This window comes from Haloquadratum walsbyi J07HQW2, assembly GCF_000415985.1.
GTDB lineage: Archaea > Halobacteriota > Halobacteria > Halobacteriales > Haloferacaceae > Haloquadratum > Haloquadratum walsbyi_B.
Genome location: NZ_KE356561.1, coordinates 1,337,415 through 1,395,085, shown reverse-complemented (window position 1 = coordinate 1,395,085; position 57,671 = coordinate 1,337,415). Strand labels below are relative to the sequence as shown.

Annotated in this window: 60 protein-coding genes, 1 tRNA gene and 3 pseudogenes (1 of these 64 only partly in view); 36 read left to right on the top strand and 28 right to left on the bottom strand. The window is 46.6% G+C overall.

Annotated elements, in window-relative coordinates; all coding sequences use genetic code 11:
* From J07HQW2_RS06410 to J07HQW2_RS06395, 4 genes are all read right to left on the bottom strand, one after another.
* Positions 1–398, bottom strand: the 5' portion of a protein-coding gene (locus tag J07HQW2_RS06410) for a tyrosine-type recombinase/integrase (RefSeq protein WP_021054609.1). Its footprint begins 256 nt before the window's first position; the window shows 398 of its 654 coding nt (coding positions 1–398); its start codon is at positions 396–398; its stop codon lies off the left edge, out of view.
* A complete protein-coding gene (locus tag J07HQW2_RS17985) occupies positions 323–910 on the bottom strand; it encodes a hypothetical protein (protein WP_303704002.1) in 588 nt (195 codons plus the stop codon). Before J07HQW2_RS17985 ends, J07HQW2_RS06410 begins: the two co-directional genes overlap by 76 nt.
* Positions 903–1,442, bottom strand: a complete 540-nt coding sequence (locus tag J07HQW2_RS06400; protein WP_021054607.1) for a hypothetical protein — start codon at positions 1,440–1,442, stop codon at positions 903–905. The genes J07HQW2_RS17985 and J07HQW2_RS06400 overlap by 8 nt, the downstream gene beginning before the upstream one ends.
* 357 nt (positions 1,443–1,799) lie before the next feature.
* Positions 1,800–3,233 carry an NAD(P)/FAD-dependent oxidoreductase gene (locus J07HQW2_RS06395; protein WP_021054606.1) on the bottom strand — a complete coding sequence of 478 codons (1,434 nt, stop codon included), beginning with the start codon at positions 3,231–3,233 and terminating at the stop codon, positions 1,800–1,802.
* A gap of 123 nt (positions 3,234–3,356) precedes the next feature.
* On the opposite strand from J07HQW2_RS06395, the gene J07HQW2_RS06390 reads away from it, so the two are divergent.
* On the top strand, positions 3,357–4,370 hold the full coding sequence (locus tag J07HQW2_RS06390; RefSeq protein WP_303704001.1) for a D-2-hydroxyacid dehydrogenase: 1,014 nt from the start codon (positions 3,357–3,359) through the stop codon (positions 4,368–4,370).
* 120 nt (positions 4,371–4,490) lie between these two features.
* On the opposite strand, the gene asd is transcribed toward J07HQW2_RS06390, so the two are convergent.
* Complete coding sequence (asd, locus tag J07HQW2_RS06385; RefSeq protein ID WP_021054604.1) at positions 4,491–5,525, bottom strand: aspartate-semialdehyde dehydrogenase; 1,035 nt, start codon at positions 5,523–5,525, stop codon at positions 4,491–4,493.
* Positions 5,526–5,668: 143 nt separating this feature from the next.
* Here asd and J07HQW2_RS19570 point away from each other — a divergent pair, with 143 nt between their 5' ends.
* Entirely contained in the window at positions 5,669–5,869 is a 201-nt protein-coding gene (locus tag J07HQW2_RS19570) for a hypothetical protein (RefSeq protein WP_343122479.1), read from the top strand.
* Positions 5,870–6,193: 324 nt separating this feature from the next.
* Here J07HQW2_RS19570 and J07HQW2_RS19940 read toward each other — a convergent pair.
* Together J07HQW2_RS19940 and J07HQW2_RS06375 are read right to left on the bottom strand one after the other, a co-directional pair.
* Positions 6,194–7,434: pseudogene (locus J07HQW2_RS19940) on the bottom strand (RNA-guided endonuclease InsQ/TnpB family protein).
* 222 nt (positions 7,435–7,656) lie between these two features.
* Positions 7,657–7,938: a hypothetical protein gene (locus tag J07HQW2_RS06375; RefSeq protein WP_021054601.1), complete on the bottom strand. Its 282-nt coding sequence runs from the start codon at positions 7,936–7,938 to the stop codon at positions 7,657–7,659.
* Between the two features lie 535 nt (positions 7,939–8,473).
* Here J07HQW2_RS06375 and J07HQW2_RS06370 point away from each other — a divergent pair.
* The 6 genes from J07HQW2_RS06370 (at position 8,474) to J07HQW2_RS06350 (ending at position 12,295) form a co-directional block, all read left to right on the top strand.
* Positions 8,474–9,112, top strand: coding sequence for a 50S ribosomal protein L1 (locus J07HQW2_RS06370; protein ID WP_021054600.1), 639 nt, complete (start codon positions 8,474–8,476; stop codon positions 9,110–9,112).
* Positions 9,109–10,188, top strand: a complete 1,080-nt coding sequence (locus tag J07HQW2_RS06365; protein WP_021054599.1) for a 50S ribosomal protein L10 — start codon at positions 9,109–9,111, stop codon at positions 10,186–10,188. Before J07HQW2_RS06370 ends, J07HQW2_RS06365 begins: the two co-directional genes overlap by 4 nt.
* Positions 10,189–10,295: 107 nt before the next feature.
* The gene (rpl12p, locus tag J07HQW2_RS06360; protein ID WP_021054598.1) at positions 10,296–10,640 is read left to right on the top strand and encodes a 50S ribosomal protein P1; all 345 of its coding nucleotides are present in this window, start codon (positions 10,296–10,298) and stop codon (positions 10,638–10,640) included.
* Between the two features lie 849 nt (positions 10,641–11,489).
* On the top strand, positions 11,490–11,669 hold the full coding sequence (locus J07HQW2_RS17980; RefSeq protein WP_343122478.1) for a tripartite tricarboxylate transporter permease: 180 nt from the start codon (positions 11,490–11,492) through the stop codon (positions 11,667–11,669).
* Positions 11,670–11,846: 177 nt separating this feature from the next.
* Positions 11,847–12,026 carry an HVO_2753 family zinc finger protein gene (locus J07HQW2_RS17975; RefSeq protein ID WP_303703999.1) on the top strand — a complete coding sequence of 60 codons (180 nt, stop codon included), beginning with the start codon at positions 11,847–11,849 and terminating at the stop codon, positions 12,024–12,026.
* Positions 12,027–12,028: 2 nt separating this feature from the next.
* Positions 12,029–12,295, top strand: coding sequence for an elongation factor 1-beta (locus J07HQW2_RS06350; RefSeq protein WP_021054596.1), 267 nt, complete (start codon positions 12,029–12,031; stop codon positions 12,293–12,295).
* Positions 12,296–12,370: 75 nt separating this feature from the next.
* Here J07HQW2_RS06350 and J07HQW2_RS06345 read toward each other — a convergent pair whose 3' ends face one another.
* Positions 12,371–12,646, bottom strand: a complete 276-nt coding sequence (locus J07HQW2_RS06345) for a glycine zipper domain-containing protein (protein ID WP_021054595.1) — start codon at positions 12,644–12,646, stop codon at positions 12,371–12,373.
* Between the two features lie 122 nt (positions 12,647–12,768).
* Here J07HQW2_RS06345 and J07HQW2_RS06340 point away from each other — a divergent pair, with 122 nt between their 5' ends.
* From J07HQW2_RS06340 to J07HQW2_RS06330, 3 genes are all read left to right on the top strand, one after another.
* Positions 12,769–13,059: a 50S ribosomal protein L21e gene (locus J07HQW2_RS06340; RefSeq protein WP_021054594.1), complete on the top strand. Its 291-nt coding sequence runs from the start codon at positions 12,769–12,771 to the stop codon at positions 13,057–13,059.
* Positions 13,060–13,178: 119 nt separating this feature from the next.
* Positions 13,179–13,535, top strand: coding sequence for an RNA polymerase Rpb4 family protein (locus tag J07HQW2_RS06335; protein WP_021054593.1), 357 nt, complete (start codon positions 13,179–13,181; stop codon positions 13,533–13,535).
* 272 nt (positions 13,536–13,807) lie between these two features.
* Positions 13,808–14,455, top strand: coding sequence for a DUF655 domain-containing protein (locus J07HQW2_RS06330; RefSeq protein ID WP_021054592.1), 648 nt, complete (start codon positions 13,808–13,810; stop codon positions 14,453–14,455).
* 312 nt (positions 14,456–14,767) lie between these two features.
* On the opposite strand, the gene purF is transcribed toward J07HQW2_RS06330, so the two are convergent.
* The 3 genes from purF to J07HQW2_RS06320 all read right to left on the bottom strand — a co-directional run bounded on the left by purF (position 14,768) and on the right by J07HQW2_RS06320 (position 17,525).
* Positions 14,768–16,369: an amidophosphoribosyltransferase gene (gene purF, locus J07HQW2_RS06325; RefSeq protein WP_394324632.1), complete on the bottom strand. Its 1,602-nt coding sequence runs from the start codon at positions 16,367–16,369 to the stop codon at positions 14,768–14,770.
* Between the two features lie 749 nt (positions 16,370–17,118).
* Positions 17,119–17,295 (bottom strand): 50S ribosomal protein L37e, encoded by a 177-nt coding sequence (locus tag J07HQW2_RS17970; protein WP_303703998.1) that lies wholly within the window; start codon positions 17,293–17,295, stop codon positions 17,119–17,121.
* Positions 17,292–17,525 carry an LSM domain-containing protein gene (locus J07HQW2_RS06320; protein WP_021054590.1) on the bottom strand — a complete coding sequence of 78 codons (234 nt, stop codon included), beginning with the start codon at positions 17,523–17,525 and terminating at the stop codon, positions 17,292–17,294. Before J07HQW2_RS06320 ends, J07HQW2_RS17970 begins: the two co-directional genes overlap by 4 nt.
* 560 nt (positions 17,526–18,085) lie before the next feature.
* On the opposite strand from J07HQW2_RS06320, the gene J07HQW2_RS06315 reads away from it, so the two are divergent.
* The 4 genes from J07HQW2_RS06315 to J07HQW2_RS06300 all read left to right on the top strand — a co-directional run bounded on the left by J07HQW2_RS06315 (position 18,086) and on the right by J07HQW2_RS06300 (position 23,168).
* Positions 18,086–19,438 (top strand): ribonuclease J, encoded by a 1,353-nt coding sequence (locus J07HQW2_RS06315; protein ID WP_021054589.1) that lies wholly within the window; start codon positions 18,086–18,088, stop codon positions 19,436–19,438.
* Position 19,439: 1 nt separating this feature from the next.
* Entirely contained in the window at positions 19,440–20,486 is a 1,047-nt protein-coding gene (gene idsA3, locus J07HQW2_RS06310) for a geranylfarnesyl diphosphate synthase (protein ID WP_021054588.1), read from the top strand.
* 256 nt (positions 20,487–20,742) lie between these two features.
* A complete protein-coding gene (locus J07HQW2_RS06305) occupies positions 20,743–22,497 on the top strand; it encodes a glutamate--tRNA ligase (RefSeq protein WP_048075519.1) in 1,755 nt (584 codons plus the stop codon).
* A 26-nt stretch (positions 22,498–22,523) separates the two neighbouring features.
* Positions 22,524–23,168: a cyclase family protein gene (locus J07HQW2_RS06300; protein WP_021054586.1), complete on the top strand. Its 645-nt coding sequence runs from the start codon at positions 22,524–22,526 to the stop codon at positions 23,166–23,168.
* A 215-nt stretch (positions 23,169–23,383) separates the two neighbouring features.
* On the opposite strand, the gene J07HQW2_RS06295 is transcribed toward J07HQW2_RS06300, so the two are convergent.
* Entirely contained in the window at positions 23,384–23,857 is a 474-nt protein-coding gene (locus J07HQW2_RS06295; protein ID WP_021054584.1) for a DUF456 domain-containing protein, read from the bottom strand.
* 573 nt (positions 23,858–24,430) lie between these two features.
* Here J07HQW2_RS06295 and rpl7ae point away from each other — a divergent pair.
* From rpl7ae to ndk, 4 genes are read left to right on the top strand one after another with little or no spacing between them, the layout of a single operon-like run.
* Positions 24,431–24,793: a 50S ribosomal protein L7Ae gene (gene rpl7ae / locus J07HQW2_RS06290; RefSeq protein ID WP_021054583.1), complete on the top strand. Its 363-nt coding sequence runs from the start codon at positions 24,431–24,433 to the stop codon at positions 24,791–24,793.
* A gap of 6 nt (positions 24,794–24,799) precedes the next feature.
* Positions 24,800–25,024 (top strand): 30S ribosomal protein S28e, encoded by a 225-nt coding sequence (locus J07HQW2_RS06285; RefSeq protein ID WP_021052342.1) that lies wholly within the window; start codon positions 24,800–24,802, stop codon positions 25,022–25,024.
* A 3-nt stretch (positions 25,025–25,027) separates the two neighbouring features.
* The gene (locus J07HQW2_RS06280) at positions 25,028–25,219 is read left to right on the top strand and encodes a 50S ribosomal protein L24e (RefSeq protein WP_021054582.1); all 192 of its coding nucleotides are present in this window, start codon (positions 25,028–25,030) and stop codon (positions 25,217–25,219) included.
* Positions 25,216–25,692 (top strand): nucleoside-diphosphate kinase, encoded by a 477-nt coding sequence (gene ndk, locus J07HQW2_RS06275; protein ID WP_021054581.1) that lies wholly within the window; start codon positions 25,216–25,218, stop codon positions 25,690–25,692. The genes J07HQW2_RS06280 and ndk overlap by 4 nt, the downstream gene beginning before the upstream one ends.
* Before the next feature lie 249 nt (positions 25,693–25,941).
* Here the strand turns inward: ndk and J07HQW2_RS06270 are convergent, their stop codons facing one another.
* From J07HQW2_RS06270 to J07HQW2_RS06250, 5 genes and pseudogenes are all read right to left on the bottom strand, one after another.
* Complete coding sequence (locus J07HQW2_RS06270; RefSeq protein WP_021054580.1) at positions 25,942–27,036, bottom strand: methionine synthase; 1,095 nt, start codon at positions 27,034–27,036, stop codon at positions 25,942–25,944.
* Positions 27,036–28,100, bottom strand: coding sequence for a methionine synthase II (cobalamin-independent) (locus tag J07HQW2_RS06265; RefSeq protein ID WP_021054579.1), 1,065 nt, complete (start codon positions 28,098–28,100; stop codon positions 27,036–27,038). Before J07HQW2_RS06265 ends, J07HQW2_RS06270 begins: the two co-directional genes overlap by 1 nt.
* A gap of 64 nt (positions 28,101–28,164) precedes the next feature.
* The gene (locus tag J07HQW2_RS06260) at positions 28,165–28,803 is read right to left on the bottom strand and encodes a HemK2/MTQ2 family protein methyltransferase (protein WP_021054578.1); all 639 of its coding nucleotides are present in this window, start codon (positions 28,801–28,803) and stop codon (positions 28,165–28,167) included.
* Complete coding sequence (locus tag J07HQW2_RS06255) at positions 28,800–29,690, bottom strand: 16S ribosomal RNA methyltransferase A (protein ID WP_021054577.1); 891 nt, start codon at positions 29,688–29,690, stop codon at positions 28,800–28,802. Before J07HQW2_RS06255 ends, J07HQW2_RS06260 begins: the two co-directional genes overlap by 4 nt.
* Positions 29,691–30,308: 618 nt before the next feature.
* Positions 30,309–30,872 (bottom strand): annotated as a pseudogene (locus J07HQW2_RS06250) (DUF420 domain-containing protein).
* A 126-nt stretch (positions 30,873–30,998) separates the two neighbouring features.
* On the opposite strand from J07HQW2_RS06250, the gene J07HQW2_RS06245 reads away from it, so the two are divergent.
* From J07HQW2_RS06245 to J07HQW2_RS06235, 3 genes are all read left to right on the top strand, one after another.
* Positions 30,999–31,083, top strand: a tRNA-Leu gene (locus tag J07HQW2_RS06245).
* Between the two features lie 203 nt (positions 31,084–31,286).
* Entirely contained in the window at positions 31,287–31,823 is a 537-nt protein-coding gene (locus J07HQW2_RS06240) for a helix-turn-helix domain-containing protein (RefSeq protein ID WP_021054576.1), read from the top strand.
* Positions 31,824–32,334: 511 nt separating this feature from the next.
* Positions 32,335–33,582, top strand: coding sequence for a serine-tRNA(Ala) deacylase AlaX (locus J07HQW2_RS06235; RefSeq protein WP_021054575.1), 1,248 nt, complete (start codon positions 32,335–32,337; stop codon positions 33,580–33,582).
* Between the two features lie 76 nt (positions 33,583–33,658).
* Here J07HQW2_RS06235 and J07HQW2_RS06230 read toward each other — a convergent pair whose 3' ends face one another.
* From J07HQW2_RS06230 to J07HQW2_RS06220, 3 genes are all read right to left on the bottom strand, one after another.
* Complete coding sequence (locus tag J07HQW2_RS06230; RefSeq protein WP_021054574.1) at positions 33,659–34,168, bottom strand: hypothetical protein; 510 nt, start codon at positions 34,166–34,168, stop codon at positions 33,659–33,661.
* A gap of 66 nt (positions 34,169–34,234) precedes the next feature.
* On the bottom strand, positions 34,235–34,789 hold the full coding sequence (locus J07HQW2_RS06225) for a GNAT family N-acetyltransferase (protein ID WP_021054573.1): 555 nt from the start codon (positions 34,787–34,789) through the stop codon (positions 34,235–34,237).
* Between the two features lie 95 nt (positions 34,790–34,884).
* Positions 34,885–35,595, bottom strand: a complete 711-nt coding sequence (locus J07HQW2_RS06220) for a metal-dependent hydrolase (protein WP_021054572.1) — start codon at positions 35,593–35,595, stop codon at positions 34,885–34,887.
* A gap of 226 nt (positions 35,596–35,821) precedes the next feature.
* Between J07HQW2_RS06220 and J07HQW2_RS06215 the strand changes: the two genes are divergently transcribed.
* Positions 35,822–36,532 (top strand): helix-turn-helix domain-containing protein, encoded by a 711-nt coding sequence (locus tag J07HQW2_RS06215; RefSeq protein WP_021054571.1) that lies wholly within the window; start codon positions 35,822–35,824, stop codon positions 36,530–36,532.
* Between the two features lie 194 nt (positions 36,533–36,726).
* Here the strand turns inward: J07HQW2_RS06215 and hmgB are convergent, their stop codons facing one another.
* From hmgB to J07HQW2_RS06195, 4 genes and pseudogenes are all read right to left on the bottom strand, one after another.
* Positions 36,727–38,070 carry a hydroxymethylglutaryl-CoA synthase gene (gene hmgB / locus J07HQW2_RS06210; RefSeq protein ID WP_021054570.1) on the bottom strand — a complete coding sequence of 448 codons (1,344 nt, stop codon included), beginning with the start codon at positions 38,068–38,070 and terminating at the stop codon, positions 36,727–36,729.
* Between the two features lie 300 nt (positions 38,071–38,370).
* On the bottom strand, positions 38,371–38,958 hold the full coding sequence (locus J07HQW2_RS06205) for a DUF2150 family protein (protein WP_021054569.1): 588 nt from the start codon (positions 38,956–38,958) through the stop codon (positions 38,371–38,373).
* Between the two features lie 147 nt (positions 38,959–39,105).
* Entirely contained in the window at positions 39,106–39,960 is an 855-nt protein-coding gene (locus J07HQW2_RS06200) for a TatD family hydrolase (protein WP_021054568.1), read from the bottom strand.
* A 225-nt stretch (positions 39,961–40,185) separates the two neighbouring features.
* A pseudogene (locus J07HQW2_RS06195) lies at positions 40,186–40,629 on the bottom strand (NYN domain-containing protein); the annotation flags it as partial.
* Positions 40,630–41,260: 631 nt separating this feature from the next.
* On the opposite strand from J07HQW2_RS06195, the gene J07HQW2_RS06190 reads away from it, so the two are divergent.
* Complete coding sequence (locus J07HQW2_RS06190) at positions 41,261–42,133, top strand: alpha/beta hydrolase (RefSeq protein ID WP_303703997.1); 873 nt, start codon at positions 41,261–41,263, stop codon at positions 42,131–42,133.
* Between the two features lie 183 nt (positions 42,134–42,316).
* Here J07HQW2_RS06190 and J07HQW2_RS06185 read toward each other — a convergent pair whose 3' ends face one another.
* On the bottom strand, positions 42,317–42,724 hold the full coding sequence (locus tag J07HQW2_RS06185; protein ID WP_021054565.1) for a universal stress protein: 408 nt from the start codon (positions 42,722–42,724) through the stop codon (positions 42,317–42,319).
* Between the two features lie 346 nt (positions 42,725–43,070).
* Here J07HQW2_RS06185 and J07HQW2_RS06180 point away from each other — a divergent pair, with 346 nt between their 5' ends.
* The 3 genes from J07HQW2_RS06180 to cruF are packed head-to-tail and all read left to right on the top strand — an operon-like array spanning position 43,071 to position 46,308.
* Positions 43,071–44,573 carry a phytoene desaturase family protein gene (locus tag J07HQW2_RS06180; RefSeq protein ID WP_021054564.1) on the top strand — a complete coding sequence of 501 codons (1,503 nt, stop codon included), beginning with the start codon at positions 43,071–43,073 and terminating at the stop codon, positions 44,571–44,573.
* Positions 44,574–44,588: 15 nt separating this feature from the next.
* Positions 44,589–45,464 carry a prenyltransferase gene (locus J07HQW2_RS06175; protein WP_021054563.1) on the top strand — a complete coding sequence of 292 codons (876 nt, stop codon included), beginning with the start codon at positions 44,589–44,591 and terminating at the stop codon, positions 45,462–45,464.
* Positions 45,457–46,308 (top strand): bisanhydrobacterioruberin hydratase, encoded by an 852-nt coding sequence (cruF, locus tag J07HQW2_RS06170; protein ID WP_021054562.1) that lies wholly within the window; start codon positions 45,457–45,459, stop codon positions 46,306–46,308. The genes J07HQW2_RS06175 and cruF overlap by 8 nt, the downstream gene beginning before the upstream one ends.
* Before the next feature lie 242 nt (positions 46,309–46,550).
* On the opposite strand, the gene J07HQW2_RS06165 is transcribed toward cruF, so the two are convergent.
* From J07HQW2_RS06165 to J07HQW2_RS17960, 3 genes are all read right to left on the bottom strand, one after another.
* Entirely contained in the window at positions 46,551–47,591 is a 1,041-nt protein-coding gene (locus J07HQW2_RS06165; protein WP_021054561.1) for a phytoene/squalene synthase family protein, read from the bottom strand.
* Between the two features lie 246 nt (positions 47,592–47,837).
* Entirely contained in the window at positions 47,838–47,984 is a 147-nt protein-coding gene (locus J07HQW2_RS17965; RefSeq protein ID WP_303703996.1) for a hypothetical protein, read from the bottom strand.
* Between the two features lie 547 nt (positions 47,985–48,531).
* Complete coding sequence (locus tag J07HQW2_RS17960) at positions 48,532–48,696, bottom strand: hypothetical protein (RefSeq protein WP_021054560.1); 165 nt, start codon at positions 48,694–48,696, stop codon at positions 48,532–48,534.
* A gap of 429 nt (positions 48,697–49,125) precedes the next feature.
* Here J07HQW2_RS17960 and sucC point away from each other — a divergent pair, with 429 nt between their 5' ends.
* The 9 genes from sucC to J07HQW2_RS17955 all read left to right on the top strand — a co-directional run.
* Positions 49,126–50,268: an ADP-forming succinate--CoA ligase subunit beta gene (gene sucC / locus J07HQW2_RS06160; protein WP_021054559.1), complete on the top strand. Its 1,143-nt coding sequence runs from the start codon at positions 49,126–49,128 to the stop codon at positions 50,266–50,268.
* On the top strand, positions 50,268–51,137 hold the full coding sequence (sucD, locus tag J07HQW2_RS06155) for a succinate--CoA ligase subunit alpha (protein WP_021054558.1): 870 nt from the start codon (positions 50,268–50,270) through the stop codon (positions 51,135–51,137). Before sucC ends, sucD begins: the two co-directional genes overlap by 1 nt.
* A 130-nt stretch (positions 51,138–51,267) precedes the next feature.
* Complete coding sequence (locus J07HQW2_RS06150) at positions 51,268–52,365, top strand: DUF7350 domain-containing protein (protein WP_021054557.1); 1,098 nt, start codon at positions 51,268–51,270, stop codon at positions 52,363–52,365.
* Between the two features lie 2 nt (positions 52,366–52,367).
* Complete coding sequence (locus tag J07HQW2_RS06145) at positions 52,368–52,619, top strand: hypothetical protein (protein WP_021054556.1); 252 nt, start codon at positions 52,368–52,370, stop codon at positions 52,617–52,619.
* 217 nt (positions 52,620–52,836) lie between these two features.
* Positions 52,837–54,465, top strand: a complete 1,629-nt coding sequence (locus J07HQW2_RS06140; RefSeq protein ID WP_303703995.1) for a hypothetical protein — start codon at positions 52,837–52,839, stop codon at positions 54,463–54,465.
* A 210-nt stretch (positions 54,466–54,675) separates the two neighbouring features.
* The gene (locus J07HQW2_RS06135) at positions 54,676–55,446 is read left to right on the top strand and encodes a Nif3-like dinuclear metal center hexameric protein (protein ID WP_048075517.1); all 771 of its coding nucleotides are present in this window, start codon (positions 54,676–54,678) and stop codon (positions 55,444–55,446) included.
* 60 nt (positions 55,447–55,506) lie between these two features.
* Positions 55,507–56,649 carry a deoxyhypusine synthase gene (locus tag J07HQW2_RS06130; protein ID WP_021054553.1) on the top strand — a complete coding sequence of 381 codons (1,143 nt, stop codon included), beginning with the start codon at positions 55,507–55,509 and terminating at the stop codon, positions 56,647–56,649.
* 205 nt (positions 56,650–56,854) lie between these two features.
* Complete coding sequence (locus J07HQW2_RS06125) at positions 56,855–57,085, top strand: hypothetical protein (RefSeq protein WP_021054552.1); 231 nt, start codon at positions 56,855–56,857, stop codon at positions 57,083–57,085.
* Positions 57,086–57,435: 350 nt separating this feature from the next.
* Positions 57,436–57,671 (top strand): hypothetical protein (locus tag J07HQW2_RS17955; protein ID WP_303703994.1); only part of this gene is annotated, 236 nt, incomplete at its 3' end.

The window sequence follows — 57,671 nt, the reverse complement described above, 5'->3', positions numbered from 1 at the left end:
TCTTTGACTCGGTGGTGTGCCCTGTTCGTCGCTTTGTCCCACCACCGGGACATCGACATCGGGTCCAACTTCTCACCTGCGTCGTTCGGGTAGAGCCACTCGCTATCGGGCTTCGCCCCGTCGCCTCGCCGACCCTCGTGTCCCCGTTCCTCAAGCCGCTCAAGCGTGGCCTCACGGGTGTCGAGCCAATCCTCTATCGCAGACACGGCCTCGTCGTCGAGGAGCTTCTGATCGGCACTATCCTTCGGAACTCGTACCTCACCGACTCCCTTCGGAGAGCGGTTGTACACGACCTGTTTCTCGAGGTCGAGATCTTGGACTCTCAGCGAGACCAGTTCTTTCCGGCGGAGTCCCGTCTTGGCGGCCAGCACGAGGAACGATTTCTTACGCGTCCCCATGTTCGAGCGTACGAGCTGGAGGTACTCTTCGGGTTTAATGACCGTCCTATTGTGTTGGCCCGACCTCTTGATACGACTCCGGTTCTGTGACTTGTACCGGTCTCGTGCGTCTTCGACGACGTTCTCATCGGGCCCCAGTCGTGTCGCATCATCCAGTCGTAGAGAACTTTGATATTCCTGAGGTAGGTGAGCATCGTCGCCCGTTTCGGGGGCTTACTTTCGCCCGTCCAGTTGTTGGCGAAGTCGAGAGCATGGCTTGTGGTAGCATCTCTGAGATCTATGTCATCGATGTGGGCTCGGAAGTATTTGATAGAGAACCGTTTCGGTCGCTCGGACGACTCGGCGTAGTTCTTCTCGGTAAAGAACGACTCTACGATCTCGTCGTTGGATGGTGCTGGTGGCTTCACGTCCTCCGCATCAGCCTCATCTCGGAGCCGCTGGTTTTCCTGTCTCAGCTCTTTGATCTCGTCCCGTAGCTCGCCGACGATCTCCCCAATCGCATCGTCATCCATCGAGTGTGACTCCATCGATACCGGCGGCCTCACAGTATTTCTCGTAGGCATCCTCGCGTTGGACCTTGATATTCTCCTCCATCCGGTCGAACTGGACGTAGCCTCCAAACTCGACTCTCGCCAGCATAACCGCGTAGTGAACGACAGTGTCGTAGTCGTGACCGGTCTTATCGGCGACCGCCTCGATGCTCATATAGTTGGGAGATTTGGCCCCGATATTGTTACACAGAATCTTCAGGATCGAAGCTTCAATGCGCTGTACCCGGACGGCGGCGTCGATCTTCCCGTCGTCTCGATCCAGCTTGTCGACTTTCGCTTTAAGATCGCTGACTTTCTCACGGAGCTCACGGTTCCGTTCTTCGAGCGACTCCACGCGCTCGGGTGAAACAAGGTGGGCCCGTTCGACCTGACCTTGTCGCCAGGAGTCCATGCCGAGCATGATGAGCTCGGTGATCCCCTCGGTCCATTTGGCACCGCCGTCGTCCCGAAGCAGTCCCATTTCCTCGGTGATAAAGGAATCTATCTCCTCCATGGTCGGCTTCGAACTTCCACGAGTGCCGAAGTAGTAGGTGATCCGCTGGTCGCTTTTGATGTTCTATACCACCTATTCTTCGAGACACTATCAGTATTTAAAGTATAACGTTAAAGATGTTAATGTCGCCCGGAACACTAACGGCCGGCGTCATCCTTCAGCGGCATGCTATGTCAGCCGGGAAACCCTCGTGTCAGGCGATCCGTTGGTGGGTACGGACAAACCCATGTATATTACACACCCGGGTTCGCCGTCTACTCATCGCTCCTATGATAGAAGTACTCGGACGGGGACAAAGGGTGTGTGATAGAAAGTAGACATCGAGTGGTAATGGCTGTTGTGCCTCACCGGTCACGCTCAGGTTGTATACTCTGATTCACGAATCTGGACATATTTATTATTTCGATAGCGGAATTTCGTTCGTTTATATTTGGTTAAGAGCCGAGCAGCACCAATCCCAGCGGTGAGATTATCGATATCAAATATACCATATCCTGCAGAGTCATCAAGAAGTGACTGTGCTGTAGAAAACGCCCAATCCCAGTCATCTGGCTCATACTCACGGACAATATCAGCCATTGCGACGTTTCGGAGGATCTCATCGCCAATAGCGTCTTTCCAGCGATCATTATATGTTTCAATTTCCCCTGTAGCGGCAACTTCACCAGCAATAGCACCTGTCCGCATCGCCGTATGATCACCCCCCTCGTGAAATGCTGACGTCGTCCCCATTGCTCCACCAACAATAAGAATGCCTGCTTCCGTTGGCGAATCAATTGGTTGTGTTGATGAGATGGCATATGTTTCAGTCCCATCATCTTTTCCACGATCCTCTACAAGTGGGAAATCTTCAGGAATGTCGTATCGGTCACCATACTCCTGGTCAAGAAGACGTTCAATGTATTCACTTCCACGCGGGAGCTGGTCATCATCAGCGCTGAGCAACGGATATGACTCTGGATTGGAGACCTCATCGATTGTCATCCCAATCGGCATCGTCAATCCAATCCGTGCGATATTCCCATCATTTGGGAAGATCCATGGATACGCTGTATGTCCAGGCATGTGTCCCCACCAAAATAGAATTGAGCCTGAGACCTCTTCAGCGACCGCATCAGGCAGTTCACGGTGTTCTTGATATGCAATATGATTTGCTTCACGAGTCGATAACCGATCAGTCACATCAAATGGGACATACGTATCGAGAACACGATTCGTCACCTGTCGCTGTGGTCCGTCGGCAAGAATAACGACTGATGCCCCAATATCAGTGTTATCAGCAAGCTGAATCGTATGTCGCGGTTCCATATTCTGGTTATGTGACACGTCAGCTGCTATACCACCGTCTGTCGCAGCGATTCGATTAGCGCTTGTATTGACATCTCGAACGGCTGTGCCAACACGATACGTGGCGCCAGCATCTTCAGCGCGCTTGCGGAGAAAATCATCGAAACGCGCGCGATGCATGCAGAATCCAAAGCTATCATATGAGGAGTCAATCCCTGTTGACTCAAGCGTTAGAGACTCTGTCGGTCCAATAAATGTTGCTTGATCGAGTTCATCAAGAATCACATCGTCAGGAAATTCCTCAGGGTCAACACCCATGATATCAACCCAATAATCAAGAATTCCAGCAGCATCAGTCGAATCAGGACCAAGTTGATCTGGTCGGTCCGCGCGTGGGACACCGCGTTCGAGGACTATCGCAGAGGCACCATTCATACCGGCTGCATGCGCGGCTGCTGCACCCGCTGGACCTCCACCGACGACAGCAACATCGAATCGCTCCATATGTATATCATATCGTCTGGACGGATATTAAATACCGTGACTGCGGGTTTTTCTGAATCAATTACTCATGAAGTCAATGAGCAATAACTGATATATCCTGGTCGTGAGTACGCCTGTATGTTGATGACGGATGTAACCAATGCGAATACCCCCGACCCGGGTGTTGTTGTGCTCAAACAGAAAATACACGGACTCCCCGCCGAGGAGTATGTTGAGTGTTTGCGCGAGCGTTTGCCTGACCAAACAATTACGCTTGCTCAAACTCCAGTCGAGGAGCGAGAGTTACTTGCAAATGCACAAATTGTGACTGGGCATTCACTACCGACGGGTGTTGCACTTGGACCAGATCACAATATATCAGCCGAAAATCCAGTTGTTGCAGATAATCTATCACTCTTTGGCTGCGTATATGCCGGGACAGGTCATCTCCAGACAGATGCGTTTGAAACCGCAGATATTGCTGTCACAAATGCCTCAGGCGTGCATGGACCGAATATTTCTGAACATGTTATTGGTGGTATCCTTTCATTTGCCCGCCAATTCCATCTCGCATGGCGCCGGGGTGAGCGTAGCGAGTGGCGGTCATTTCAATCATATGAGCTCAAAGATTCGACCGTCTGCGTTCTCGGTCTCGGAACAATTGGGACAGCAGTAACGAAACGACTGAAACCATTTGACGTACACACCATCGGCGTTCGCTACTCGCCAGAGAAGGGTGGTCCAACAGACGAAGTTGTTGGTTTTGAGGACGCCGCGGTGTACGAAGCACTTGCACGCTCTGAATACGTTGTTATTGCTTGTCCACTGTCAGATCTAACGGCTGGACTGTTTGATGCAGAAGCATTTCGTACAATGCCACCAGAGGCTGTATTAATTAACATTGCTCGTGGTCCCATTGTTGATACTGATGCACTCGTACGGGCAATTCAAGCAAGTGAGATCCGTGGTGCATTACTTGATGTGACGGACCCAGAGCCACTCCCCCCGTCGCATCCGTTGTGGGATTTTGAGAATGTCCTCATCACACCACATAACTCAGGTCATACCCCACAGTATTGGGAGCGACTCGCAGATATTGTTGCAGAAAATGTCCGCAGATTTGATACTGACAAATCACTCAAAAACCGCGTGATATAGCATCTCAACGTTAGTATATACTTATTTGAATCTATCCTATCGTACACTGGTTATAAAATGTTCCCAGCATATACAATCCGAATACGCAGGCACTAGTCCCATTTGAGTAAATAAATTGCCTTACACCCACCCGGCGTCGACTAACAATTCACCATTAAGTAGTGAAGCACCCGCGGCTCCACGAATAGTATTGTGTGCAAGGCAGTTGTATTTCAATCCGGCGTCTGTCACTGTGACTCCCCCAGCAGATATCTGCATACCATTACCACGCTCGCGATCAAGCCGTGGCTGTGGTCGACTCGGGTCATCGAATACATGAATTAACTGATCAGGTGAGGACGGAAGCTCTGCGCCAGGAACCGACTCCATCGCCTCAATAACATCTTCAGTGCTGATATCTGCTTTTGTTTTGGCGAAAACATTTTCAAGATGTCCATCAAGTGTCGGAATCCGATTACAGGAAGCAGCGACGTCCATCTCATGCAGTGACACTGAAGCACCATCAAACTCACCGAGCAACTTTCGAGATTCCTGTTGCATCTTTGGTTCCTCACCACCGATGTATGGAATTGTATTGTCAATAATCTCCATCGACGTTACTCCAGAGTATCCTGCTCCTGAGACTGCTTGAAGCGTTGAAACATTCACCGACTCTAGCCCAAATTGATCCAGCGCAGCAAGCGTTGGTACCATCGTGATTGTCGAGCAGTTTGGATTTTTAACGAGAGCTCCATCCCAGCCTCGATTATCACGCTGCAGTTCAATTAGATCTAGATGTCCTGGATTGATTTCTGGAATTGTCAACGGAATATCTGCAGACATTCGGTCATTTGAAGAATTCGATGAAACAACGTATCCTGCCTCGAGAAACGCCGGTTCAACGTCAGCAGCAACGTCAGATGGCAATGATGAGAAGAGTAAATCGATCTCGTCAGAAATACCATCTGGTGTTGTCGGTTTTACCGTCATTGACCCGATATCATCGGGAATTGGTGTATTGATGCGCCACTTTGCCGCCTCGCGGTACTGTTTCCCAACACTCGACTCTGAGGCGGTGAGTGCTGCAAGTTCAAACGTATCGTGGTCGGTGAGTAATTTGATGAACCGCTGTCCGACCGCCCCTGTTGCACCAAGAATTCCAACGCGAACTGTCATACTGAAAATATGGGTATCACTTACATAAGCCGGTTTGGATTTCTCCGTGTTCATGATAAACTAATGTGCTGTAATGGTCTCCGATGATAGCTTAACGGTGCAAATAACCGAAGTAACTCTCGTTTGCTGAGCTTACGAGTCCAATCGATACAGAGGATATTCCGAGCGCATGGCGGACATATAGTACGGCACTTGATCAACGGGTACGTATCACGACCTCCAGAGAGATTACTCAAGATGTTGCTGTCGATCTTCAGGCTCCTGGTGCACTGACTGTACAACCCGATAGCGGAACAAGGACTGTTCATGTAGGTGATTGTGAACATCTCAGATCAAGAGAGTAATTGCTGCCACCATTATCTTCTAATACCGTTAGTTACGTTCTGAGGGAACCGTATCACTGCTATCCCTACTGGAATATTAATTTATTATCACGATATCCGATGTACTAGCTGCCTGATGCTGACGCGAATACATCATACAAATTCATCAGATGTATTTGGGTAGGATAAATAACAAACGCACTTCTAAGATAGTTTATATGAAATTCTGTTTATATTGATCGGCATATCTAGACAACTCAATCGTATACAACCGTACGGAGGTTGACCTCCTCCCCCGCCTGAAGGCGGAGGAATCCCAAGCATTGGGATATTACGGTTTCAGCGTCATTCGACGGTGGCTCGCGGTTGGAATCCGTGACCGTGAGTCCGGCTGAACTGAATGACGCGTGGCTGGGCCAAACAGCCGTTACCGCTATCCCCGAGTGGGGGAGTTACGGGTAGCGTTTTCTGCCTGATGTTATCGGCTCCGTTCACATCTCCGTGTGCGACGACACCACAGCGGTCGCACTTCCACAAGCCACGTTCGACACGACTGTCATCGTCTTCGTGTCCGCACACGCTACACGACGATGATGTGCCCCACTCGTCGGGCATCTCAACCTCGACGCCACGCTCACGGGCTTTGTAGTCGATGAGGTTCATTACCCGTTTATATGCCCAGTTATCCAACCGCTTGTTGCCGTGCCGACCCCAATCCAATCGTCTTCATCGACACCACTGGGGTCACCCACGATTATCGTTCCTACATCGTGTTCAACACACCGTTCTACGATGTCTTTTGAGAGGGCGTGAAGGAAGTGGTCTTTTCGTTTGGCTAGTTTCTCTTGTGCCCACTGTGCTTTGCGTGACGGACCGCACGGTCCTTCAGTCTGATATTCTTCGCACTGGAAGTAGTGCTTGTCCTCGCGGAGTGCATCTCCAGAGTACAGCAAGGCATCGTCGGAGAACGCGACAGCAGCAGGGTTACAAATGCCAAGGTCGACACCTGCTGGGTTGTCACCGGGCGATTCAGTGGCAGTGGCAATTTCTTCGTCACAAACCACGTGTAACTCCCACTCCCACTGCTGCTTGTAGCTACACCAGACAGCACGGACTTGTTGAACGGTCTTCAGCGTTGCTTCTGGTGGTGCTTGGTATTCGCAAAGGATGAAGTCACGTCCGTTTTGTGATTTTACCTTTGCTCAGACGGATTCTGTCGTATTTTGTGTCGTGCGGATGCGATGCCTTTCTTCTTCACGTCACGGTGGAGCGTGGGTGTTCTTCGTGTACTCTGTTACTGTCGTATCGTAATAGTTACGTTTGCGGTAGCCCGGTGGGTGTCCTGTCCCGGTCATCGTTGGAGCCAAACCATGAACTGAAGGCTTCTGAAAGCTCTTCTAAAACTTTCTGACTGGACTGGACTGACTATGCAGTCCGTTGTATTTTGCACGTGTTTTCAGTTCGTGTTTGAGTTCTTTTTCAGCGGGTATTTCACCGGTTTCATCCCACTGTTGGCGGGCATAGTAGTTAGCGACGTTCCACAGTTTGGATGCTGACCAGCCGTGTCTGTCGAGTGCATCAGCCACTTGCGAGTGGTTCTGGATACGACAAACGTAACGTAGGTTCGGCGTGTGGTTGGCATCCAGTCCTTAATGTTATGAACTCCTGTTTGTTAAATACTGTAGAATATCCAGCCGTGTCGTAGCTAGTGGGATGTGTTACAGAGTGACGGTGCGTATCCACGGGCTTCAGGCCGTGGTATTGCACCTGCTCCGCCTATAATAACTGTATGCGCTGATTAACAGTTCTCAGTTTGCGTCGCCACCGTCGGTAATGGGTCGCCCACCGGTTGTGAGAACACTGTCTGCTAGTTTACGTGCCTCTGTTACAGAGGGTCGGGTGCCGTCGTCAAACTCAGCGCTAATTCGTTTAATAACAGACATAACGTCTGAGAGGTCACCAGCATCAATCACATCATCAAAAATATCTTCATATGCGTTTGCTTCCCAGTGACTAACCTCATAATCGTATGTCTCCGTCTGTGTAGTAACTGCGTACCGGAGCTGCCGTGCAGCATCAGATGAGTTCATATTAATTATGATAATCTATACATACTAAAAGGTACTCAAACTCGAAATTGAGTTAATAACTGAGAGTGGACTGGACAGCACGGTCATAACCATGATCAAATTCTCATAGGATTATCTGATATTCGAATAAGACCGATGCATGAAAAACCAATTAGATATTCTACATTATCATCCAACCACTGAAATAAAAAAAGATAACTATCCTGCATACGCACTCATTTTAATTAATAGATTCAGTACACTTAGTTCAAAATTCTGTGGTGGAGTTTCGACACTGATGAGACATATTGTGTCTTATTTGTCTATCGACATGTTCTACACTTTGTATACATCATCAAACTGTCAATTCATAAGATACTGTTCGGATGACATTCCTAGAAATATTATAAATCAAGCGCATTTGGGCTCGATGCGTTGCATCTTATGTGTGCTTCGACGGACTTAATAAGAACATGTGCCTTAAATTCGGATGAGACAGGCAGATACCTGTTTCACTGACCCGTAGCAGCAATCCTGCGTACTACGGAGGTGAATAATGGCAGATACGATAGTTGATGCAGTCTCTCGCGCGATTGATGAGGCACCGACACGGAACTTCCGTGAGACGGTTGATCTCGCTATCAATCTCCGCGATCTTGACTTAAATGATCCGTCGAACCGTGTTGATGAGTCCGTGGTCTTGCCCGCTGGAACCGGTCAGGAAACACGAATTGTCGTCTTTGCAAGTGGTGAAACCGCCCTTCGAGCCGAGGATGTGGCTGATCAGGTACTTAGCAGCGACGAGCTCGAAGAGCTAGGTGATGATGATGGCGCCGCGAAAGACCTTGCAGACGAGATTGATTTCTTTGTTGCCGAGGCAGGCATGATGCAAGATATCGGTCGGTTCCTCGGGACCATCCTTGGTCCGCGTGGAAAAATGCCAACTCCTCTGCAACCCGACGATGATGTTGTTGAGACAGTGAACCGCATGAAAAACACCGTTCAAATTCGTTCACGCGAGCGTCGAACATTCCACACCCGCGTCGGTGCCCAAGATATGGGATCCGATGAGATTGCTGATAATGTCGATGTTATTATCCGTCGACTTGAGGCTACCCTTGAGAAAGGTCCACTGAATATCGATTCAATGTACGTCAAAACGACGATGGGACCAGCCTTTGAGGTGCCTGCATGAGCAATAGTGCCGCCACAAGTGCGCGCAGAACCGACACGATTCCTGAATGGAAGCGTGAGGAGGTCGATGAACTCGTCTCGTTTATTGACCAGTATGAATCTATTGGGATTGTAAACGTTGCTGGGATACCAAGCCGGCAGCTTCAGACCATGCGACGTGATCTTTATCCAAGTGCTGCGATACGAATGAGTCGAAACACACTCACCGTCCGTGCGCTTGATGAGGTCGCCGATGGTTATGAAGATCTTACTTCATTTGTTGCTGGACAGGTTGCACTTGTCGGCACAGATGACAATCCATTCGGGCTGTACAGACAACTTGAGGCATCGAAGACACCGGCACCAATCAGCGCTGGTGAGGTCGCACCAAATGACATCGTTATCCCTGAGGGCGACACAGGCGTTGATCCCGGCCCGTTCGTCGGAGAACTTCAGCAGGTTGGCGCATCTGCACGGATTATGGATGGGTCAATTAAGGTTACCGAGGAATCACAAGTGCTTGATTCTGGAGGGGAAGTCTCCAGTGAACTTGCAGGTGTTCTTGCTGAGCTTGGAATCGAACCAAAGGAGGTCGGTCTTGATCTTCGTGGTGTCTTTGCTGATGGTGTCCTCTTCGAACCAGATGAGCTTGAGCTAGATATTGATGCATATCAGAGCGATATCCAATCAGCCGCTGCAGGGGCACGCAACCTTTCGGTCAATGCAAAATATCCGACCGCACAGACCACACCGACATTGCTTGCAAATGCTGCAGGCGATGCAAAAGCACTCGGTATATCTGCTGCCGTTGAGGACTCAGCAGTGCTTCCAGACCTCATCGCAAAAGCAGATGCACAAGTACGATCGATTGCAGCGAATATTGACGATGAAGATGCACTCCCGGCAGAGTTACAGGACGTTGAAACGCCTGCACAGCTGGATGCATCATCAACGGCTGACCCGAACGCAAACGTAGATGCAGACTCCGACACTGACGATAATGAGTCTGCTGATACCGACGATGAGACGGCCGGTACTGACGACAATGATGATGACGATGACGATGGTGCTGAAGGTCTAGGTGCAATGTTCGGCTAAAACCTGAGGAGACGGAGACAGTTCGTATCGTATCGTATCGTATCGACATACGAATATCAAACAGCGCGAAAATAAATCATAGATAACAGATAACGAGGAATATTAAAATGGAATACATTTACGCAGCTCTTACACTGAATGAAACAGGCGAATCGATTACTGAAGATAACGTTACAGAAGTGCTTGAGGCAGCCGGAACCGACATTGAAGAGTCCCGAGTCAAAGCGCTTGTCTCCGCTCTCGACGATGTCGATATTGAAGAAGCGATTGACACAGCCGCCGCAGCCCCCGCTCCTGCAGCAGGTGCAAGCGCTGGTGAGGCTGAAGTTGAAGATGATGCCGACGCTGATGAGGAGGAAGCAGAAGAGCCAGACGAGACAGAAGAAGCAGACGAAGCAGATGATGAAGATGATGAAGCGTCTGGTGAAGGGCTAGGTAATCTCTTCGGCTAACGGCGATTGTGCGATTGTCATTGTTGATTATGAATTTGAATTAGCCGCTGTCCGTTATTATGATTTAGTAAATAATTCAGGAGTGACATCTCTTTTATTCGCACTCGTACTCGTGCTCGCCCTCAGTGCGTACTGAGGAACGGAGGAGTTACCACCTCAATTATACCATAGATGTAATCAGACAAGTATCTCTCAAGATCAATACCAAGCAGGCTTTTGCATCTATCAGGTGTTTGCACAGCCGGACATAGTATAAAGAATCGTGCTTTAAAAATATGAATGGACTTCCGTAATTGGATAGCGCCACATACAGACTGTGCCACATGAATCTGAGGCTAAACTGTCGGATCTCATCGTATCTCGCGTTTACGGTATCATATCCACTGTTTTTGACCTGTGCTCCCTTTCAATGTTTCCTATCATTCTATGTCGAGGGAGCTTCCAGATTATCCCGTATCTAACTACAGATAAATAGTTGTAACAATAGTGACGACCGAGCCACACAGGTATTTTATCGGTTACTTAGAGTAGAGTAGAGTAGGGCAGAGGGTACGGTAGGTTAATGTAGTAATCCGTCAGCAGTCCAAATTACTGTGATAATCATACATCACGTAGAATTAATATCAATATTAACATTAACGCTATTTTTCGCTAATATTTGACGGACGTCATATCACAGCAGCAGCGATTCTTGGATATGCATATCTCGATGCGACATCTTGGAACTTGCACAGGACTTGTCCCGGGATTCCAGGTAAATAGCGTTGCATTTCTGTTTGTTGGAGTTGCATCAACGCTTCCAGGCTCACTTGTTGCTGTTGAGGCAGCCGTTCCTTCAAATGGCATCGTATATACATTCTCATCTGTTGTTCCGGGCTTGCTCTTGATGTCCCTGAAGCATCACCTGCACCCGGTGTTCTCCCTGGACGTCGACTTGTACTAGATGGATGTGGTCGTGAGGCGATTCGGCTATCAGCACTTGGAAGTGCAATTGCTCTAGTTGTTGCAGTGACCGTTGCACTCACATGAGTACATATTGTTGATATGTTGATATAGAACGGTTAGTGTGCGTTGAAATATCAACAGATATCTCACATACCCTTTCATCTACAATCTCAAAACATTAAATTGTTGATATGTATGCTGTGAGAGTCCCAGAATTCATAAAAAGAAACGGTTAAACATCACTGGTTGGTTAGTAAAAATATGAGTCAGACCGACCAGCGGCACGCCAGACAGTGTGTGTCCTGCGGTATTAACATCTCTGGAATGAGTGCTGCCACTTTTGATTGTCCAGAATGTGGCTGTGATATTTCACGGTGTGCGACGTGCCGAAAGCAGAGTAATCTGTATGAATGTCCTGACTGTGGATTCAGAGGACCATAACGATGGGAAAGGTAGCTGCAAAAATCAAGGTCATGCCAGATAGTCCTGATATTGATCTTGATGAACTACAAGAACGTCTTGAACAATCGCTACCAGAGGGCGCTAAAATAAACGGATTTGAACGAGATGACGTAGCTTTCGGACTTGTTGCACTTCTTCCAACGGTCATCGTTCCAGATGATGCTGGTGGGACTGAAGCTGTCGAGGAGTCATTTGGTGACGTCAACGGTGTTGAGAGCGTCGCCGTTGAAAACGTTGGTCGAATCTAATATAATCGGTTTTGTATCTCTTAGCTTATAGTAAATCATTCGTAACTACAAGTCCATCTATTGATCGTAGTTATCTCAATTCTGACGCCACAACATTCCTAAACCAATGACCGGTGATAGAATAAATCCGACTCCAACCCCCAGGAATAACGGCACGGCACTGTCAACCGGCAGAACCCACATTGCAAAAACACCGCCGACTGCACCGATTAAGATTGTCACTGAGACGCCAAGTCCGAATATTTCAACCTTTGAACTTGAATCACCGTGCGTTATCCGCTCAGCCTCTTCAGTGCATACCACCGTCTCGCTGGAGGGTTGCTCGGTCCCACTTGCATAATCTTGCGCCATAATTATATGATATTACAGCAGGTGGCTTAATTTTTGCTTGTGACTTCCACATATTCCATATGAAATCATAACAGGTCCGTAACGTGCGTTTTATACATCCGTCGAAGATAATATAAACAATAATGCCAAGTTCGAATGGCCCAATGACTGGAACTCGCGACAAACTTTCGAACTCTCCGCGCGAACGAGGGATGTCACCACCACAACGATCGATTCAAGAATATGACGAAGGGCAAAAAGTCCATCTTCGGATTGACCCAAGTGTCCGCGAAGGTCGTTTTCATCCCCGATTCAACGGTCATACCGGAGAGGTGACTGGGAAGCAAGGACGAGCGTTCAAAATTAAGATCGTCGATGGTGGTAAAGAAAAAACGATTATCGCACGCTCAGCACACCTTCGTCCACAGGAGTGAGTATGAATTCATGGCGATATGAATTGACATCTCAGTTTCAAGTCGATTCCGCATATTCTGATCCTAATCATAATCAAGAAATTTAATTTTTATCGATATTACAATTATCCTCAATACACATGACGATCTTCAAAGAAAAACTCGATGATGAGTATCAAACTGTCTCAGAAGTCAAACTGTCGCTTCAAAATGTTGAAGCCGAACGTGCCGCCGAGGCCGATCGTGATCTTCGGTACGAGCTTGCACGTGCTATCGAGCATGTAAACAGATTTGCTGACCTCGACCCCTCTGATTCACGGGAACTCGTTGATGAACTGCTTACTGAGGAGAAAGTTGATAACTCAACGGCAATCAAAATTGCTGATCTCCTTCCACAGAATCGCGATGAACTCCGTGCTGTATACGCACAAGAGCGGTATGCGCTCAGTGGCGACGAGCTAGATGCAATACTCAATATTGTCAAGAAATACGCTTAAACAGCGTCAGTATATTTTGATATTTGCGCATGTGTATCAATCGAAGAGATAGAAAAATTTCTCTGATATATAAGATATACAAATACCACTATCAACTGCATATAATAACCTCCCGTGAATACTGTTTATCATGACCATCACACGAATGTGATTCGACACCGCAGCTGGAATTCGGCGGTGAAATATGACTGCTAGTAGATACCACGGATTGATTCTGTTCACTTCCTGCCTCATTATTTAAGTGCACACTCGGTGTATATGTTGTCATAACCATGACCGAAAGCGAGGACACCGACGCTAATCCTACTGATAAGTCGGATCAAAGCGACGGTCGTAATAATAGTCCAGACGCCGAGACGGATGTTCGCCGTGCAGTTATCCTTGATCATCTTCCACATGGGCGCAGTGATGATAATCGCCCGCGGCATCAGCGTGACCCACTAGCATATGCGCTTGGGGAACGCGATTTTAGATTATATGAGTTGACACTTGATGCAGCCGAAGATGCCGATGCTTCAATCGGTGATCGTGTCGTTGTTGGTCCAACCGAAGCTCGACAATTGGTCGATGAATTCCGGCAGATTAGCTATACGGACCTATCAAATACAGCACAAAACGAAGTTGAGTACGCAGTTGAGGAGATAATCAACGCGGATGAGCGCCGGTTTGTCGATTTCTATAATAATGCTCAACCGATCACGCTTCGACTCCATCAATTAAATCTACTTCCAGGGATTGGCAAGAAGCTCCGAAATAATATTCTTGATCAGCGAAAGCGTGGACCATTTGAGAGCTTCGAACAAATAGAAGAACGAGTAGCGGGACTTCATCATCCCTCTTCGATTCTCAAAGATAGAATTCTTGAGGAGCTACACGAAGACGATCTTAAATATAATGTCTTTGTCGCACCGAGTGAATAGAACGCGGTTTGATTCCGAAAACAAGGCTCTCTATAGTATCTTATTCACTCACAGCTGATGGTAGCCACCGTTAATATGATCTTTCATTCAGTTTGAACTCCATAGCAGACTCACTCCAAGCATAACTCTAAATTGCAGATTAAATAGAACGCTTTTTAATTTGCTGCGATTCAGGAGCATCGATTATTGCACCATCGCCGATGGTGTCACCAGGTCCTTCTGACGTATATAGGTAAAATTGAGTTATAAATCCAGTCAGCTTCGTCTACAGAAATAAAGTATGACAGAGTGGTTTAGAGCGTTATATCTGATTCAATCATCAGCATGTGCTGGCTCACCGTCGGATGCAGTTCCTTGCTCTGACTCACTCTGTTGGTCGCTTGAGTTTGTCCTCGTGTCAGGTCCATCGATAACCGGTCGCGTAACATCGCGGTCACAGTCCTCATTATCAATATCGTATGGATATGATCCCGTGACACAGCCGAGACAGAGATCCGAGCGATGCTCACCAAGCACATCTGCGACCGCATCAACAGAGAGATATCCTAAGCTGTCGGCGTCAATTTCTGATCGAATTTCCTCAGTTGATTTATCAGCAGCAATGAGTTCTTCACGTGAAGCCATGTCGATTCCCATATAACAAGGGGCAATAATCTGTGGAGCACCAATCCGAACGTGGACTTCAGACGCACCAGCATCACGGAGAAGCTGAACAAGCTGTCGTGATGTTGTCCCACGGACGATACTATCATCGATAATCGTCACTGACCGTCCTTCAATCGTGCTTTTAATTGGATTAAGTTTGAGTCGGACAGCGCGTTCACGTTCATCCTGTGTTGGCATAATAAATGTCCGACCGACATACCGATTTTTCATCAATCCTTCAGCAAACTCAACCACATCTTCACCCGTACTAGTTGTCTCTCGAGGATCCCCGTCGGCAGTCGTTTCATTCGCGGCGTCGGCGTATCCAGAGGCAAACGCACGACCTGAATCGGGCACAGGCATAACAACGTCTGTCTCAACTCCTTGTTCAGCCCACAATTCTCGACCTAGATTTCGTCGCGCCTCATAAACAAGTGTATCGTTGATCACTGAATCTGGGCGTGCGAAATAAACGTGTTCGAAGAAACAGTGTGCAGTGTTTTCACGATCAGTGAGCTGATATGACTCAAACCCAGAGCCGTCGGAATCGAGAACAACGAGTTCACCAGGTCGGACATCTCTGACAAGTTCACCATCAAGTGTGTCAATTGCGGCAGACTCTGAGGCAACAACGTATCCATCCTCAACCTTACCGATACAGAGTGGCCGGTTCCCCTCAGGGTCACGCACAGCGAGCACGGTCTCATCATGCATGATAGTCAATGCATACGATCCATGGATCCGTTCCATGGTCCGTTTAACCGCACGAACGAGATCCGATTCAAGTAAGTTTCGAGCAAGTTCATGCGCTATAACCTCGGTATCACCGTCTGAGGTGAATGCATGACCAAGTGATTCGAGTTCATCACGAATCTCGTCTGCATTGATGAGATTGCCGTTGTGTGATAGTCCAAGCGACCCAGATTTAAAGGAAACAGAAAATGGCTGTGCACAGCAGGCATTGATACCTCCGGAGGTTGGATATCGGACATGTCCAATCCCAGTACCCCCTGCGAGTGTATTAAGATCTGATTCTTCAAATGCATCACCGACAAGTCCCATCTCAACGTGACTGTGTTGTTGGAAGCCATCGTGTGTGACAATTCCTGCCGACTCCTGTCCGCGGTGTTGTAACGCATATAACGAATAATACAATGGTCGTGCAGCACACCGCTCAGAGAGTGCTACACCAACAACGCCACATTTCTCGGTCGGTCCAGATCCTGAGTCCGTTTGTTCCCGTTCCCGTTCTTGCTTGTCAGCTTCCAAGCGATCAAGTTTCGGTGACCGTGATACGGGGACTGATCCTTCCGTATCGGATGATGTTGAGTTCAGATCACTCGATTCATCGATAGCACCATCAGAATCACTGGTTTCATTTCGAATAATATCAGTCTCAAAATCGGTTTCGAAGTGTATCTCATCATCGGGAATATTACGATTCGCTGATGATTGAGACGTTACCTCAAAATATGATTTTCTGTCTATGTTCGCGTTCGCATCTGCGTCTATGTCCGCGTCTGGATTAGCATCCGGTTTTGTTTCGGATTTCGATTCCGTTTTTGATTCTATCGCACGTCTGGGTGTGGGGGTCAAATCCCGCCCGTCAGACATACTTATTCATACAATTGCTAGGGGGTAAAAACCCATTCATATGCTGTTTTCAGACATCAAAGCGTCGGTGAGTATACACGATTGTGCATATATAATGTTCATTATCTATATATCGCAATCATATATCCTCGAGGTTGTATCTTGACAGTATGTATATCACCCAGTATGTTATTTTATTCTAAGTGCTATACTAACTCAACTGTATGATACACAGCAGGTACGACTAGTAGTCTTGGACAACTGCCGGTATGTCAGGACTCGGCTCCCGGATTTATCCGAAAACAATGGAAAACTAATTTCTTCTGAAATGAACAGCAGTTGATTTTCTTTGGTAGTTACTACAGTGTGCGATATTTAAATTCAGATCACAATGATTTCGAGAATACCGTGGAATTAAGATCTATTTAGTTATCGCCAGTTTTCGAACTCCACTCGTAATCACGCCGTTTTGCGGATTTACCAAACCCACAGGATGAACATACTTTCTTCTTAGCGTGATAGGACTTTTCTCCACATCGGCGACATTTCACATGTGTTGTCGTGTTTTTCTTTCCTTGACTTGGAGTGCCGGCACCAGTCATGTATTGATTGTAACAATGTTATCGCCGCGTATAATCGTTGTGTCTTCAACTGTTGTGACGTCCAATGCACCAGGATCGGTGTTTTCAGATGCCCCAATAGGGTCAAGAACTGCATTCATATGCTGGTCATATCCTGCAAGTGTGCCATAATAGGCACTTCCATCTTTAAGTGTGATAGTAACCGTATTATCAAGCGCGGCTTCAAGAACATCAAGAGGTCGTCCGCTCATACCTCATGCCGTTCGGTATTGATATTAAATGTGCCGAAGGAACCTGAGTATTCTATATCTCATCTTATATTTTATACTAGCAGTGAAGTTGACCCACGTAGTTTTTACCATGTGGTCGAATATATGCTAATACCAATGCTCCCGCGGGTAAGTGCACTAGCTAGTCTAGTGCACGCGGGGACCGACGACCAACGTGCTGTAAGACGCCGGGGCCGATCGATCCCACATCGTATCATAACGCAGTATGTGCAGCATCACGCGGCGTATAATATCGAAATGAATCATCACTTATCGGATGAATGATCATGTCTCAACTGAGCTCAGATCAACACATGTCCACATTTGATACTAATATAACAAACCCGTGGACTATCTTTGAGTATGATCAAAATGGACTACGCCGTATAGCAAATACGATGCTGCAAATCACGATCATGGTCATGATCATACGATTACGATTACGATTGCGACTGTAAATAGATGGTTTAACAAGATATAAGACGGGGCATTTCAGTGAGCACCTTCGCCACAACAGTGGCTTTCGATGCTCGGATTCAATTATGGAAATCGAAATCGCAACAATTGGCGGATACGAAGAAGTCGGTCGACAGATGACCGCCGTCCGAACAGGCGACGATATAGTCATCTTCGATATGGGTCTGAATCTTAGTCAGGTCCTGATCCACGATAACGTGGAGACCGAAACGATGCATAGTCTCGATCTGATTGATATGGGTGCAATCCCAGATGATCGTATTATGTCTGATCTTGAGGGTGACGTACAGGCAATCGTCCCTACTCACGGTCATCTGGACCATATCGGCGCACTCTCAAAACTTGCACATCGGTACGATGCTCCGATTGTCGCCACGCCATTCACAATCGAGTTAGTAAAACAACAAATTGACAGTGAAAACAAATTCAATGTCAAGAACGACTTGTTGAGGATGTCCGCAGGCGAGGCAATGTCAATCGGTGAAAGTGGAAATGTCGAACTTGAGTTTGTTCACGTCACACACTCGATTATTGATGCAATTAATCCGGTTGTTCACACACCTGAGGGAGCAATTGTCTATGGTCTTGATAAACGTATAGACCACTCACCAGTATTAGAAGATCCTGTAGATATGAAGCGATTCCGCGAGATTGGACGTGAGGACAATGGCGTTCTCTGTTACATTGAAGACTGTACGAACGCAGGTCGTAAGGGACGCACTCCTTCAGAGTCACACGCGCGATCTCATCTGAAAGACACTATCAGATCAATTGAGGACTATGATGGAGGAATCGTTGCTACAACCTTCTCATCGCATGTTTCTCGTGTCTCATCGCTTGTCGAGTTTGCAAAAGAAATTGATCGTCAGCCCGTATTATTAGGTCGGTCAATGGAGAAGTATTCCGGAGCCGCAGAACGGCTTGGATTCGTTGACCTCCCAGATGATGTCGGCATGTACGGTCATCGAAAATCTGTTGATCGGACGTTCAAACGCATCATGAAAGAGGGTAAGGAGAATTATCTCCCAATCGTCACTGGTCATCAGGGTGAGCCCAGAGCAATGCTCACGCGGATGGGGCGTGGTGAAACGCCATTTGAACTTGAAAATGGAGATAAAGTCATTTTCTCAGCACGCGTTATCCCTGAACCAACGAATGAAGGTCAACGTTACCAGTCCGAACGACTTCTAAAAATGCAGGGTGCCCGAATTTATGATGAAATCCACGTCTCAGGTCATCTACGTGAAGAAGGACATTACCAGATGATGGATGCGCTTCAACCGCAGCATATTATCCCAGCGCATCAAGATCTTGAGGGTCTTTCGCCATATGTCGATCTTGCTGAGTCACAAGGTTATGCACTTGGTCGCGATCTTCATGTGACACGTAACGGTAATATTGTCCAACTGGTGGGGTAAAATGAGTTCGGACGCGACGGAAGAACGGGTGCTCGATGCTGTACGTGCACGCCGAACGCTCGTCAATGATGCCTTGGATACGGATGTCCCAATGCAGTCACCTGAACGACTCTATGAAGCAACGCGGTATTTGCTTGAGGCTGGCGGGAAGCGTCTTCGTCCGACTGTAGCATTACTGACTGCTGAATCGCTTTCGGACGTTGACCCACTGACGGCTGATTATCGGTCATTTCCGGCACTTGATGAGAACGAGGTTGATGTTATGTCTGCGGCGACAAGCATTGAGGTTATCCAGTCGTTCACACTGATCCATGATGACATTATGGATGATGATGATCTCCGTCGCGGTGTTCCTGCGGTCCATCGTGAATACGATACTGAAACAGCCATCCTCGCTGGTGATACGCTCTATGCAAAAGCATTTGAGTTACTCTCAAATACTGGCGCAGATCCAGCAAATGGTGTTGCTGCTGTTAGTCGTCTTGCAACGACTTGCACACAAATCTGTGAGGGTCAAGCACTTGATGTTGAGTTTGAACATCGTGATGCGGTTGTTCCTGAGGAATATCTTGAAATGGTTGAACTCAAAACGGCTGTGTTGTATGGTGCTGCAACCTCAACAACAGCGTTGCTATTGGATGCAGACTCAGATGTTGTCGAAGCGCTGTATCAATATGGTATTGACGCCGGTCGAGCCTTCCAGATTCAAGATGACGTATTAGATCTTACTGTCCCATCTGAGCAACTAGGCAAACAGCGTGGGTCAGATCTCATTGAGAACAAAGAGACATTGATCACACTTCACGCGCGCCAGCAAGGTGTTGACGTTGAATCACTACTTGATTCGACAGATGTCGATGCTGTCTCAGAAGCAGCAGTCGAAAATGCTGTTGAAACACTTGATGAGGTTGGGTCAATCGATTATGCCAGTGAAACGGCGACCGATCTTATTGAGCGGGCAAAAGATCATCTTGAGGTACTCCCGGATAACGATGCGCGGTCGCTGCTGTGTGATATTGCTGATTATTTAGTCACTCGGGGATACTGAGCCTGAGACGGGAACCTAGTTTTTCGTACCGCTGATTATCGTTAAAACTGCTAGTCACATCCAGCCTGTGATATGAGAAACCGATACTGTTGATTCTACGCATAAGCTGTTTACTGTCAAGCATGTGCACCAGAGTGTATTTCACTCAACTAACAGTCGAGTAGGGCGGAGTAACCGCATTCAAAAACGTGATTCCGGTTTGTTCCATAATCCGCGTTTGTTTTTACTTGGGAGAGTAGATTATTGTATAATGAGTATTGACGACGAGTTACGCGACCGTATTGAGCGATCTGCAGAAAAACATGCACTTTTGAATGCAGTAAAACATAATAGCGATGCCGAAATGGGCGCAATAATGGGTCCGCTCATGGGAGAGAACCCGGAATTCCGCCCGCATGGTGATGCCATCCCCGGAATCATCGGTAGTGTTGTTTCTCAGATTAACAATCTCTCAGCGGGCGAACGTCGTGATCGACTTGAAACGCTTGCACCAGAAGCCCTCAAAGAGATTGAATCTGCTGATAACTCAAATAAATATGATCTCCCATCGCTTCCGGGTGTTACTGATAAAGAACCTACTCAGTCGGTCCGAATGCGAGCGGCGCCAAATCCAAATGGTCCATGGCATATCGGTCACGCCCGGATGCCAGCGGTCATTGGAACGTACAGCAATCGATATGACGGATCATTCATCATCCGATTTGATGATACCGACCCTGAAACTAAGCGTCCAGATCTTAATGCGTACGATGATATTCTTGAGGATGTCACATACCTTGGATTTGAGCCAGATGACGTCCTCCGTGCCTCTGACCGACTTGAATTATATTATGATTATGCACAGGATCTCATTGATGTTGGTGGGGCGTACACATGTTCTTGTTCAGGTGAACACTTTTCAGAGTTAAAAAACGCCGGAGAGGCATGTCCTCATCGTGAGAAATCTATTGACCAGACACGCACCGAGTTTGAGGCGATGATTCAGGGAGAATATGTTGCCGGAGAGATGGTATTACGTGTCCGAACCGACATCAAACATAAAAATCCTGCACTCCGCGACTGGGTTGCATTTCGACTGATCGATACACCTCATCCTCGAGCGAGCGCAGCCGACTATCGCTGTTGGCCGATGCTTGATTTCCAATCCGGAATTGATGACCATGAAACAGGCATTACACATATTATTCGTGGAATTGACTTACAGGACTCCGCAAAACGACAGCGATTTGTGTATAATTATTTCGACTGGGAGTATCCTGAAGTCGTCCATTGGGGACATATCAATGTTGATGCATATGATGTTTCACTGTCAACATCAACACTCACTGAAAAAATTGAGGGGGACGAATTAGATGGGTGGGATGACCCACGTGCACCGACGCTTCAGAGCCTTCGTCGTCGCGGAATAACGGGGGAGGCAATTGTTGAGTCAATGATTAATCTTGGCACATCAACAACGAACGTTGAGCTCTCGATGAGTTCGATATATTCGAATAATCGCAAACATATCGATGATGAGGCAAATCGATACTTCCTCGTTCGCAATGGTGAATCATTCACACTCGATACAACATCAGGGGATATGACAGCTGGACATCCTCCGCTCCACCCGGATAATCCTGAACGGGGCGAACGAACGATACCAATTACTGATGCAATCACAATAGAGTCTGCAGACGTCCCGGTAGATGGCAATCGCGTCTGGTTGAAAGGATATGCCTGCGTCCAGCGTGATGGCAATCAGTTCAGGCCAACAGACGATAGTATAGATGTGGTGAGAGAAGACGAGGTCAATGTAATTCATTGGGCACCAGCTCCTGATTCATCATCAGCTATATCAGTTCGAATGCGAACGCCAGACGGTGATATCACCGGCGTTGCTGAACCTGAGTTGATCAATACTTCTGTTGGCGATCTCGTTCAGTTCGAACGCGTTGGATTCGCCCGGATTGATAGCAAACACGAGCAAACAACAAATACTGATATGACCGTCTATTGGACACACTCATAATCTAACGACATCACTATGCAATACCAATGTTTCCTGATGAGTCTGAACTAATTGACCTAACACGAAAGATTGAGTCGTCAATGCCGGTTTATCCTGAGGATCCACCGGTCAATGTTGAGATGCACGCAGATATTGCAACCGATGGATATCGTGTGTCAACACTCAAATTCGGGACGCACACGGGAACACATATTGATGCACCATCACATACTGAGCCTGATGGGGAATCGATTGAGACATTTACCCCAGATGAACTCCGATTCAACGCTCATATTGTTGATTGTCGCTCATTCGAGGCAAACACATTAATTGATCCATCCGTCCTCCCACCACTTACCGACCCCGCGACAGCTATTGAACTCATTATCTTCCACACCGGATGGGCAGATGCGTGGGGAACCCCACAGATGGTAGACCATCCGGCACTCGCTCCGCAAACAGCAAAAAAATGTGCTTCGGCTGATGTTGCGATTGCAATTGATACGATTAGCCCTGATCCGACCGGTGAAGAGACGGTCCCTGCTCACCACGCGTTATTGGGTGCTGGTCTCCCAATTATTGAAAATATTTGTAATATTACATCACTTCCTGATGATACTGTTGAACTTCTCGTTTGTCCACTCCGAGTCGATGCTGATGGTGCACCAGCGCGTGTGATTGCATGGTCATGATTAGATAAGTCAACTCAGATTAACCGAGATACTGAATTTCCCCAACGATCGTTATGATACTCAAGCCCTGAGCAGGAAGGAGATACAACACCGCATAGTTCTCATACTCCATGGCTAAAATCCAGACTCACGCGGTCATCACAGAAATGCAAAGAGAACGCCTCAAGTTTATTTTTAAGAGGAACTCAAGTATATATTCTGATGAATCACTTACTTCATCTGAATACGATTATACCGAGGGTAAGAAACATACCACTGGTCATGATAAACTGAATTACTGTTGAGGCAAGAACACCGCCTGTTGCAGCAAGAGCAGCTCTCATACTTGTCTCACTATCAGCACATTGTGAGAACTCAACAACAAATACAGTCCCTGCAAGCCCCACAAGAAATCCGGCAGGACCCGTAATAAATAATAGACCAATCCCAACAATGACCGCCACGGCGGTCGTCGTCGTTGATGCACCACCCATGCGGGCGGCAAGTGCTCCACCAGCAAAGTCAACGACAGCGGTCATGATACCGACGAATAATAATATCGTAAGGACACCTAATTGTGGATCGTTGAATCCACTTGCCCACCAATACGTCAACACACCACTTGTTGATACAATAGCACCAGGAATAAGCGGTATTACACTTCCGATCACACCTATTGCGGCGAGACTGAGTGCAATCCATCCCCACATTGAAACTGTCACAACTATATCTGATGATTATCTTACGTCTCCAATATCAAAATAAGTCGGATTCAATTTTAATATTCCTCTTCATATTCTCTGGAAATTGAGCATACAGAACAATCATCTTTACAATGAGTATCTCACAGACATGACGATCTGGTTTGCCAGTTGCCAGCTTTTTTGAGTGAACGCTTCTATCAGGAACTAACGACAGCGGGACTATGTGAACTACCTCGGGGTCAACTTGTTTATTTGTAGAAACGATGAATACAGTCTGTGAATATTCAGCAGTATTTCAAAGAGACACAACTACAGCTGAATACTCATTTCCACGTCTATTCTAGTAACGCTCATTGACAACTCATGAAGAAAAAATTTCGATCTCAGAAATAACTGCTTGTTAGGCTATCCTGGTGGGTATGTGTTTGTTTCGCATGCGACACCGGCATTGAAAGCGCTTTTATGTAATCCAAGGTTATCAGTGGTTACAACCTGCACGGGGTTGATGATACTCCTCGCCGTCAGGGAACGATTCGCCGGCGAAGCAGTCGAGCCCACGAGCAGGAATGGAGAATACCAATGCCAGTTTATGTAGACTTTGATGTGCCGGCTGACCTCGCAGATGATGCTCTTGAAGCACTTGAGGTTGCCCGGGATACAGGAACAGTAAAGAAAGGAACGAACGAAACAACCAAAGCTATCGAACGCGGCACTGCTGAGCTTGTTCTCGTCGCTGAAGATGTTTCCCCTGAGGAAATTGTGATGCATCTGCCAGAACTTGCAGAAGAAAAGGGGATTACACTCGCCTTCGTTGAGACACAGGATGAGATTGGGCAAGCAGCGGGTCTTGAAGTAGGCTCTGCTGCTGCTGCCATCGTTGACGCCGGCGAGGCAGACAGCGATGTCGATGACATTACCGCGAAGGTTGAGGAACTTCGATAAGCGACAATGAGCGCTGAAGAGACCGCAAGTGACTCAACGTCTGCGGAGGTAATCGAGATTGTTGGCAAAACCGGAATGCATGGCGAGGCGATGCAGGTCAAATGCCGCATTCGTGAAGGTTCTAATCAGGGCCGTATTATTACACGCAACGTGCTTGGTCCTGTTCGCGAAGGTGATGTATTACAGCTTCGTGAAACACAACGAGATGCTGACTCAATTGGGGGTCAATAATTAATGGTTGAAACACGAACATGTGATTTCTCTGGAGAAGAAATCGAGCCTGGGACTGGGACAATGCTCGTCAAAACTGACGGAACAATCCTGCATTTCAAGGACTCAAAAGCTGAAAAGAACTATCGTCTTGGTCGCGAACCCCGTAATCTGGAGTGGACTGAAGCTGGATCCACTGAGGGCGCAAATGAATGAGTGAGGAAACGCCAACGCACGAACGTACCTTTGTGATGGTCAAGCCTGATGGTGTCCAGCGTGGACTCATTGGTGAGATCGTGAATAGGTTTGAAGACCGAGGACTTACTCTTGTTGGCGGAAAGTTCTCCCGTCTTGATACAGAAACCGCACGTGATCATTACGGTGAACACGAGGAGAAACCATTCTTTGATGAGCTTGTATCATTCATTACTGCTGGTCCAGTGTTTGCAATGGTCTGGGAGGGTGCGGATGCAACTCGACAAGTTCGATCAATGGTTGGCGAAACCGACCCGGCCGAATCGGCTCCGGGTACAATCCGTGGCGATTACGGACTTGATCTCGGTCGGAACGTGATCCATGCGTCTGACCACGAGGATGAAGGAGCAAATGAGCGCGAAATCAAACTCTTCTTTGATGAGTCGGAACTCTACACATACGAACGGATTGATGATCCGTGGTTGTATGAATGAATAGTAACCACGCTTACGTGGTTTAACTCGCTCAGATAAACTAGCGCAGACTTTATTCGATGAATATTGGTACTCGCTCTCTTGAGTTGTATAGCCAATGGATGATGTCAAGTCAATAATTCAATACTTTAATAGTACAAATTTACACATTCAACTGAGTTCGCTTGATGAAATATGTTACTCAAACTGCATTCATAAAAATCAACTGATCAGTCGATCAAATATAGACATAATGAAAGTAGTATTTTATTATGCTGAGTCGACTTGCGATGCAACCGGTGCATCCTCAACAGCTGGGACTTCGATCTTACCAGCATCAAGTTCAGCCTCAATTTCACGAGTAGCTTGTACCATATTTGCCATTTTCTCACGAGCCATTTCCCTCGGCAACAGCTTCAGCCCACAATCTGGCGAGATCGTAAGCCGCTCAGGTGGAACGATTTCGAGTCCGTATTTAATATTTTGTTTAATTTCTGCAACAGTTTCAACAGTTGCATCATGAGCATCAACAACACCAAGTGCAAGATCTGGCTCAAATGAAGGGTCAGTGAATACCTCAATCTGTTCATACCCATCATTACAAAGTTCCAGATCAAACTCATCAATGGGGAAATCATTGATCTCAGGATAAATCCGCGAATAATCTCCATAACAAACGTGAAGGCCGATTCGAACATCAGCACTAATACCGTCAACAATTCGCTCGAGTGACTCTCCAACGATTGCGTAATCATCCGGTGTTGTTGCAAGCGCAGGCTCGTCAATCTGAATATATTTTGCCCCAGCATCAACGAGTCGACTCACCTCTTCATTGACAAGTTCGGCTAAATCATACGCAAGATCTTCTTCAGTATCATATGCTTCATTGAACGACCAGCGAGCGAGCGTGTACGGTCCTGTAATAGGTACTTTTACAGGTCGATTTGAAACGTCTGTGGTGAAATTGAACTCATCGACCAACCATGGGTCATCATATTCAACCTCAGAAACAACAGATGGCTTATTGAAATAGTTGTGTCCCCACACCTTTACTGGTCCATTAAACTCATATCCTGGGACTCGGTGTGCGAAGTATTCAACCATCTCTTCACGTCGCATCTCCCCATCAACAACTGTATCAAGCCCAGCATGCTCGTGTTCTTCGGTAATGAGACGCGCCGCATCATCGTGTGCCTCAGTCAAATTATTATCATCGAACGTCGAGTCCTCATCATCAACAAGATCATTCGCGCGATTGAGCCATTTCGGCTTAGGATAACTCCCAACAACGGTTGTTAACAGGAAGTGATCGGCATCATGACCCTCTGGACGGAACTGTGCGCGGTTGTTGGCGTTACGTGACATTATGCTTCAACCTCTGTTGTTACGTCAGGATTGTTCGTTGCTGCGGCTGTCAGTGCAGTGAGTTTCTCTCGATGTTTATTTACAGGTAAATAGAATGGTTCAGCACTGGTGGTAAGATAGACAGTGTCAAAATCAGTCGATGGAACTTGACTTTGGAACCAATTTGCACGTTCAATAAGCGTTCCTGATGATTGAACAAGTGTATTCTGACCATCTGCAACACCAAGCGCAATATCTGTGGTAACACCATATTCGGTAACGTTGTGCAGCGTTTGTTCTCGATCACCTGCAACAATATCAAATCCAAGAGCCGATACCGATGCATCCATGAGATGAGCGTATGTTTTCTCATCTAATGCGCCGAAGTAAGTGTATACAATAACCTCAGAATCGGTTACGTCTGCAATATTAGAGAGTACCTCTGAGACCAGTGGTGCAATATCATCATCTGGAGCAGCAGTTACAAGCGATGGTTCAAGCAAAAACAGCGTTTCATGTGATGGCAGTGCTGCAGCCTCTTCAACAAGTAGTTGCCCTACTGCTGAGAGGAACGTTGCGTCATCTTCATAATAACTGTTCGTTGCAAGGTCGACTAATGAATATGGACCAGGAAGGACCGCCTGGAGAGCCGCACCATCCGCAGGGATATCCATACCAGGCTCGTCAGCGTTTTTAATTTCTGTCAGTTTCTCTGCGGTTGCCGTTAATTCATCTGCGATATTGCTTTTGGGGGTAAGTTCACCCGTTATCTGTGGGTCTCGATAGAAATTATTATTATCATAATATCGAATAATCCCACCAGTCTCAACATTGTCATGAGTCGTCAGAGGATGTGCAAGCATATCATCCCATCTGTGCTGACCGCTGACGACACGGTCAAGTCCCATCTCAAGTTGGGTCTCAATAGCTTCCGTTTGCGATGTATCATAAACTGCATTGATTTCTGCTGACTCATCGCCTGTGACTAAATCTTCTTTTTGATGACCTTTCAGGTCTGATAACTCTGACTTCGCCCAGTCAGGAAGTGGAAACAACCCAGGCGATGTCGCTACGTATTCGCTCATCAATTCATAATACGCAATGATACCAGTTAATATTTGCTAAAGCAATATATTCTTCTGGGTTATATCATTGTTGTCCCAATGCAAGCACTGAGAGTGTCTCAAATGGGTATGATTCTTCGATTATGACTGAATGTCTAAACCCGGCTCTCTCGATATGTTCCGTTACCATTTCATATCCGGTTAAAGAGCTTATGAGCACTATCCCAGTACCATCAGGAGTAAGCACACGAGCAAGTGTGTCAATAAATGACTCAATTACTTCTCGTCCAGATCGTCCACCTGAGAGTGCACACTCCATCCAGTCGTCCCACTCAGCATCTGGGTCTGTTGGAAGATATGGTGGATTAAATGCGATTGTATCAAAAGTATTTGCAGCGAAGGGAGTGAGGAGATCTCCTTGGACGATCGAAATTGGTACTGCAGCCTTGTCAGATGATACTGCCCGCTGTGCAGCGGCGTGGCATGCATATGGGTTTAAATCACTTGCAACAACTTCTGTGATCGAATCAACCTCCTCTGCACTTTTGATAGCGACCCATCCAGAACCTGTCCCGAGTTCAAGCAAACGTCCATGACCTTGCTCACTAATTGCGTCGGCAAGCAGTGCTGAGTCTTCAGCAGGCTGATAAACCGTTGTCTCGATTTCACGCCGTTCAGCGAGCGTTGAATCAATTGCATTGGCCTGCGTCTCGTTATCAGTCATTTGCCCTGTTCAGCAGCAATCGTTGCTAATTCAGCAAACTCACTCGGAGTCAAGTCACCAGCCCGTTGGGACAACAATGTCTCATCAGCTGCACTAACGACCGCCTCAGGAGCATCAAGCATTGAAATATGCGCTGTATTTCGAATTGCATTTCGGACTGTTTTTCGTCGCTGTGTAAACACTGCTTTCACAAATCGAAGAAAGAATGTTTCATCCGCAACCGTGTAATCCGGATCCCGTGGCTCCGTCCGAATGACCGCACTCTCAACCGCTGGTTTCGGTTCGAATGCAGTCGGCGGAACTGTCTCAACTACCTCAACAGTAGCATAATGCTGTGCACTTACCGAGAGCCGACCATATGCATCCGTCCCAGGATCAGCAGCCATTCGCTCACCAAACTCGCGTTGGACCATCACGATGAGCGGGCAGTCAGACGGAAGTAATTTGAATAAAATTTCTGAGGAGATACCATACGGTAGGTTTGAGATAGATGTAGTGAATGGAGGAATTGTGACATCAAGTGCGTCGCCTTCGATGATATTGAGCCGGTCCTCATCAACCATATCGGCGAACTCCTCATGAAGAAACGAAGCGAGTGTTGGGTCACGTTCAACAACGGTAACAACACCACCAACTGATAGCAGCCGATCGGTGAGTGCGCCCGTTCCAGCTCCAATTTCGAGAACATGTCTCGTGTCCGTATTATTTGATAAATATGTTGGAATGCGATTTAACACTCGATCGTCAATCAAAAAATGCTGATCAAAGTTTGGGTCGCCTGATACGCCGGACCGGCGACGGAGAGCATCGGGATCACGGAAATCCTGCCTATCTAAGTCGACAGGAGTGTTTGAATTAAGATCGGACTCAGAAGTCGCATCTGTCATTAAAATATGTTCCCCGTTGTAGATGCTAAGTCTTCTTGTTCCTGCTTGAATCTACAGATATCAAGCTGAGTGTCTTGTGGCTTGGGGGGATGAAGCCGACATACACAGTTATAACGCTACATGACGTATAAACGTACAGTCAGAAGTCTCACAGGCGGATTACCGACTTTCATCTACTGCTGGCTGCGACAGTTTGGAAATGTGGTCCCTCTCACCATCCGCAACTGGCGGTGCGACGGGACGGGGGTTTCACCGGGTCAGGGTGATGGTGGAGTGACAGTGATCGACTCCGATTCCCACTCCCACGGACACATAGCGTGTTCGGGTGTGACTTCCAGCCGATTCCGCATGAAGAGGTCGGGAGGAATGAAATTCCCTTGCCGGGACAGTGCAGCCTCACCAGGGAAGCCTCGGAGTCGGGACTTGTCCTTGAGATGCTTCAATCTATCACCAATATGAATCACTACATCAATCCCAGTTAGTATGGTAAAAATGAAACAAGCTATATTGAGTATTTAATCAACTATTCGGGATATTCAATACACCTATTCATATCCTATTTTTACACAGAAAGCTCAATTCACTGAACAGCTATTTTTGGATTGAAAATGCAGTTAATTAATGTACAGCATATAACATCGCATAGACGACATTTCTAAGTACGAACGAAATAAGCCACAATGAGGCGGCGACACGTCCAACGAGTTTATATCGAGATTCATAGATTGCTTCAATGGGTCGTGAGAGTGCAATCAATGCCACATAGTATAATAGTGGGACGCACACCACTGTAAGAAAAATATGTATCGCGAGCGTTGAAAGGTAGACGTATTGATATATGACTTCAGGACCTAGAAATTCTGCTGGACCTTTGGTAATGACCTTGTATAAATATAAACACGAGGAACAGAATGAATAGTCCAACTGAGGTTACCATCATCGCACGGTGGCGACGCACATCCCCGTGACGAATAAACCGAACTCCAAATAGGATAGTTATGATTTCGATGGCGCTGATAATCGCATTTATATGTGGAATTAGCTCAATTACTGTTGTTGGAGCACTTGGGAGCGCTGATTGAGGAATGATCCCCAAGACAGCAGCAAGAACAGCACCGAGTGAGAAAAAAGCGTCAACACTGCAGTGAGTCCTAGTATATGACTGCGGATACTCAAAACTATATGCAATTGAGTGGTCGTCGATAATTAAAAAATACTGACTGTGACTCCATGACGCTGCCCAGTCGAAAGGAAACCCATATAAATTACCATAAGCAAATTTTGCTTGCGTAAGACGCGATATTACAAGCGTGGGTAGCCAAGCCAGGTCAACGGCGCAGCGTTGAGGGCGCTGTCCTGTAGAGGTCCGCCGGTTCAAATCCGGTCCCACGCACATCGTTATTATTCACTGAGTTTATACTGACAGTAATGTTTCATATCGATCTATGAGTGGGTCACATCATGTCTCCCTCTGTAAGATACTGAAACAGGCTGACTTTACATCATCATAAACACACAAACACTATTAGATATAATCCCGAATACTATTATTGAGTTCAACTGAGGTTTATATAAACAGAGTTACAATGCATACTTATGCCAAAGTACTCCACCGGGAGCGGAGGTGGTAGCGGTGACGGTGACAGTTGTGAACTTTGTGGACAATCAACAGCAACGCTCACGCAAGCAAACGTTGCTGGTGCGGAATTACTCGTTTGTCAGGAGTGTGCACCTCACGATGATGCGGGGGCTGGTCCTGGTAGCGCGGGTAATTCTCATGGTGGTAATAGCAATGAACAACGTAGTGATGATGAGCCATCACGACAGAAACGAGCTGTGCAACAGCATGCACGTATGCATGATCAAGCAACTGGCGACTCACGTCACTGGGAGCGTGAAGGGACAAATTATGAACAAGACCAACTTCCGTATCTTGTCTCTGAATATGGTGAGATTGCAGCGTCCGCCCGTCAAGCTGACGGATTTACCGTTGATGAGTTAGCGACTGAACTGGAGGTTGAATCAGGAGATATACTTGCCGTTGAGCAGGGTCGGGCAACAAGAGCGGGTATTGGAGGGTCACTGATTCGCGAACTTGAATCAACGCTTGATATTACACTTGTTGATGAGTGAGTAAGCGTCAGTCACAGTAATTTGTACGTGTTGATGACCTCTATTTTTATTTGATATCGCGAGATTGATTTAATCCTGGTTACTGAGAATTGAGGAGAAAGCCCCGTGGTTTCGCGCGGGGATAAATCCGACACCGACAACCGATCAGACAAACCACCGACGATAGCACGACCTGATATTCCAACACAGTCTTTTCTGCACCCATACAATCACAATCACACGGACTAACGCTTCGGGCGAGTCGAACCGTGTACCTCGCTGGTTGAATAGAATAGAATAGCCAGTCATGTGTAATGCTCGCTGTATGTGAGGACGAAGGCTCTTGTGACAGAGCTACACGCGCTGGAACGCACACCGTTGGTCACAACTCGGTGGCAACCTTCGGGGGGTCGCGCACACGCACACGCAAACGCGAACGCGTATTTGCCAAGCCCGAGGAAACGCGCAACCTGCAGATCCACTTCGTGGAATCCTCGCGCTTTAGGGCGGGGAGGATGTCAAACTGTCATATATGCAAACCCGCGCTCCGGAGGACCCGACTGTGCGTGAGTTTACTGCGACCGTCACGGAACTCAACAAGCAGACGGTTACATTAGATCATACATACTTTTATGATGAAAGTGGTGGACAACCACCGGATACCGGAACACTTGGTGACATCCAGGTGACGGATGTGCAATCGGTAAATGATGTTATTGAACATACGCTCGCATCGACACCCACGTTTGATACCGGCGATACTGTGACCGGTATAATTGATGATGAATTCCGAACTTACTGTATGCGCGCACACACTGCGAGCCATATTATCTATGGAGCTGGTCGTCGGATTCTTGATGAGCTTGGTTATGGTGGATTTGGGATTGATTCTGAAAAAATTCGTGTTGATTTCACCACGACTACATCAATTGATGATCAAACACTCATTCAATTAGAGCAACTAACGAATCAAACCGTCTGGGAAAGTCGCGATATAACATGGGAGACAGTCCCAACGGCTGAGGCAACAACACGTGAGGATGTGGCATTCAATACCAAAACCGAAGAGGGTGTAATGAGCTCCGCTGACTCTGTCCGGCTCGTTGATATTGATGGATGGGATGTAGCTGCATGTGGTGGCACACATGTTGCAAACACCAATGCAGTTGGTCCTGTTACAGTTCTTGATCGATCAAACCCGGGAGAGGGGATGACACGCGTTGAATTTGCTGTCGGACCAACAGGAATCGATCGGCGAGCAACACAACATCATGCACTCCGCGAAACGGCAATGACGTTGGAGACAAATATCACTGAACTGAGTGATCGGGCGACTGCACTCCGTAATGAGCGTGATGAGCTTGATTCACGAGTAAATGATCTAGAAGCGAAGATAGTTGATTCAGCGATTACTGACTTCGAATCGACACAGACCGACACTGCAGTCTGGCGTATTGGCTCTATTACGGAGATAGCCGTTGCCGCAAACGATGCTGGAGAGGCTGCAAAGCGAGCTATCGAGTCGCGATCCGGCAATAATGATGAGGGAACACCTCGTGGGTCTGTTGTTGTCGTCGTTGGTACTGATGAGCGCCCATTTGTTGTTATCGCTGCTGATGATGCAAGCGAGGTCAATGCCGGCACAGTGATTGATGAGCTCACGAATAGATACGGTGGTGGTGGCGGTGGCGGACCATCGTTTGCGCAGGGTGGTGGATTTGATGCATCAGCTTCGACGATTCGATCGGCACTTCATGAGTGGAGTCAACCATCGTCCTGAGAGAGGTCAACTAATGTTGATGTTGTATATATGATGAACTTTCATCTATTTTCTATGGCTATGTCTGTGTCCACGTTCAATACCGAATGACTGCATCGACAATTCCAATTGTTTGACCAACTCCGACAAGCACTAATCCAGCAATCATTACAGCCATTTCATTCCCACTCCCACTAATAAAATAGACCACCATCCCAGCAATGGAAATGACCGCAGCACCAAATGTCGTCAATAGTGCTGCATTCGACCGACGCCCTGTATCAATAAATCCAATCGCAGGAAGGAGCATCCACCCGCCAATTGCAATATGGAGAAGACCGCGATTGAGTGGTGTGGAAAGTAACCCGACCAATCCAGTGGTTGTAATGACAAACCCAATCGCAACGATGATCCACCACGTCCGAAGGGCACCTGCGCGCATATCATCCCGAGAGAGCACAACGAAACCAGCCAACATAATAGCCATCACGGCATGGGCGATCGTAAGTGCCTGTAAAGATACGAATCCGACGTGTGCGGCACCAACGACAACCCACGCGAGTGGAACAAAGAGGGCTGGACCATTCGCGCGGAAACGTTGAAACATACTTATTATGATACAGGGCGGTCGAAAGAATCTTTATTCTAATCTCCACTCGACTATCTTGATAATTTATAATGACCGTGTGAGCATTTCGCCCCACCGATTACATCCATGGCGGTCGTAGAACTTACGAGCACGCTCATTCTCCGGGTCAACATCTAATACAAGTCGGTTGACTGGCAAAGTCTGTTCACGTGCAGTCGCAAGTATAACCTCAAACAGTGCATCGGCGACCCCTTCACCCCGATAGGATGGAACAACATATAATTCATTGAGCACGGCTGCATCCCAGATAAATCCGAATAACTCCGGAAGTAAAAACGCGTAACCAGCGTATCCGTCTACTTCAGTTGCTTTTTTATTACTACTATGCGTCTGTGTGCAGTCATCGACCGTAGCAACAGCTATGCACCCAGGGTCCAATGCGGCACAGTGACTAACCCATTCCAACCATCGGTTATGATACGTCGTTGTTAATTTTGAGTTATATATATCAGCTTTTTCAGAATCTCCCGTCTTAGCGCCAAGTTCACGCTCGAAAGCTTGCTTACAATCCCATAGTTTCTCTTCATGACTAGATTGTTCGTATGGACGGATCGAGACTTCTGGCGGGCAAGTTACCATTATTCAATATTCGTTTGAGTCGGCTCCATGAATTATGATTTGATCAATTGTCGAAAAATAATCAATGTATGTTTACTCAGTGATTAAATCTCCATTTACTGTCCCTCTGTTATATTTGCCACTGCATCACGCTCTGTGCGCTCACGTCGAGCACGATATAATCGAAGTGAGATCACAGCTGTCGCAAGCGGAAGAAGCCATCCTCGGAATCCTGTCATCGCGACGGGAAAAATTCGCTCAACCTGTGGCTGTCCTGACTCGCCACCTCCTGAGTCAGCGTCTGTCCCCAGCGTCGGTTCTGCATCAATCACAGTTCGAAATTCAAAGTTTTCTGTTGTCCGTAACTGTGATGAGTCTGGTGACGTTGATGATTCAATAAACGTCTGCACCCATCCGCGATCTGTTGAATATAGTAGCCGTCCATCGACTGTAATAAATGCATCATGGAGCGGATAGAATATATTAACACCTCCAACAACAAGATCAGGGACAATTCCAGCCGCAAACATACACCCGACGGCGAGAAATGATATCTCAACACCAGAATCTCCATACCGCTGTCGAAGTAGTGATTGTTGTCGCCATTGTGTCTCCCAGACCAATCCCAGTATGAGTAACGCTGGCAAAACAAATGTGTGTCCAACAGCGCGATGAGCGCCAGAGAATACTACCTCAAGAGCAACGTCAAGATCTGGTAATGCTGTCGCCCCGGCAATGATTACTGCGTGCCGTCCAGTAAATTGATTCCCAAGAACCCCAACCGCGAGCAATAGTCCAAGCGAAATATGAACGAGTGTCGATGGCACATTTGTCTTTCTAATTTAGACAGGCTTGAGCATTCGTCCTTTATCGAAGGCGTAGTTCATTGGCAGCCTTATGCGCAATATATCAATATAATTATATTAATATTTAAATGATATATCATATGAACTATTTTCATCAGATAAAATCAAATGGTCGATACCCTTTTTCGGTAGTCGATAGCAATGATTAGCAGATGCACGTGAATAGCGTATATAAGGAGTCGCTCGGATGACAACTGCTACTCCACGGGATGACCTAGCTCGTCGAATCGCCGGTGAAATTACACTTAGCGATGATCCTGGCGCAACATTACGTAAATGGCGTACTGATTTTGACATCTCCCAGACGACGCTCGCTGATCAATTAGATGTGTCTTCATCAGTAATTTCGGATTATGAAAGCGGACGTAGAGAAAGCCCAGGAATTGGCGTTATCCGACGGATGGTTGAAGCGCTGTTAGATATTGATGAAGCCCGTGGTGGTGGTCGTATTCGACGGTACGCGCGTGTCATCTCCGCTGGATTTGAAAATGACATTGTGCAAGATCTTCAAGAATATCCAACAACAATCCCACTTGAGACATTATATGAGGCAATGGGTGCGACCGAAGTCGTCCGTGGTGATCATAGCCGAATCAGTGGTCACACAGTCATTAACAGTATTGAGGCAATCACTCGTCTTTCATCTGAAGAGTTCTATCGACTTTATGGGCAGTCGACATCGCGTGCACTTGTCTTTACAGGCATTACACGCGGTGAATCTCCACTCGTAGCAATGCGCGTTGTCAATCCAACCCCGAATGCAGTTGTGCTCCACGGGGTCACTGAGACGGAACTTTGGGAGCACGCCCCAGCACTGGCAACGATTGATGGGTTTTCGCTTGCGGTTTCGAACCGTGACCTGGAGGCAATGATTGATGATATCCGTCGACTATTATGATGCATCAGGCAGCTAAATTATTGATGTATAACATGGCATAATTTCTCACGTACGATTGGTAATAATTAGAAATAAAATACAATACAGCAGTACGGATTACTCTTTATGACTGGATGCATACTAAAACCGAAACGTCTCATTTAGACAGATGAGCGGGTCTAGATACAAACAACGCAGGACAACTCACTATACATTTACTCGATGTATTCATATCGCCGTTCGCTCATTCGTCCCCATCCCGTAAAGACAAACTCCGCTTCTGGCGTGGTAAATGCTTCAACCTCAATATCTTTTTCATGATTGTGTACATCATGAACGCGTTCGTACTCTTCAAATGAGAGATCATACCGAGCCTCAAGTTGTTCATCGATATTGACTGGTGTGATTGCTTCACGCCAACCAGATTGCACAGTTTCGGCGTGAATCTCTGCTTGTGCACCTGACCCATATGATGCAAGAAGAAGCTTTTCGCCGGCAAGATCACGGTTCATGTCTGCAGCCGCGATGAGCGTTGAAAGACGTGCGACGTGTACTGAACCTGTATACCAGTTTCCAACCATCCGAGCAACATCAACCGTTGGATCAATTGCATCATCATACCACTCACGATATGTGTCTGTTTCCTTCAGCTCGTCCATATATTCACGAATCGCTTCCTCATATGCCTCCCTAGAAACAAATTCCGATTCTCGCGGTTGATTTCCGATTTCACTTGCAAGTGCTGATTCGGCATCAGTATCCCGTGAGATATGTCTAAACCCAAGAAGTGCTGCCTTTCGCACCATTCCTGGGAACGGCGTGTGGAAAGGAACATAAGCAAAGTCATCAGGGTGAGTATCACCAGCGACTGATTCATAATCCTGAAGCGCTTCCCGCATCCGTGCAAGGTACACTTGCATGGATCGTTTTCCATCAACACTCGGGAACTGCTGGTTTGGTTTGAGGAAATCTGTCTCATCAGCGCTCCCAAAGCCTTGCTCAGTTGATAACGCAACAACGTCTGGGTCCGTATCAATGATCATTGCCACTGCACCTGCACCCTGTGTTGCTTCACCAGGGTCACCACGCTCATACAATGCAGTGTCTGTTGCGATCACTAACGCAGCACGACCCCGGTGACGCCCAGCGCGGATCCAATTATACGCATCATCAATGCTCTGAGTGCCTGAAACGCATGCAAACTTCCGCTCTCCCTTATTTGCATGGTGAAAGTCCTCTTCATACACCTCTTCAAGACAGCCTGCAATGTACGTCGAGACTGGCTTAGAATTATCAAATGCTGACTCCGTCGCTACGTCAATCCGACCAATATCATTCGGCGTCAGCCCCTTGCGATCTAATAGCTGCTTTGCAGCATTTGCTCCCATCGTCACGATATCTTCATACACATCAGGAAGTGAAGAATGCTCAACCCCCAGTCCTTTCGTATATTTTGCTGGATCTTCATCTCTCACGGGCGCAAACGTGTTCGGAAGGTCAAGGCGTAGCTTTCCACTCCATAGTTCAATTCCATCAATACCGACAGGAGTCTCTGACATATTTTTAGTATCAATGCGTCGGTATTTGGATTTGTCGATAATAGATACGTTGTCTGTCGAAAATATACTGAGCATAACCGTGACATCACAACTGATATCTCTCAACTAGGGTATGTCACGTGATGTAAGTAATTATGTGTGATAATTTACTACTAATTGCGTCATATCTGGATAAAATATAAATTATCTACGGTCATCTCACACAATGATCGAAACAAATTATTCAGCAGATATACACTTTATGGGCGTATGCAAAACAGAGAATAACTGCTCGACCGAGGCTGGATACGACACTCTCGGTTAGTCTTCTTCGACGACCTCAGGATCACTCATTGCACTTTGAAGACTATCAAGCCCGTTAACCCATTCAGAGACAAGTCCGTATTCAATTTCATCGACAATCGTCACGTCGAGTTCATCGCCTGCAATGATTCGCGTTCCTGCTTGCACCAAATATCCGAGTGCAGCATCAACATCGTCATCAGCTTCAGCATCTGCGGCAGCCTCAACATACTCAGCTAATGGTGCGGATTCTGCGGTTCCCCCATGGATATACTCCTCTGCAGCATAAAAAACACAAATTAGACTTGTCTGAACACCATCGACAAGCATTATTTTATCTTCAGAGGTTTCTTCAACATTAAATTCCGGTTCCGCCAATACGATTTCACGAACCCGCTCTAGTTCGTCAAGTGCTGCTGATTGGTCAAGATTATCTTCCTCAAATGCTGATACGATCTTTGCGATAGCGATTGCGGCATCGTCTTGTAAATTCAACAGTAGTCGTGCAGAATCCTCATTCTCTGGGTCTAGATCTTCTTCTTCGACACGTGAAAGCCAGTTCTGCCACCGTTCTTCGGTATAATATGTCTCCTCAGCCTCAGTCATATCTTCATAATTCCGGCCGGTACTCAAAGACCTTTCTTGTCGTATGCAGATGGTGACACCAGAGCCCACGAGCCAACTCATCAAACTATCTCATATCTTCTGGGGGAGGGGCTGATACGAAACCGGATTCTCTGTCATATTGATAGCTTACGAATCTGAAGCAAGCGTTGACTTTGTATCTATGCTATAGATCATTTTCGGTGCTTCAATGTGTGCTTGCTTAATTGCGGTCTCATATCCATTTTCTTGTAGCCATCTAACACGCCGAGGCACAGTCTTCGGTCCAAGAACTGCCCCCGGTCGATCAGGGTCATCAATAAAATCTGTCTCCATCAAAAACGGGTCGTCCACAACTGCCGCAGTCTCTAATCTGTCTTTCTCTGACATGACACTTGGTGTCGGTCCGCTGAGGGTTCCTCCAGCATAATGTTTGACAACTTGATGTTTAGGAACGCCTCGATCCTCAGCCCATGTGGCAACATCGGTGAGATCATTTGTCGCCTCTGTATGCAGTTGAACAGCACAATTAAGCTCACCACCGAGGCTAAATGCATGCTGCATAACTCGATTTGAAGCTGCCCACACTGTCTCAGAAACATCATAATGTGGTCGTCCTGACTTCAGTGCAAGTGCGGTGTCATCACGAACATACGACGCTGCGCGGTCAAGTCCGGCACACATCAGTTCTGCTGCTGTCTCAGGATTATATGATCGCTCATCCACCAATCGAGAGATCAATCCAGGATGAACACCTAACACCGGCCATGCTTGTCCTGGAAGTATCTCTGATGCAGTCTCAACAATATCAACTGTTTTCTCAAAAACAGCATCAAAATCTGAACCACATGTTGGGGTGACACCAAGATGCCAAGATGGTTTATTTACAATAAGAAGATGTGTTCCCCCAGCTCGGGTAAAGTCCCTCACAGCATCAAATCCTCGACCTTGCTCTGGGTCAATATGAAGATGATTATCAACTACCGGTGTCTCCAGTGACTCCATGTTGAGTATCATCTATGCATGCACTTAATTATCATATCCAACGAATGCTGGCGCATCTTCTGTTGTCTCAGAACCTGTATCTGAGTCTCCATGAGCACCGGTATTATCATCCGATTCTATGTGTCTATTATCATTTTGCGCTTCTTGCCGAGTCATAGTGGTCTCTTCAGCGTCATATGTATCCTCACTTTGATTATATATGCTAGCATCTACCTCCACGTCGTGCTCGCCAAGAGTTATCTGAGTGGTTGCTGCGTTCCGAAGAGCATCAGAACGTCCATCAACTCCTGGTGATATAACGACTGTTTGTTGATCATGACTATTTGCCACCTCAATTGCAGGCTTGAAATCGGCGTCTCGAGAGACGATTGCGATGATGTCGGAACTATTTGTCACAGCAACCTTCGTAAGGTCGACGCTTAACCGGACATCGACGTCACTACTTGTAGTGATAATCTCGAATCCTCGTGCTTCTGCTGCCTGAATTAGCCCTGATGGTGCATGCTCATCGAGATATAGTCGTCGCACTGCAGGGCGCCCAAATTGGTCTGCTGCTGCTCGCACATCGTCGAGATCGACGTCGAATTTCTCACGAAGAATATTCGGTCCATCAACGAAGAGTGCAACAGACCGACTTGATGATTCATACAGTCGTCTGAGGATACTCATATTATCCAATTATATTGGTGATTGGATAATCTCGCTGGTATGGATTTAAAAATCGAACGGGCAATCAGCCGAGTACAGTTGAAGTCATTTCAGCACAAACCCCAAACAATATTATCGCATCCTCAATTAACATGGATAATCTGAGTTCGAATATTGGGGCGCAATTCTCAACCAAATAAAATCGATGTGGATATAATCGATATTAATGATGTCTTCATCGCTAGTCCATATGTTATCGTATTCCTTGTAAAATCAAATCGTCAAGAGATACGTCGAATCTTGTTATCAATTAATACAATTGACACTGATGAGTGAGATCCGACGTAGATTGAGACAAGTATACTGAAACAAATAAATCAAGAGCACTGAAAATGATATGATGTCCGCTAAATGGTTTGATGAAGATTGATATAATGATATTGATTTAATTGAATCTTCCATACACGATATCGACACGGCTGATGCCATCAGAGTTAATATACCTACAAGTCAGTGACCACAAATAAATACCAATACCCAAGATGCAGAATATGAATTATCATTCGTGACATCACCTGACTCAGCATACCATCATGTCGCTGATGTGTCCTCGGTAACGACACCATCTCGATACATGTTCTCGACAGTTGCGATGAGTTTTATTAGCGAGGAGGTTGCATGTCGTGGCACACTATATCGACCTGACTGTCCGAATGACCCGGCATTAATTGTCACCGCGAGTGGTCTCCCTGGCAGAAGTTCTATTATTTCTAGTTTGTACGCTGAACGTCTTGCTAATGCTGGATATGCGCTCTTTCATTTTGATGTTCGACACATGGGCGAAAGCGACGGCACCCCACGAAATCATATTGATCCCGCAGCGCAACGTGATGATTGGGAGGCAGCTCTTGCCGGACTTCGTGCCCGGGCAGATGTTGATACCACTCGGCTGATCTTATGTGGAGTTGATCTTGGCTGCGGTGTTGCAGCATCTGTTGCTGCGAATAATAGTGATGTCGACGCTATGATTGGAATAACGCCAATCAGATCTGGTCGCTCGTTTTTCGATTCCCACTCTCGTCGATATCGACTTCGTGGACTTATTCGAGGTATTCGTGATCGAGTTCAATCATTACTCACTAGCCCACACACAGTTCCTGTCTACGATACTAACGAGTTTGCACTGATCGATGCGCCAGCATCGTATCCGTCTAATTCAATAGCCCAGTCACAAAGAAACGCCGAGGATATCTCAACTCCAGCACGGTCATTTCTTGCTCTCTCACGTGATGCTGTCAAATCACCAGTAACCGTTCCAACAGTACTTATAGACAAAACAAGTGAATCAGGTGATTTAATCAAACCAATTTCATCAATGACTGATGATATGCCCAATGCAACCACTATCGAGCTTTCTTTTAGCCATGCCGAGTTATGCAATCAACCTGCTGCTGACACCGTTGTTGCACATATTGATGCATTTTTGTCATCGAATCTTGACGTAAACGTTACCGATACGGACTAGATTAGACTAGAATAGACTTGTCAGCAATACTGATTGTGTGCCTACTAGAAACGTAAAATAAAGATATGTGGATCGTTGGTCATCGTGCTCAAAAGCTCAAACTCGTGTCTTGATCACAAGCGATTCACGCATGATATGATCTAGCTTCCTTAGTGTCATATACTACATGACAAGACTCAGTCGCTATGATTCAATATCCGTGAGTGGTACAACAGCAGTTGGTCGATCAGTTTGTAATAAAATGGACTGTGCAGCTGATCCAAAAACAACTTTTGCTGTCGGTGTTCGTTTTTTCACACCGATAACAAGCTCATCGGCATCGACGTCTTCAGCGTGCACAAGAACATCTTCATCAGGGTCATTTCCTCTGACAAACTGACGGGTTTCGATAGTGGCTATTGCACCAAGTCGTGACCTGATAACCGATAGTGCTTCTTTACCATCCCGTATCTCCTGGGATTCTGTTTTATCACTACCGTAAAGTGAATTAACCGCATGTACCGTATCAGAATCTTCCAAACGGGATATAAGATAATCACATAATCGTGCACTTGTATCAACGTGGTCTGTTGCAAGGACGTATGTCGTCATTTCGAGACTTACCCTTTGCGATGGTAAAAAATGTTCTATGTACTAATTCTTCTGTCAAATCTCATGCTTTCGATACGATAGTAATTTTACAGAAAACCGAGGCGAATACCATGGGGATTGACCCCGAGTCAGTTCACTGAGATGCCACAGAATTCACTCCTGAGATGCTTAAGAAAAGAATCACACTCTTCACTAGAAAATCCTAGTATTGTCAATCTTTGTCGTTAAAACTAGGCATAATCAGCGTAAACTCAGTGACACGTGTAATCATTACCTAATTCCTATTATGGACAGATATGCTTTGATAGTCAGTCGTTTTATTGCTCTGACGGTCTTACCAATGTATATGAATACAGTCTCAGATCTGAGTGACGCCGACGGGTCATCTGTCGTCGTCATCGGTGGTGGCTTTGGTGGACTTTCTACGGCTTGCTATCTCGCTGATGCAGGTGCGGATGTCACGGTTCTTGAAAAGAACGAACAACTCGGCGGACGCGCAAGCCGACTTGAAGTTGATGGATTCAAATTCGATATGGGTCCATCGTGGTACCTGATGCCTGATGTCTTTGAGCGATTTTTCAATTACTTCGATCGTGAACCGAGTGAATATTATGAGCTGACCCGGCTTGATCCTCATTATCGCATCTTCTTTAAAGACGGTGACCGCGTTGAGATGGTTCCTGACCGTGAACAGAATCGAGAGGTATTCGAATCATATGAGCCCGGTGCCGGTGATCGCTTTGATGAGTATCTTGAAAAATCAAAGAAAAATTACGAAGTTGGAATGGAACACTTCGTATATGAGGACCGAGCTGAACTGTCCGATTACGTTGATTTAGATGTCATGAAGAACGCCCGCGGGTTGTCATTGATGGGGTCAATGCAGGACCATGTTGAGCGATATTTTGACCATCCAAAACTCCAGCAGATTATGCAATACACGCTCGTGTTCCTCGGCGGAGCCCCGACAAATACGCCGGCACTATACAACCTAATGAGCCATGTTGATTTTAATATGGGTGTGTATTATCCTGAGAATGGAGTTGGGGGCGTTGTGGACGGCATTGTTGAACTCGCAGACGAACTGGGGGTTACATTTCACACAAACGCACCTGTCTCAGAAATTCGTGGTCAAGAAGGAGCGTTTGTCACCCGAACAAAGACCGACGCAGAATTTTACTCTGAGTATGTCGTGAGTAACGCGGATTACCGGCATACAGAAATGGAGCTACTTCCTCCAGAGAAACGACAGTATGACGCTGATTATTGGGATTCACGGACATATGCACCATCAGCATTCTTACTGTATCTTGGCGTCGAAGGCGATGTTGGTGATCTCGCTCACCATTCTCTTGTGCTTCCGACAGACTGGGATGAGCACTTTGAGAAAATATTCGATGACCCGGCTTGGCCTGCGGACCCAGCATATTATCTTTGTGTTCCCTCACAAACTGATGATGATGTCGCACCCGATGGTCATTCAAATCTTTTCGCACTCGTCCCAATTGCGGCTGGACTTGATGACTCTGAGGAGCAACGACAACGGTATCGCAATCTCATCTTAGATGATATTGCTGAGCACACAGATGTTGACTTGCGTGACCGGATTGTTGTTGAACGGTCATTCTGTGTCGATGACTTTGCAGAGCGGTATAACAGCACTGCCGGGACGGCACTCGGACTTGCACATACCCTTGAACAAACGGCACTTCTTCGCCCTGGACATCATTCCTCGGCTGTCGATGGACTGTACTTTACTGGATCATTTACCACGCCGGGAATTGGCGTTCCAATGTGTCTCATCAGCGGGCAATTGACTGCTGAAAAAATGGCAGATCAGGTAGCTTAATGGACTGAATCAACCGTGCAGACAGATATCGATACAGACACACCCAATCGCGACGTGCTTGGACGCGTCTGGTATTTATTAATCCTTTCGCGACCTCGATTCTGGCTCTATCTTGCTGGACCAATCGTCGTTGCTGTCGCCTTTGGAGCAACATCTGTTTCAGAGCTTTTCTTAATAGAAAATATTGTGCTCTTCGCTTATTTCCTGTTTCCTGCGAATGTATTTTTATATGGCGTCAATGACGTGTTTGATGCCAATATCGATGTCGCTAACCCAAAAAAAGAGGGTAGGGAAACTCGCTGGCAAGGCGACCCAGTTGTAGCAGCGAGTGTTGTCGTGACAACCGCTCTCGGTATCGTGATGTTCATTATTTCTCCCCGAGTGGCATGGCCATACCTGATTGGATTCTTCATCCTCGGCTTTCAATACTCTGCACCACCATTACGATTTAAGACAACCCCAATCCTTGATTCACTGTCAAATGGACTATATATACTTCCGGGTGCAGCCGCATATGCGATGGTGACTGGGACCCAGCCACCGCTTGTAGCCGTTGCTGGTGGATGGTTTTGGACAATGGGTATGCACACCTTTTCGGCAATTCCAGATATCGAGCCTGATCGTGAAGCTGGTATTCAGACAGCAGCGACATTTCTCGGTGAACCTCGTGTCTATGCGTACTGTCTTTGTTGTTGGCTTGCGGCTGCAGTCTCTTTTGCATTCTTAGATAACCGCATTGCGCTCCTGTTACTCGCATACCCAGTAATTGTTTTTGCAATCTATTGGTCTGATATCGCTGTTGATCGAGCATATTGGTGGTATCCGGCTGTGAATACGGTCGTTGGAATGCTTCTTACTATGGGTGCTCTTTGGAGGCTCCTCTATGGCTGAAGGCTCTCAACGCCTTGACCAGATACCACGCAGTCGAGTTGACTGGGAAACCCGACTCGATCAACTTATTCGAGAAAATCGATTCACGATTTCGATATTCTTCCCACTCAATGGGATTGTTCTTCTTCTTGCAAGTGCTGAAGGATGGCTTCCAGAGCCGCTTGCATTCAATGGGCTGTTGATCCTACTTGGAACGATTGTCATGCGGTCACCACTTATTATTGCGGCGCTTCCACTAACAGACCGACGTGCAGCAGTGTCTGTCGGTGCATTGACTGTATATGCGTATGCAATCGAGTATATTGGTGTACATACAGGATTCCCATATGGTGAATTCTTCTATGGCGTTGACCTCGGTCCAGTCATTGCTGGTGTTCCACTTGGTCTTCCTGTGTTTTTTGTTCCGCTTGTAATGAATGCATACCTCCTCTGCATTCTACTCCTTGAGACACGAGTTAAACATACACTTTTCAGACTTTTGACAGTCATTGCTACTGTATTGATGATGGACATAATCCTTGATCCAGGCGCTGTTGCGCTTGGATTTTGGGTGTATCCAGATGGTGGTATTTTCTATAACGTTCCAGTATCAAACTATGCTGGATGGGTCCTCTCTGCAACGATTGCCGTGCTCGCACTTGACCTTGGATATGATCGTCATGGTCTTTTACAGCGCGTTGATGAGTGTGCATTCATGCTTGATGATCTTGTCTCATTCATCATTCTCTGGGGTGGAATCAATGCATGGTTTGGCAATTATATTCCAACTGCATTTGCAGTTATGTTTGCCATTGGTCTTCTTCGAGCAGAACGGTTTGACACCAAACTTCTGAGCCCATCCTAATCTTCAATGTGTGAGTTGGATCTACACATAAGCAAGGTGAGTGCTTCGGGGCTTGCCCCCAAAATTCACACTGCATACCGCATCTCAATACGATATAGTTATATAATAAATATATTCACATCACTAACTTTCGATACTGTTGAATAAAGTCAATTCTACGAAAGAGGGCTCAAGACTATGTGTTTTCTCGACCGCTGGGTTTCTTTAACGATCGTATTCAGTAGTTACTGGTTAAATCTCGGTCACTCACCGCGTGTAAAATGTCGCACGAGACTTGAGAAACGCTGAGTAACAAATTCGGTACCAATTGACCAGCCACGACTACGCTCGCGGTCACGACGCGCATCTGGGTCTGCCTCATCGATATCCTCATGTTCGTCAGGATACGGCACCACACTCACTTTTTGAAAAACGGAAACAGGATCGGGTGTTATTGCCCAATGAACCCGCGTTTTCAATAACAACCAGATCTTGCGTGGCGTTGACAATGATGGTGTTCTGGAGAGAACATCGTAATCAGCACGTTCGATAGCACGGTGGTGGTCTGCATATAATACTGCTGCCAGTAATACAGCAAACTGGCAATCTTCTGGGAGATATTGAATCCCTTTCACACCCTCGCGATAGAGCGCCTCTGTACGCTGTTGTTCATGTTGTATCACTGCTCGGACACTGTCGTCAAATTCAAGATTCAAAATCTGTGATGTGGATACATCATATTGACGTAGCGTTTCCTGTGGTAGGTAGACTCGATTACGCTCTTTGACATCCTCGCCCACATCTCGGAGAAAATTCGACATTTGGAATGCCTCACCAAGTGCTGTTGCGTGTGGAAGTGCTGTCTCGGCATCGTCAGTGTCCATAATTGCCGTCATCATACGTCCGACAGCCGCAGCAGACCCATCCATGTAGGCTTCAAGATCGTCGTATGTCTCATACTGGTCAGTATCGACGTCTGCCAGCATCGCGTCAATAAAGACATTCACGTCTTCATTTGGAATATTATACCTTTCACACAGTTCAGCAAATGCTGAAAGCACTGGATCGTCTGTTGACTCCTCACCAAGTGCCTGCCGTCGAAGTTCTGCCAGACGTTCGCGCTGCTGCGGTGGAGGAGCAGCATCAGCAGCATCGACTACCTCATCTGCAACTCGAAAGAACGCGTACAGAACATATGTGGCATGTCGAACCCGCTCTGGGAGCACTCGTGTCGCGAGGTGAAACGTCTTCCCTGTGCGCTTTTGAATCGTCTTACTCCGTTCGATCTGTTCGTGTCTGACCATTATTACGGGTCACGCGCTTGCATATTTCGACAGGTCGTCCGACCACTCATTCGTCGTTGTACCTAGGCACCCGAGCGACATAACACTTAGTGCCGAGTCAAAATCAAATCCTGTGTCACTGTGAAAATTATTCATCGATAACAAATTTATTGCCTGATAGGTCTACATTGATCACGGTATTCCTGCTCATAAAGCAATCATTCACTGACATATATTTCGAAACAAGAGTCATTACCATTGGTATACTTATCGCCAAAACCTATCACTACAATCATAACCGACACCATATTCAGGGCAAGCATACTTGTAGTGGCGATGAACCATCGCTATCTCACAACACAGAGATGGATATCCCTGCTGTGAGACGATGCTTTTTCGACTATCAGAAGACATACATATATCTCTGAGGCTATACCTCAAGAATATATCGACACAGGTGAACTGTTTCATTATTAATTTCTATGATATTCTCATCAATTAGGGTAGACTTGTCGCCAAATATACGAAATCGAATCTATCAAATATAAGTATAATGTACGGTACTGAATGTGAGCAGTTCTATATCATTGGATTGAAAATTCTGTAATTCTCTCAGCCGTATCTCAACAATTTCTTATTTGATACATGAGCAGCAGCAAACAAAGGATGGTTGGGTTAAACGACTCAGCCCGACGAATTGAGGATATCGCCTTCGATATTATCGTGAGTTGCAATCGAGTTCAACACTCAGAACATACCCACGTGACTCATACGTCTTACATCCCTCAGAGTAGTATAATGACATACGCCCGCATTTAGGACACTCAGAACTCTTACCGGCAGCCACAAGAGTATATATATCATTAGTATCATTACTCTCATTGTTTGTAGATGGCAGTGATCCGTCGCGGGTCGTTGATACGCTATCATTTGCGACGTTCTATACGACGCACTCAAATATTTATTTTTGACTCTCAGCAGGGTCACTTTCGGCGTCCTGCCAGGGGTACCATGCTGGGAGGATATTGTAATATGCGTTATGTCTTAATCGCTCTTCAATTGTGTCACCAGTGGTGCGTTTGATTAGTAACTCTAAGTCGTCTGCATCAACCTCGGCTCTGTTCATGCACTATTCTTGCCGCCCAATAACAGCATGCCGGGCAAACACAATCTAGTTGCATGAGTCAGTTCGGATCACTTGTGTCGATGATAGTTGTGGTGGAGCTCAAGAATAGCAGTTCTGTCTCCAAACTGTGTATTGGAATGAAGAATTACTCCCTTAGTTCCGGAATATTTGAGTTAATCCAACAGGTCCTGGCTACTTACAACGAAGCATTTGATATGGTGTGAGAGTTGAATATGAATCTACTAAGAGCGGGATGAAACTGGTTCGTGATTCGAACAGCCCTTCACGCTATTACCCGATTATCCAACCAAAGCAATCGGGGGAGGCAGTTCTGTATGCGTGGTTGAATCACCGGTCTGAAACCATATCTGGTTAATACCGATTGGAGATGAACAGGATTTATACCAATTCCCTCCAGTCAGGGAGACGATGCGCTTACACGAATACCAAGCAAAAGAACTGTTTGCTGATGCTGGAATCCCGGTGCCTGACTCGCGACGTGCAACGTCACCCGATGAGGCTCTGACAGCGACCGAAGATATCGGATACCCCGTCGCAATTAAAGCACAAGTACATGTTGGAGGTCGTGGAAAAGCCGGCGGAATCAAACTTGCAACTGACAGACAGGAGGCGAAAACGTATACAAAAGAAATTCTTGGGATGGAAATTAAAGGATATACTGTCAATAGTGTCCTCATTGAAGCTTGCGTTGATTTTGAAGATGAATTATACATTGGCATCACCATGGACCGCAGCAGCGGCAAGCCCGTTGCGATGGTTTCGAGTAAGGGCGGTGTAGATATTGAGTCAGTCGCTACAGAGACACCAAGCGCAATCGCCCGCGAGCATATTGACCCTGCATTTGGTCTCCACCCATACCAAGCTCGGCGTGTGGTCTTTGATGCTGGTGTCCCTGATGATGTTGCGTTAGATGTTGCTGAAATCGTTTCAATATTGTATGCACAGTATGAGTCTGCAGACGCGTCTGAAATTGAGATTAATCCTGTCATGATCACGGCTGATCGGGATGTTGTTGCGGCTGACGCGGTAATGAATATTGACGAAGATGCGCTTTTCCGACAATCAAAGCTCGCTGATATGGAAGATATCACTGCTGGTGATGATCTTGAACTAAAAGCAGACGAGTATGGATTTGACTATGTCCGACTTGATGGCAATGTCGGAATTATTGGGAATGGAGCTGGACTTGTGATGACGACGCTAGATTTGGTTGATTATTATGGTGGAACTCCAGCGAACTTTCTTGATATTGGCGGGGGCGCAAAAGCCGAACGCGTTGCAAACGCACTTGATATGGTGTTTAGCGATAATAATGTTGATGCTATTGTATTCAACATTTTTGGTGGAATCACACGAGGTGATGAAGTCGCGACAGGTATTAATGAAGCACTCGAAAAATTTGAAACAATTCCAAAAGACGTTGTTGTTCGACTCGCTGGAACAAACGCTGAGGAAGGCATGGAGATTCTAAACACCGATCATATTGAGGTTGAAGCGACACTTGCGGATGCGGTTGAGCAAGCAGTAATGAATGCACAGGAGATTCACTGATGAGTATTTTTGTTGATAATGAGACACGTGTTGTTGTACAGGGTATAACCGGCGGTGAAGGGAATTTCCACACCGATGAAATGATTGCGTACGGAACAAACATCGTTGCTGGTGCAGTCCCAGGTCGAGGTGGCGATGAGGTCAACGGTGTACCTGTTTACGATACGGTTGATGCGGCTGCTAGGACTGAGGATGCGGATGCGGCAGTCGTCTTTGTCCCTCCAAAGTTTGCAAGTGATGCTATTTTTGAGGCACTTGACGCTAATCTTGATCTTGTTGTTGCTATCACAGAGGGAATCCCAACCCAAGATATGGCGAAGGTAAACAAACGACTTGCAGAGGTCGACACACAGCTTATTGGACCGAACTGTCCCGGAATCATCACCCCTGGTGAAGCCAAACTCGGCATTCTCCCCGGCAATATATTTGAACCAGGAAATGTCGGATTAGTTTCTCGTTCAGGAACATTAACCTACCAAGTCGTCTCAAATCTCACCGATCGAAATATAGGACAGACAACGGCAATCGGCATTGGCGGTGACCCGATTGTTGGTACATCATTTATTGATACGCTTGATGCGTTTGAATCAGACCCTCAAACAGAAGCTGTCGTGATGTGTGGTGAAATCGGCGGTGAAGATGAAGAACAAGCTGCCGCGTTCATTACCAAAGAGATGGATACGCCAGTTGCAGGATTCATTGCTGGACGGACTGCGCCGCCAGGAAAACGAATGGGTCATGCAGGAGCAATCGTTTCAGGCTCAGGCACCGGAACGGCTGAATCAAAAATAAATGCACTCACTGACGCTGGGGTCCCAGTTGGCGATACCCCTGAGGAGGTCGCAGAACACATTGACTCATTCTTGTAGGCTACAACGCACTCCTACAGTCATCAGAAGAACACTCGCTTTTTCATATGCGATGAATGACAAATGTAGTGGTCACACTCAAATTTCGGAAGGATAATTCGGCTCCTCGGAGTATTGCAAATATAAGACAATGTCATCATCATTTACCCGGCGTGGTCTACTCGCAAGTGTGACGTCGCTGGCATTGGCAGGTTCTACTGGATGTCTCCAGCAAATTGGTTTTGAGAGGAGGTCAGCTTGGCGAGATCCACCATTAGCGTCGGATCGTCCAGATGGTGTATACATTCCAGCAATAACCGAGGGAATGGGTATGTATGGTCAAACAACTGCTGGTCGCTATGGTGTTGCATTGATGTACTCATATCCACATCGATTTTGGACCCTTGCCGGTCAAGAAAATCAAAAAACACCAGTTGAGCCAGATGATGATATCCATTTGATGGCTGCCCTTTGGGATAAAAAAAGTAACCAACCACTCCCAATCGATTCGGGCGTAACGATCAGTGTTCGACGCGACGGCGAACTGATCACTCAAGAAGTTGCATATCCCATGATCTCACAACAAATGGGACTTCACTATGGGTCAAATTACAGTTTAAATGGAGAAGGTGAGTATACCGCACAGATCAGTATCGGCGGGATGTCATTTTATCGGAGTGGTTCATTTGCAGATGCGTTCGAATCAGCCACAACAGCGATAATTCCATTTACATTTACGATTGATAAATTATACGATATATCGATTGAAGAGCCCAAAGATGGAGGAACACCTGGCGCAATTGACCCGGTATCAATGAGTGGCGTCCCGATCGGACAGGCTCCATCTATCGATGCGTTTCCGGGTCATCATGCAGGAACCGTTGTCACCGATGATGCACATCTTGAAGTGTTCGTGATGACTCAAGAAAGATCTGAGAGAGACACTGAGACTCCATATCTCATTGTCTCTGCTCGGACTCCATATAATAATATTATACTTCCAATGATGCAACTGGAAACAACGATCTCACAAAATGAGGCGTCAATTACTACAAAGACGCTGACACGGACACTTGATCCGGATCTTGGGTATCATTATGGGGCATCAATCCCTAATCTCACTCAGCTATCAGATGAACTCATGCTTGAAATCAAAACAACAATACCACCACAGATTGCCCGACATGATGGATATGAAACCGCGTTTATGAATATGGATCCTGTTTCACTACCGCTTCAAATAAAGTAATTATGTCACAGGATGCTCCAGACTCGAAATATATTTGTGATGTCTGTGGACGACACTTCTATACAGCGGATAATCATATTCTACATCGTGGCATTCGACATCCAGCGGTGATGACGAAAGACGAACAAAATGCGTATCGTGAGGCATATAGTACAGAAGAAGCTGCAATTCGTTCATTTCGTATCCGTGCGCTTGGCGTGTTAGTCGTGTTGTACTTCGGATTTTTGTTTTTATATGTACTTTATGCGTCCTAATGATCAAGCTCAAACGGGTAGGACCGATTCATGTTCATCGAAAGATACCGTAGTGGGCTGGTGCATACCCGCTTCCAATAACCCGTCTGGGTACCGCTATACGTTTGAGCGCTCTTCATCAGATAATGGCAACTGTTCGTCAATGCACATCAATAGTCGCTCAGTCAATATGCGTCAATCTGGCATTAGTCCAGGTCCCACGAGTAAAACCGATAGAATGGCATGGAAACAGTATAGCGATATATTCGCAGTTAAACGGTCTGTATTCGCACGTTCGCGAGCCTGTCTCATTGTTAGTTTCATACTTATACTCTCAGTTATCGGTATATTCACTGGGGAGGTAGCAGCAAGTAATGCAGCAGTCGGACTATCGGAGGCATCGGAAAATGCACTCTCGATCCCGCGGTGGCTATATGTTGCCACTGGTGGGGCTGCGATTGGTGCATCTGCGCTTCTTGCTGGATTTATTACAGACAGACGGTTACTTAATCGAATCCATACATGGAATAGCACGTTCTCAGTATGGCGCCCTGTCTATGATTGGGGACGCCGATTTGGAGCGGTTATTGGTGTTTCTCTTGCGGCAATTATCATTATCCGTGGGCTGACTGGACCACAGATTCCGACGGTGAATGTCGCTATTATTATTATTTTCGCTGGGTTTCGTGCAGGAATTACGATCACATCATACGTATTTGGAAACGTCTGGATGATACTTAATCCAGCACATAGTATTGCTACAGTGATTCCAACCACTGTTAGTTCAGTCTCATATCCCTCTCAGTTTGATCGATGGCCGGCGCTATTTGGACTTTTTATATTAATCTGGATTGAAACAACAACTGCCATTACCACCCGTCCAACGTTGCTAGCACTTGTTATCGGTGGATATCTTATTGTGAGCATCATTGGTGCTATCATCTTTCGGGAGGCATGGTTCCGGAATATCGATCCTGTGTCGGTGTTCTTCAGATTCTATTCACAGGCGGCACCTTTCAACTGGAGCAATGGACAGGTTCAAATCAGCATTCCTGCGATGACTCTTATCGGAAACAGCCGAATTGACCCAACAGCTACAAAGAACGCTCAATCACTATCATCAAATGCTACCACCGACGGTGGAGAGAACCAACTGGGTTCGATTGAAACAACAGCGCACCCGCAGTCACAATCGCAATCAAGAGATAACGATGCAGTACCATCATTGAGTGAATCCTCGACAGATCAAATCTCACCACTTATCGAAGATCGCTCGGATATCGCGGTTGCTGTGATGCTTGTGTGGGAGCTCACATTCAGTGGGTTTGTAACAACAACACAAGGTGGTGCGGTGATTCGAGCTATTGTCGCAAGTGGTATCCCGTCGGTGATTACGTATCTTTGTCTCTTTATTGGTGGATTTATATTGTTCTATGCTGCATTTTTGTTTGCTGGTCGCATTGCAGCGGATCGGTTACTCACAACGTGGTCGGCTACTGATCTCACTGTTGCATTCGCTCCATCACTTATCGCTATCGCTGTTGGCTATCACCTTGCACACTATGTTGGGTTTCTTTTGTCACTATCACCATCGTTGTTTGGTGCTGTCATTTCACCATTTTCACCACCGTCAAATCCAGCAATATTGACGCTGCCAGCCTGGATTTCGGCTATCAATATTGTATTTATCCTTGCCGGACATCTTGTTGCAATCTGGGTTGCACATTCAACAGCGTATCAACTCTTTCCAAGTCGATTACAAGCAATCCGCAGTCAGTATCCCTTCATCTTCGTCATGATGGGATACACAATCGTCAGCCTCTGGCTTGTTTCACTTCCAACAGCCACACCACCATTTATTGGATAGTTGATGAGATATGTCAGCACAGTATCAATGCAGCCCACGATAGAGTTATACAGTATGTAAGATGGAAAGCCACGGTTGAATACGGAATAAATACTATTCGCTTAATCTGCTAGCACTTAATCCAGAAGTCCATGTCGGATATTATCCGGTCACATAGGTAGCTTGAGCATGTCCAAATATACAATACTAGAGCTCATTGAACAATCAGACATGGATGAAGAAACACTCATCACCCGTCTAGATGATCGCCTTGATACAGCAGTGTACGCCAATGTTGATGCCAGTATGAATGGACTACAAGTTGGTACCACTGAAAACAAGGTTGATACAGTTGCCGTTGCTGTTGATGCTGCGATGGCAACCATTGATACTGCCATTGAACGTGGAGTTGATCTGCTCATCACTCACCACGGAATCAGCTGGGGTGGGATAGACCGCATAACAGGACGTGAGTATGCACAGATTGCGTCACTTATGAGCGCTGACATTGATTTATATGTCTCACATCTTCCACTTGATGGGCATCATCAACTCGGAAATGCAGTCGGTCTTGCCGACTACATTAACCTGAATCCTGATTCACAAACACCTTTTGGAGAGCTTAATTCGGTGACAATTGGGTGCCAGGGTCACTTTGAGGATCCAGTGAATGTTGAAACAGTACAGCAGCGACTTGAGAGTCTTCAACTAGACAATCAATCAGTACAGATACTTCCGTTTGGTCCTGATCTAATTGAAAGTGTTGCAATTGTTACTGGTTCTGGAGCCGACTGGCTTGATGAGGCGGCGACAGCTGATGTGGATGCGTTCATTACGGGTGAAGGAAAACAGCAAATATATCATGAAGCTCGGGAATTAGATATTACAGTATTCCTTGCCGGACACTACGCAACCGAAACATTCGGTGTCAAGCGTGTTGCTGAAATGATTGAATCATGGGGAGTCGAGACGACGTTTATTAGCCATCCAACCGGATTGTAACGGTTATCTCACCGGATTTGAACCGCCGAAGCTAACCACTCAGGTCGTTCATTTGAGAATATGAGTGATTCACATGACGACCAGTCAACAGACGATGTCACAGAGCAGAATAAATCAGATACTGACAACACAGAGGAACCAACACATACTCGTGATGAATTTGAGCCAGATCCGATTCGACATGCACAGGTAAAATCGGGAATGTCGGCTGAGGAGCTCGCAAGCGAGTATGGACATGCGGGGATTGGTGCGGCTTCGATGGATAATGCAGTTGATATTTATGCGCAAATGCTTGCTCGCGATGACATTGATATTTTCTTTGGGCTCGCTGGGGCGATGGTTCCGGCTGGAATGAGACAGATTGTCACCGATCTCATTCGCGATGGACATATTGACGCCCTTGTCACAACAGGGGCAAATCTCACACACGATGCGATTGAAGCCGTTGGTGGAAAACATCACCACGGACAGGTTCACTCGTCATCTGATGCTGATTCAGATTATGAAAATAAAGATAGCTCGGATCAGACACATTCTCATGATGGAACACGTGCACATGATGAAAAGTTGCGCGAGGAAGGTGTTGATCGAATCTATAATGTATACCTTCCACAGGAACACTTCGCGCTTTTAGAAACACATCTCCGAGAGAATGTCTTCCCCGCTGTAGAACGTCAAATCTCGATTCAAGAATTTACCGCTGAACTTGGACGGGCAAACGCTGAGGAAAATACGCAAAAAGATATCGATGAGGATCCAGGCATTGCTGCGGCAGCATACAATCATGATGTTCCCATATATTGCCCTGCAATTCAGGACTCAGTTTTGGGAATCCAAGCATGGGTATACTCACAGACCTCATCATTTGGTCTTGACGCACTTGGTGATATGACACATCTTTCTGACCGTGCATTTGACGCTGAGCATGCTGGTGCTGTCGTTGTCGGTGGGGGTGTGCCAAAGAACTACGTTCTTCAGACGATGCTCACGATTCCTGGTGCATATGAGTATGGCGTGCAGTTGACAATGGATTCGGATGCGACTGGTGGACTCTCAGGAGCGACACTAGATGAGGCACGATCTTGGGGGAAATTAGAACGGTCAGCGGCAAACGCTACGGTACTGGGAGATGCAACAATTACACTTCCATTACTTGTTGCTGCCGCTCGTGAACGCAGTGATGAGTTTCACCATGATGCATGATACAATGATGCATTACACAATAAATCATTAAGGTTTATTACACACCCTGTAATATTATTGAATATGAGTATCGTACGCGTGCCGTTATAATCTATTTTCCGTAGCATGCATCACCATGCAGCTATCTTTCACCGATGTCGTATGCCATGATGTTGCGTCGCATCATATCACACAATCAAAAACCAACTCAAATTCAATTTAACTCATGAGCACGAATCCACGCACGACAACACAGAATCAAGCTGAATCATCAACATACACTACTGCTGAGACTTCAACATCTGCATCATATCCTCAATCGCTTACAGAAGGTCTAACAACAGATACACCATGGACACAACGCTGTCAGCGGCAGTTTGACACACAATCAACAAATCGATTAAATAATCTTGTTGATAAATCGAACCTCGTCATGATCTCACCTGATAACAACTAATTTTGAATCCTTTTGATATCGATTGACACGGTATCATTTGACGAAATAACGTATTATAGATATTCGAGGAGAATCCCTGCGGCTTGAGCCGCAGGACAGGATAGGATGAATCCGACAACCGGGCGACTATCCAAATCCAACTTCGATGACCACTCTAAGATTTCTAATCAGTAGTGTTAATTCGTGGGCGACCCTCAAAGTATATAGGAAACAGGCGAGAACAGAACGATTTTGCCGTAGTCCTACGATGGCGGTCAGCCCGCCCCAAGCCAAGCAACCAAGCAGTAATCGAACCCAGTCTGGTGACCAGTCGGGTCGGGTCGGGTCGGTTCCGAGACTGACCCGATACAGTGCAGTGCCAGACTGCTGGCAAGTCCAAGACAGTAACTCCAAGTCTGTCGAAGTTTGCTGGACTTCCCGAGGCAAACCTAACTCTGGAAGCCCATATCCGACGGAAGATACGAGAGGAGTACCGGGGGCGGGGCTGGGCTGGGCTTGGCACTCCCATCGCCAGCAGTCCTGTCCCACTACCTACCCGCCACAGCCCGCGAACCCTGCATGCACATGCACACGGATTCTCACCATG

Bases quoted from the DNA above. Each gene is read 5' to 3' on its own strand.
- J07HQW2_RS17975 (WP_303703999.1), top strand. From the start codon at position 11,847: ATGAGTCAGACCGACCAGCGGCACGCCAGACAGTGTGTGTCCTGCGGT.
- J07HQW2_RS06260 (WP_021054578.1), bottom strand. From the start codon at position 28,803: ATGACTGATAACGAGACGCAGGCCAATGCAATTGATTCAACGCTCGCT.
- J07HQW2_RS06140 (WP_303703995.1), top strand. From the start codon at position 52,837: ATGGCATGGAAACAGTATAGCGATATATTCGCAGTTAAACGGTCTGTA.
- rpl7ae (WP_021054583.1), top strand. From the start codon at position 24,431: ATGCCAGTTTATGTAGACTTTGATGTGCCGGCTGACCTCGCAGATGAT.
- J07HQW2_RS06370 (WP_021054600.1), top strand. From the start codon at position 8,474: ATGGCAGATACGATAGTTGATGCAGTCTCTCGCGCGATTGATGAGGCA.
- J07HQW2_RS06130 (WP_021054553.1), top strand. From the start codon at position 55,507: ATGAGTGATTCACATGACGACCAGTCAACAGACGATGTCACAGAGCAG.
- J07HQW2_RS06335 (WP_021054593.1), top strand. From the start codon at position 13,179: ATGACGATCTTCAAAGAAAAACTCGATGATGAGTATCAAACTGTCTCA.
- J07HQW2_RS06165 (WP_021054561.1), bottom strand. From the start codon at position 47,591: ATGGTCAGACACGAACAGATCGAACGGAGTAAGACGATTCAAAAGCGC.
- J07HQW2_RS06190 (WP_303703997.1), top strand. From the start codon at position 41,261: ATGAGTTTTATTAGCGAGGAGGTTGCATGTCGTGGCACACTATATCGA.
- J07HQW2_RS06395 (WP_021054606.1), bottom strand. From the start codon at position 3,233: ATGGAGCGATTCGATGTTGCTGTCGTCGGTGGAGGTCCAGCGGGTGCA.
- J07HQW2_RS17960 (WP_021054560.1), bottom strand. From the start codon at position 48,696: ATGAACAGAGCCGAGGTTGATGCAGACGACTTAGAGTTACTAATCAAA.
- J07HQW2_RS06180 (WP_021054564.1), top strand. From the start codon at position 43,071: ATGAATACAGTCTCAGATCTGAGTGACGCCGACGGGTCATCTGTCGTC.
- J07HQW2_RS06300 (WP_021054586.1), top strand. From the start codon at position 22,524: ATGTTTCCTGATGAGTCTGAACTAATTGACCTAACACGAAAGATTGAG.
- J07HQW2_RS06320 (WP_021054590.1), bottom strand. From the start codon at position 17,525: ATGAGCGGACGACCTCTTGATGTTCTTGAAGCCGCGCTTGATAATACG.
- ndk (WP_021054581.1), top strand. From the start codon at position 25,216: ATGAGTGAGGAAACGCCAACGCACGAACGTACCTTTGTGATGGTCAAG.
- J07HQW2_RS06270 (WP_021054580.1), bottom strand. From the start codon at position 27,036: ATGTCACGTAACGCCAACAACCGCGCACAGTTCCGTCCAGAGGGTCAT.
- rpl12p (WP_021054598.1), top strand. From the start codon at position 10,296: ATGGAATACATTTACGCAGCTCTTACACTGAATGAAACAGGCGAATCG.
- J07HQW2_RS06295 (WP_021054584.1), bottom strand. From the start codon at position 23,857: ATGTGGGGATGGATTGCACTCAGTCTCGCCGCAATAGGTGTGATCGGA.
- hmgB (WP_021054570.1), bottom strand. From the start codon at position 38,070: ATGTCAGAGACTCCTGTCGGTATTGATGGAATTGAACTATGGAGTGGA.
- cruF (WP_021054562.1), top strand. From the start codon at position 45,457: ATGGCTGAAGGCTCTCAACGCCTTGACCAGATACCACGCAGTCGAGTT.
- J07HQW2_RS06365 (WP_021054599.1), top strand. From the start codon at position 9,109: ATGAGCAATAGTGCCGCCACAAGTGCGCGCAGAACCGACACGATTCCT.
- J07HQW2_RS06315 (WP_021054589.1), top strand. From the start codon at position 18,086: ATGGAAATCGAAATCGCAACAATTGGCGGATACGAAGAAGTCGGTCGA.
- J07HQW2_RS06345 (WP_021054595.1), bottom strand. From the start codon at position 12,646: ATGGCGCAAGATTATGCAAGTGGGACCGAGCAACCCTCCAGCGAGACG.
- J07HQW2_RS06235 (WP_021054575.1), top strand. From the start codon at position 32,335: ATGCAAACCCGCGCTCCGGAGGACCCGACTGTGCGTGAGTTTACTGCG.
- asd (WP_021054604.1), bottom strand. From the start codon at position 5,525: ATGACAGTTCGCGTTGGAATTCTTGGTGCAACAGGGGCGGTCGGACAG.
- J07HQW2_RS06240 (WP_021054576.1), top strand. From the start codon at position 31,287: ATGCCAAAGTACTCCACCGGGAGCGGAGGTGGTAGCGGTGACGGTGAC.
- J07HQW2_RS06205 (WP_021054569.1), bottom strand. From the start codon at position 38,958: ATGACTGAGGCTGAGGAGACATATTATACCGAAGAACGGTGGCAGAAC.
- J07HQW2_RS06330 (WP_021054592.1), top strand. From the start codon at position 13,808: ATGACCGAAAGCGAGGACACCGACGCTAATCCTACTGATAAGTCGGAT.
- J07HQW2_RS06145 (WP_021054556.1), top strand. From the start codon at position 52,368: ATGTCACAGGATGCTCCAGACTCGAAATATATTTGTGATGTCTGTGGA.
- J07HQW2_RS06340 (WP_021054594.1), top strand. From the start codon at position 12,769: ATGCCAAGTTCGAATGGCCCAATGACTGGAACTCGCGACAAACTTTCG.
- J07HQW2_RS06230 (WP_021054574.1), bottom strand. From the start codon at position 34,168: ATGTTTCAACGTTTCCGCGCGAATGGTCCAGCCCTCTTTGTTCCACTC.
- J07HQW2_RS06280 (WP_021054582.1), top strand. From the start codon at position 25,028: ATGGTTGAAACACGAACATGTGATTTCTCTGGAGAAGAAATCGAGCCT.
- sucD (WP_021054558.1), top strand. From the start codon at position 50,268: ATGAGTATTTTTGTTGATAATGAGACACGTGTTGTTGTACAGGGTATA.
- J07HQW2_RS06200 (WP_021054568.1), bottom strand. From the start codon at position 39,960: ATGGAGTCACTGGAGACACCGGTAGTTGATAATCATCTTCATATTGAC.
- J07HQW2_RS06400 (WP_021054607.1), bottom strand. From the start codon at position 1,442: ATGGAGGAGATAGATTCCTTTATCACCGAGGAAATGGGACTGCTTCGG.
- idsA3 (WP_021054588.1), top strand. From the start codon at position 19,440: ATGAGTTCGGACGCGACGGAAGAACGGGTGCTCGATGCTGTACGTGCA.
- J07HQW2_RS17965 (WP_303703996.1), bottom strand. From the start codon at position 47,984: ATGTCTTCTGATAGTCGAAAAAGCATCGTCTCACAGCAGGGATATCCA.
- J07HQW2_RS06285 (WP_021052342.1), top strand. From the start codon at position 24,800: ATGAGCGCTGAAGAGACCGCAAGTGACTCAACGTCTGCGGAGGTAATC.
- J07HQW2_RS06375 (WP_021054601.1), bottom strand. From the start codon at position 7,938: ATGAACTCATCTGATGCTGCACGGCAGCTCCGGTACGCAGTTACTACA.
- J07HQW2_RS06185 (WP_021054565.1), bottom strand. From the start codon at position 42,724: ATGACGACATACGTCCTTGCAACAGACCACGTTGATACAAGTGCACGA.
- J07HQW2_RS06225 (WP_021054573.1), bottom strand. From the start codon at position 34,789: ATGGTAACTTGCCCGCCAGAAGTCTCGATCCGTCCATACGAACAATCT.
- J07HQW2_RS06255 (WP_021054577.1), bottom strand. From the start codon at position 29,690: ATGACAGATGCGACTTCTGAGTCCGATCTTAATTCAAACACTCCTGTC.
- J07HQW2_RS06350 (WP_021054596.1), top strand. From the start codon at position 12,029: ATGGGAAAGGTAGCTGCAAAAATCAAGGTCATGCCAGATAGTCCTGAT.
- J07HQW2_RS17985 (WP_303704002.1), bottom strand. From the start codon at position 910: ATGGATGACGATGCGATTGGGGAGATCGTCGGCGAGCTACGGGACGAG.
- J07HQW2_RS06150 (WP_021054557.1), top strand. From the start codon at position 51,268: ATGTCATCATCATTTACCCGGCGTGGTCTACTCGCAAGTGTGACGTCG.
- J07HQW2_RS06135 (WP_048075517.1), top strand. From the start codon at position 54,676: ATGGATGAAGAAACACTCATCACCCGTCTAGATGATCGCCTTGATACA.
- J07HQW2_RS06215 (WP_021054571.1), top strand. From the start codon at position 35,822: ATGACAACTGCTACTCCACGGGATGACCTAGCTCGTCGAATCGCCGGT.
- sucC (WP_021054559.1), top strand. From the start codon at position 49,126: ATGCGCTTACACGAATACCAAGCAAAAGAACTGTTTGCTGATGCTGGA.
- J07HQW2_RS06125 (WP_021054552.1), top strand. From the start codon at position 56,855: ATGAGCACGAATCCACGCACGACAACACAGAATCAAGCTGAATCATCA.
- J07HQW2_RS17970 (WP_303703998.1), bottom strand. From the start codon at position 17,295: ATGACTGGTGCCGGCACTCCAAGTCAAGGAAAGAAAAACACGACAACA.
- J07HQW2_RS06265 (WP_021054579.1), bottom strand. From the start codon at position 28,100: ATGAGCGAATACGTAGCGACATCGCCTGGGTTGTTTCCACTTCCTGAC.
- J07HQW2_RS06390 (WP_303704001.1), top strand. From the start codon at position 3,357: ATGACGGATGTAACCAATGCGAATACCCCCGACCCGGGTGTTGTTGTG.